The 57671-nt window shown below is 47.5% G+C and carries 53 protein-coding genes, 1 tRNA gene and 1 other RNA gene (1 of these 55 running past the window's edge); 48 read left to right on the plus strand and 7 right to left on the minus strand.

Translation table 11 applies throughout. The annotated features are described in order from the left end of the window. From TJ79_RS17880 to TJ79_RS17965, 18 genes are all read left to right on the plus strand, one after another. Nucleotides 1-444, plus strand: a 444-nt coding sequence (locus TJ79_RS17880; protein ID WP_040951711.1) for an ATP phosphoribosyltransferase regulatory subunit, incomplete at its 5' end; no start/stop codon positions are given. Beyond that, a complete protein-coding gene (gene hisG / locus TJ79_RS17885) occupies nucleotides 437-1072 on the plus strand; it encodes an ATP phosphoribosyltransferase (RefSeq protein ID WP_040951712.1) in 636 nt (211 codons plus the stop codon). The genes TJ79_RS17880 and hisG, both read left to right, overlap by 8 nt. Before the next feature lie 76 nt (nucleotides 1073-1148). After that, entirely contained in the window at nucleotides 1149-2438 is a 1290-nt protein-coding gene (hisD, locus tag TJ79_RS17890) for a histidinol dehydrogenase (protein WP_040951713.1), read from the plus strand. Next, entirely contained in the window at nucleotides 2435-3049 is a 615-nt protein-coding gene (hisB, locus tag TJ79_RS17895; protein ID WP_040951714.1) for an imidazoleglycerol-phosphate dehydratase HisB, read from the plus strand. The genes hisD and hisB overlap by 4 nt, the downstream gene beginning before the upstream one ends. Before the next feature lies 1 nt (nucleotide 3050). Further along, nucleotides 3051-3668 (plus strand): imidazole glycerol phosphate synthase subunit HisH, encoded by a 618-nt coding sequence (gene hisH, locus TJ79_RS17900; protein ID WP_040951715.1) that lies wholly within the window; start codon nucleotides 3051-3053, stop codon nucleotides 3666-3668. Nucleotides 3669-3724: 56 nt separating this feature from the next. Beyond that, nucleotides 3725-4456 (plus strand): 1-(5-phosphoribosyl)-5-[(5-phosphoribosylamino)methylideneamino]imidazole-4-carboxamide isomerase, encoded by a 732-nt coding sequence (hisA, locus tag TJ79_RS17905; RefSeq protein WP_040951716.1) that lies wholly within the window; start codon nucleotides 3725-3727, stop codon nucleotides 4454-4456. 119 nt (nucleotides 4457-4575) lie between these two features. Then, nucleotides 4576-5334, plus strand: coding sequence for an imidazole glycerol phosphate synthase subunit HisF (gene hisF / locus TJ79_RS17910; protein ID WP_040951717.1), 759 nt, complete (start codon nucleotides 4576-4578; stop codon nucleotides 5332-5334). A gap of 41 nt (nucleotides 5335-5375) precedes the next feature. Continuing rightward, nucleotides 5376-6107 (plus strand): bifunctional phosphoribosyl-AMP cyclohydrolase/phosphoribosyl-ATP diphosphatase HisIE, encoded by a 732-nt coding sequence (hisIE, locus tag TJ79_RS17915; RefSeq protein ID WP_052339726.1) that lies wholly within the window; start codon nucleotides 5376-5378, stop codon nucleotides 6105-6107. A 249-nt stretch (nucleotides 6108-6356) separates the two neighbouring features. Further along, entirely contained in the window at nucleotides 6357-7307 is a 951-nt protein-coding gene (locus TJ79_RS17920) for a ribose-phosphate diphosphokinase (RefSeq protein WP_040951718.1), read from the plus strand. 204 nt (nucleotides 7308-7511) lie between these two features. Continuing rightward, nucleotides 7512-9263 carry a tetratricopeptide repeat protein gene (locus TJ79_RS17925; protein WP_052339719.1) on the plus strand — a complete coding sequence of 584 codons (1752 nt, stop codon included), beginning with the start codon at nucleotides 7512-7514 and terminating at the stop codon, nucleotides 9261-9263. A gap of 45 nt (nucleotides 9264-9308) precedes the next feature. Beyond that, the gene (trxB, locus tag TJ79_RS17930; protein ID WP_040951719.1) at nucleotides 9309-10256 is read left to right on the plus strand and encodes a thioredoxin-disulfide reductase; all 948 of its coding nucleotides are present in this window, start codon (nucleotides 9309-9311) and stop codon (nucleotides 10254-10256) included. A gap of 187 nt (nucleotides 10257-10443) precedes the next feature. Continuing rightward, nucleotides 10444-11394, plus strand: a complete 951-nt coding sequence (locus tag TJ79_RS17935; RefSeq protein ID WP_040951720.1) for an ROK family glucokinase — start codon at nucleotides 10444-10446, stop codon at nucleotides 11392-11394. A gap of 41 nt (nucleotides 11395-11435) precedes the next feature. After that, nucleotides 11436-12323: an RNase adapter RapZ gene (gene rapZ / locus TJ79_RS17940; protein WP_040951721.1), complete on the plus strand. Its 888-nt coding sequence runs from the start codon at nucleotides 11436-11438 to the stop codon at nucleotides 12321-12323. Between the two features lie 147 nt (nucleotides 12324-12470). Then, nucleotides 12471-13451: a gluconeogenesis factor YvcK family protein gene (locus TJ79_RS17945; protein ID WP_040951722.1), complete on the plus strand. Its 981-nt coding sequence runs from the start codon at nucleotides 12471-12473 to the stop codon at nucleotides 13449-13451. Nucleotides 13452-13456: 5 nt separating this feature from the next. Then, complete coding sequence (gene whiA / locus TJ79_RS17950) at nucleotides 13457-14389, plus strand: DNA-binding protein WhiA (RefSeq protein ID WP_040951759.1); 933 nt, start codon at nucleotides 13457-13459, stop codon at nucleotides 14387-14389. A gap of 140 nt (nucleotides 14390-14529) precedes the next feature. Beyond that, nucleotides 14530-14799: an HPr family phosphocarrier protein gene (locus TJ79_RS17955; protein ID WP_040951723.1), complete on the plus strand. Its 270-nt coding sequence runs from the start codon at nucleotides 14530-14532 to the stop codon at nucleotides 14797-14799. A 281-nt stretch (nucleotides 14800-15080) separates the two neighbouring features. Further along, on the plus strand, nucleotides 15081-16004 hold the full coding sequence (locus TJ79_RS17960; RefSeq protein ID WP_040951724.1) for an ABC transporter ATP-binding protein: 924 nt from the start codon (nucleotides 15081-15083) through the stop codon (nucleotides 16002-16004). Then, complete coding sequence (locus TJ79_RS17965) at nucleotides 15997-16935, plus strand: ABC transporter permease (protein ID WP_052339727.1); 939 nt, start codon at nucleotides 15997-15999, stop codon at nucleotides 16933-16935. The genes TJ79_RS17960 and TJ79_RS17965 overlap by 8 nt, the downstream gene beginning before the upstream one ends. Before the next feature lie 126 nt (nucleotides 16936-17061). On the opposite strand, the gene clpP is transcribed toward TJ79_RS17965, so the two are convergent. Further along, on the minus strand, nucleotides 17062-17643 hold the full coding sequence (clpP, locus tag TJ79_RS17970) for an ATP-dependent Clp endopeptidase proteolytic subunit ClpP (protein WP_040951725.1): 582 nt from the start codon (nucleotides 17641-17643) through the stop codon (nucleotides 17062-17064). Between the two features lie 170 nt (nucleotides 17644-17813). After that, nucleotides 17814-17888: transfer RNA gene (locus tag TJ79_RS17975), tRNA-Arg, on the minus strand. A gap of 338 nt (nucleotides 17889-18226) precedes the next feature. Here TJ79_RS17975 and TJ79_RS17980 point away from each other — a divergent pair. The 15 genes from TJ79_RS17980 to TJ79_RS18050 all read left to right on the plus strand — a co-directional run bounded on the left by TJ79_RS17980 (nucleotide 18227) and on the right by TJ79_RS18050 (nucleotide 36773). Continuing rightward, nucleotides 18227-19246, plus strand: a complete 1020-nt coding sequence (locus TJ79_RS17980; RefSeq protein WP_040951726.1) for a sugar-binding transcriptional regulator — start codon at nucleotides 18227-18229, stop codon at nucleotides 19244-19246. Nucleotides 19247-19398: 152 nt separating this feature from the next. Further along, nucleotides 19399-20406 carry a type I glyceraldehyde-3-phosphate dehydrogenase gene (gap, locus tag TJ79_RS17985; RefSeq protein ID WP_040951727.1) on the plus strand — a complete coding sequence of 336 codons (1008 nt, stop codon included), beginning with the start codon at nucleotides 19399-19401 and terminating at the stop codon, nucleotides 20404-20406. A 123-nt stretch (nucleotides 20407-20529) separates the two neighbouring features. Further along, complete coding sequence (locus TJ79_RS17990) at nucleotides 20530-21714, plus strand: phosphoglycerate kinase (RefSeq protein WP_040951728.1); 1185 nt, start codon at nucleotides 20530-20532, stop codon at nucleotides 21712-21714. 190 nt (nucleotides 21715-21904) lie between these two features. Beyond that, nucleotides 21905-22657 (plus strand): triose-phosphate isomerase, encoded by a 753-nt coding sequence (gene tpiA, locus TJ79_RS17995; RefSeq protein ID WP_040951729.1) that lies wholly within the window; start codon nucleotides 21905-21907, stop codon nucleotides 22655-22657. Nucleotide 22658: 1 nt separating this feature from the next. Further along, nucleotides 22659-24203, plus strand: coding sequence for a 2,3-bisphosphoglycerate-independent phosphoglycerate mutase (gene gpmI, locus TJ79_RS18000; protein ID WP_040951730.1), 1545 nt, complete (start codon nucleotides 22659-22661; stop codon nucleotides 24201-24203). A gap of 67 nt (nucleotides 24204-24270) precedes the next feature. Next, nucleotides 24271-25560, plus strand: coding sequence for a phosphopyruvate hydratase (eno, locus tag TJ79_RS18005; protein ID WP_040951731.1), 1290 nt, complete (start codon nucleotides 24271-24273; stop codon nucleotides 25558-25560). Nucleotides 25561-26026: 466 nt separating this feature from the next. Continuing rightward, nucleotides 26027-26743, plus strand: coding sequence for a M50 family metallopeptidase (locus TJ79_RS18015; RefSeq protein ID WP_052339720.1), 717 nt, complete (start codon nucleotides 26027-26029; stop codon nucleotides 26741-26743). A 122-nt stretch (nucleotides 26744-26865) separates the two neighbouring features. Continuing rightward, nucleotides 26866-27102 (plus strand): preprotein translocase subunit SecG, encoded by a 237-nt coding sequence (gene secG / locus TJ79_RS18020; protein WP_040951733.1) that lies wholly within the window; start codon nucleotides 26866-26868, stop codon nucleotides 27100-27102. Nucleotides 27103-27262: 160 nt separating this feature from the next. Beyond that, nucleotides 27263-30355: a ribonuclease R gene (rnr, locus tag TJ79_RS18025; protein ID WP_081756984.1), complete on the plus strand. Its 3093-nt coding sequence runs from the start codon at nucleotides 27263-27265 to the stop codon at nucleotides 30353-30355. Nucleotides 30356-30536: 181 nt separating this feature from the next. Beyond that, nucleotides 30537-31019 (plus strand): SsrA-binding protein SmpB, encoded by a 483-nt coding sequence (gene smpB / locus TJ79_RS18030; RefSeq protein WP_040951734.1) that lies wholly within the window; start codon nucleotides 30537-30539, stop codon nucleotides 31017-31019. A gap of 152 nt (nucleotides 31020-31171) precedes the next feature. Continuing rightward, nucleotides 31172-31533, plus strand: a transfer-messenger RNA (tmRNA) gene (ssrA, locus tag TJ79_RS26820). 596 nt (nucleotides 31534-32129) lie between these two features. After that, nucleotides 32130-33230, plus strand: coding sequence for an AAA family ATPase (locus TJ79_RS18035; protein ID WP_040951735.1), 1101 nt, complete (start codon nucleotides 32130-32132; stop codon nucleotides 33228-33230). Then, the gene (locus tag TJ79_RS27590; RefSeq protein WP_040951736.1) at nucleotides 33220-35514 is read left to right on the plus strand and encodes a S8 family peptidase; all 2295 of its coding nucleotides are present in this window, start codon (nucleotides 33220-33222) and stop codon (nucleotides 35512-35514) included. The genes TJ79_RS18035 and TJ79_RS27590 overlap by 11 nt, the downstream gene beginning before the upstream one ends. A gap of 116 nt (nucleotides 35515-35630) precedes the next feature. After that, complete coding sequence (locus TJ79_RS18045; RefSeq protein WP_040951737.1) at nucleotides 35631-36545, plus strand: hypothetical protein; 915 nt, start codon at nucleotides 35631-35633, stop codon at nucleotides 36543-36545. A gap of 54 nt (nucleotides 36546-36599) precedes the next feature. Further along, entirely contained in the window at nucleotides 36600-36773 is a 174-nt protein-coding gene (locus TJ79_RS18050; RefSeq protein ID WP_155987944.1) for a hypothetical protein, read from the plus strand. A gap of 600 nt (nucleotides 36774-37373) precedes the next feature. On the opposite strand, the gene TJ79_RS18055 is transcribed toward TJ79_RS18050, so the two are convergent. After that, nucleotides 37374-38504 (minus strand): protein kinase family protein, encoded by a 1131-nt coding sequence (locus tag TJ79_RS18055; protein WP_052339721.1) that lies wholly within the window; start codon nucleotides 38502-38504, stop codon nucleotides 37374-37376. 630 nt (nucleotides 38505-39134) lie between these two features. Between TJ79_RS18055 and TJ79_RS18060 the strand changes: the two genes are divergently transcribed. The 4 genes from TJ79_RS18060 to TJ79_RS18075 all read left to right on the plus strand — a co-directional run bounded on the left by TJ79_RS18060 (nucleotide 39135) and on the right by TJ79_RS18075 (nucleotide 46767). Continuing rightward, a complete protein-coding gene (locus tag TJ79_RS18060; RefSeq protein WP_040951739.1) occupies nucleotides 39135-40535 on the plus strand; it encodes an AAA family ATPase in 1401 nt (466 codons plus the stop codon). A gap of 1 nt (nucleotide 40536) precedes the next feature. Next, nucleotides 40537-41472 (plus strand): DUF4435 domain-containing protein, encoded by a 936-nt coding sequence (locus TJ79_RS18065; RefSeq protein WP_040951740.1) that lies wholly within the window; start codon nucleotides 40537-40539, stop codon nucleotides 41470-41472. Nucleotides 41473-42180: 708 nt separating this feature from the next. Next, nucleotides 42181-44181: an MrcB family domain-containing protein gene (locus TJ79_RS18070; RefSeq protein WP_238323059.1), complete on the plus strand. Its 2001-nt coding sequence runs from the start codon at nucleotides 42181-42183 to the stop codon at nucleotides 44179-44181. Nucleotides 44182-44358: 177 nt separating this feature from the next. Further along, on the plus strand, nucleotides 44359-46767 hold the full coding sequence (locus TJ79_RS18075; RefSeq protein ID WP_040951741.1) for a restriction endonuclease-like protein: 2409 nt from the start codon (nucleotides 44359-44361) through the stop codon (nucleotides 46765-46767). Between the two features lie 78 nt (nucleotides 46768-46845). Here the strand turns inward: TJ79_RS18075 and TJ79_RS18080 are convergent, their stop codons facing one another. Further along, on the minus strand, nucleotides 46846-47085 hold the full coding sequence (locus tag TJ79_RS18080) for a helix-turn-helix domain-containing protein (RefSeq protein ID WP_040951742.1): 240 nt from the start codon (nucleotides 47083-47085) through the stop codon (nucleotides 46846-46848). 111 nt (nucleotides 47086-47196) lie between these two features. On the opposite strand from TJ79_RS18080, the gene TJ79_RS18085 reads away from it, so the two are divergent. From TJ79_RS18085 to TJ79_RS18100, 4 genes are all read left to right on the plus strand, one after another. After that, nucleotides 47197-47445: a hypothetical protein gene (locus tag TJ79_RS18085; RefSeq protein WP_052339722.1), complete on the plus strand. Its 249-nt coding sequence runs from the start codon at nucleotides 47197-47199 to the stop codon at nucleotides 47443-47445. 215 nt (nucleotides 47446-47660) lie between these two features. Then, a complete protein-coding gene (locus TJ79_RS18090) occupies nucleotides 47661-47972 on the plus strand; it encodes a hypothetical protein (RefSeq protein WP_238323060.1) in 312 nt (103 codons plus the stop codon). Continuing rightward, nucleotides 47966-48223, plus strand: coding sequence for an aspartyl protease family protein (locus TJ79_RS18095; RefSeq protein ID WP_238323061.1), 258 nt, complete (start codon nucleotides 47966-47968; stop codon nucleotides 48221-48223). The genes TJ79_RS18090 and TJ79_RS18095 overlap by 7 nt, the downstream gene beginning before the upstream one ends. Before the next feature lie 304 nt (nucleotides 48224-48527). Then, nucleotides 48528-49055 carry a hypothetical protein gene (locus TJ79_RS18100; RefSeq protein WP_040951743.1) on the plus strand — a complete coding sequence of 176 codons (528 nt, stop codon included), beginning with the start codon at nucleotides 48528-48530 and terminating at the stop codon, nucleotides 49053-49055. Nucleotides 49056-49161: 106 nt separating this feature from the next. Here TJ79_RS18100 and TJ79_RS18105 read toward each other — a convergent pair whose 3' ends face one another. Then, entirely contained in the window at nucleotides 49162-49554 is a 393-nt protein-coding gene (locus tag TJ79_RS18105) for a type II toxin-antitoxin system death-on-curing family toxin (RefSeq protein ID WP_040951744.1), read from the minus strand. Nucleotide 49555: 1 nt separating this feature from the next. After that, the gene (locus TJ79_RS18110) at nucleotides 49556-49819 is read right to left on the minus strand and encodes an AbrB/MazE/SpoVT family DNA-binding domain-containing protein (RefSeq protein WP_040951745.1); all 264 of its coding nucleotides are present in this window, start codon (nucleotides 49817-49819) and stop codon (nucleotides 49556-49558) included. Nucleotides 49820-50214: 395 nt separating this feature from the next. Between TJ79_RS18110 and TJ79_RS18115 the strand changes: the two genes are divergently transcribed. Both TJ79_RS18115 and TJ79_RS18120 read left to right on the plus strand, forming a co-directional pair. Further along, nucleotides 50215-50574: an AbrB/MazE/SpoVT family DNA-binding domain-containing protein gene (locus TJ79_RS18115; RefSeq protein ID WP_238323062.1), complete on the plus strand. Its 360-nt coding sequence runs from the start codon at nucleotides 50215-50217 to the stop codon at nucleotides 50572-50574. A 44-nt stretch (nucleotides 50575-50618) separates the two neighbouring features. Further along, on the plus strand, nucleotides 50619-52277 hold the full coding sequence (locus tag TJ79_RS18120) for an ABC1 kinase family protein (protein ID WP_238323063.1): 1659 nt from the start codon (nucleotides 50619-50621) through the stop codon (nucleotides 52275-52277). Nucleotides 52278-52443: 166 nt separating this feature from the next. Here TJ79_RS18120 and TJ79_RS18125 read toward each other — a convergent pair whose 3' ends face one another. Continuing rightward, nucleotides 52444-52896 carry an SHOCT domain-containing protein gene (locus tag TJ79_RS18125; RefSeq protein ID WP_040951747.1) on the minus strand — a complete coding sequence of 151 codons (453 nt, stop codon included), beginning with the start codon at nucleotides 52894-52896 and terminating at the stop codon, nucleotides 52444-52446. Between the two features lie 396 nt (nucleotides 52897-53292). On the opposite strand from TJ79_RS18125, the gene TJ79_RS18130 reads away from it, so the two are divergent. The 5 genes from TJ79_RS18130 to TJ79_RS18150 form a co-directional block, all read left to right on the plus strand. Beyond that, complete coding sequence (locus TJ79_RS18130; protein ID WP_202903341.1) at nucleotides 53293-53991, plus strand: PspA/IM30 family protein; 699 nt, start codon at nucleotides 53293-53295, stop codon at nucleotides 53989-53991. Nucleotides 53992-54029: 38 nt separating this feature from the next. Then, on the plus strand, nucleotides 54030-55061 hold the full coding sequence (locus TJ79_RS18135) for a TFIIB-type zinc ribbon-containing protein (RefSeq protein WP_040951749.1): 1032 nt from the start codon (nucleotides 54030-54032) through the stop codon (nucleotides 55059-55061). Next, nucleotides 55058-55849: a TPM domain-containing protein gene (locus TJ79_RS18140; RefSeq protein ID WP_040951750.1), complete on the plus strand. Its 792-nt coding sequence runs from the start codon at nucleotides 55058-55060 to the stop codon at nucleotides 55847-55849. The genes TJ79_RS18135 and TJ79_RS18140 overlap by 4 nt, the downstream gene beginning before the upstream one ends. Nucleotides 55850-56085: 236 nt before the next feature. Beyond that, the gene (locus TJ79_RS18145) at nucleotides 56086-57138 is read left to right on the plus strand and encodes an SPFH domain-containing protein (RefSeq protein WP_040951751.1); all 1053 of its coding nucleotides are present in this window, start codon (nucleotides 56086-56088) and stop codon (nucleotides 57136-57138) included. A gap of 140 nt (nucleotides 57139-57278) precedes the next feature. Beyond that, a protein-coding gene (locus TJ79_RS18150) for a helix-turn-helix domain-containing protein (protein ID WP_040951752.1) crosses the window boundary here: on the plus strand, nucleotides 57279-57671 show its 5' portion. 435 nt of this gene lie beyond the right edge of the window; the window shows 393 of its 828 coding nt (coding positions 1-393); it begins with the start codon at nucleotides 57279-57281; its stop codon lies off the right edge, out of view.

A 57671-nucleotide genomic window follows, 5' to 3' on the forward strand; every position in this document is an offset into this window, starting at 1 on the left:
GATCTGACGATGATCGGCGATTTTACTTATTATACGGGGATGACCTTCGAAGGCTATGCCAATGGCCTCGGATTCCCCGTCGTCAGCGGCGGGCGTTATGACAACCTGCTGAAGCAATTCGGGAGACCTGCTCCGGCTACCGGCTTCGCTCTGAAGACAAACCGCATCCTCGATATCGTGGCAGCGGGAGAAAATAAAGGCAGTGCACCGGTTCTCATGCTTTATGACGCGGCTGGCCGTGCGGAAGCCCTGAGAGAGGCAAGCCGGTTGCGCGGTGAAGGACGGATCGTGGAAACCCGCTTAGTTGCAGAGAATGGCCCGAAAGACGGGATGGTCCCTACGGACTCGGTTGCTTCTACTTTGGCCAATGAGGTAGGGGAGCCGCAATGCCGTGAAATTCGGCGGTTTATCGGAAAAGATCGGAGGGAGAGCGTACGTGGCTGATCTATTGAAGGTAGCGATGCCCAAAGGGCGGATTCATAAGTCCGCCGCCAAGCTTTTTCAGCAAGCCGGCTACCCGGTTCCCAGTGATCTGGAGGAATCCCGCAAGCTGATTATTCCCGTTCCGGAAGCGGGCTTGGAATTCATTATGGCAAAACCGGTGGATGTGCCGACTTACGTGGAATACGGGGCGGCGGATATCGGCATTGTCGGCAAGGACATTTTGCTGGAAGAAAACCGCGACGTCTACGAACTGCTGGATTTGGGTATCGCCCGCTGCCGCATGTCGGTGATCGGGTTGCCGGACTACAAACCGGAGCTCAATCCCCGAGTGGCAACGAAGTATCCCCGGGTGGCATCCCAGTATTTTCGGGAGCGGGGGCAGCAGGTGGAAGTGATCAAGCTGAACGGCTCCATCGAGCTGGCGCCTTTGATCGGACTGGCGGAGCGGATTGTGGATATGGTGGAGACGGGTCGGACCCTTGTGGAAAACGGTCTGGTGGAACTGGAAGCCATCGTTCCCATCACCAGCCGGCTTATCGCCAACCGGGTCAGCTTCCGGATGCGGGGAGAAGAGATTCAGCAATTGTGCGACCGGCTGCAAAGCGTGGTTTTGGAAACGTCCAAGTAGGCGACTGCCTAGGGGTAGCGGTTGTTTGATAGATAGTAAGGAGTAAACGAAACGTGTTGAAAAGGGGGAACCGGAGATGCGCATCGTACAGCCTGAGGAGTTTACCCTCGAGCGGCAAGTCGACAGCGGGACGGCGGAACAGGAACGGACAGTAAAAGAAGTGATCGACGCCGTGCGCCGGGAAGGCGACGCGGCGGTTATCGCCTATACGGAAAAGTTTGACCGGGTAAAACTTACAGAACTGAAGATCGGGCAGGAAGAGATTGAAGCGGCCCGGGGGCAGGTGGAGGATAGTTTTTTGGCTGCTCTGCGGGATGCTGCCGCCAATATCCGATCATTTCATGAAAAACAAAAGCGGAACTCCTGGATTGACCTGCAGCCGGACGGCACCATGCTCGGGCAATCTATCCGCCCGCTGAAAAGGGTGGGGCTTTACGTTCCGGGCGGCAAAGCCGCTTACCCCTCTTCGGTTCTGATGAACGCCATTCCCGCACAAGTAGCGGGGGTGCAAGAGATTGTTATGGTCACACCGCCTTCCACCAGCGGAGGCGAAGGGGTTAATCCTTACGTTCTTGCCGCTGCCGCGGAATGTGGCATCACGGAGATTTACCGGGTCGGCGGAGCCCAGGCGGTGGCGGCGCTGGCCTACGGTACGGAATCCATTCCCCGAGTAGACAAAATCGTCGGACCTGGCAATATCTATGTAGCTTTGGCCAAGCGGAACGTCTATGGTCTGGTAGATATCGACAGCATCGCCGGTCCCAGCGAGATCGTCGTGCTGGCCGATGATACCGCCGATGCCTCATATATCGCTGCCGACCTGCTGTCCCAAGCGGAGCACGACGAGATGGCTTCCGCTATTCTCGTGACGCCGAGCCGTGAGCTGGCGGAGAAGGTGGAAGCGGAAGTGGAGCGCCAGCTAGCTGTGTTGCCTCGCCGGGACATCGCCGCTGCATCGATCCGCGACTACGGGGCGATCGTGTTGGTTGCCGATCTGATGGAGGGTATCCAAGTGGTTAACCGGTTGGCGCCGGAACATTTGGAAGTCGTCACAGCTGAACCCTTCGGACTGCTAGGGCTTATCGAAAACGCAGGAGCGATTTTCCTTGGGGCCTACAGCTCGGAGCCGGTAGGGGACTATTTTGCCGGACCGAACCATGTCCTTCCCACCAACGGCACGGCACGGTTCTCGTCTCCGTTGTCGGTGGACGACTTTATCAAGAAATCGAGCATCATTCACTATAGCAAAGAGGCACTTCTGGCAAACGGCGAAAAGATCGTGACATTTGCGAAGCGTGAAGGGTTGGATGCCCATGCACGGGCGATCAGCATTCGTTTGGAGAAGGAAGGAGGAGCGAAAGGATGAGTAGCGAAACAGGACGGGATTTAACCGGACGGCGGGCGGCAGTAGCCCGGAAAACCAACGAGACGGATATCGAGCTGGATTTTGGCCTGGATGGATCGGGAGTCGTGGAACTGGAAACGGATGTACCGTTTATGAACCACATGCTGGATTTGTTCGCGAAGCACGGTCAGTTCGATCTGAAGCTGAAGGCGGAGGGGGACGTCCACATCGACGATCACCACACCGTTGAAGATATCGGCATCTGCTTGGGGCAGACGATTTTGCAGGCATTGGGCGATAAAAAAGGCATCAAGCGCTACGCCAGCGTATTCGTCCCGATGGACGAGGCTCTGGCGCAGGTGGTGATCGACCTGAGCAATCGGCCACATTTTGAATACCGAGCCCAGTATCCATCCGCTCAAGTAGGCAGCTTCTCGACGGAGCTGGTTCACGAGTTTTTGTGGAAGCTGGCGCTGGAAGCACGTATAACGCTGCATGTCATCGTCCATTACGGACAGAACACCCATCACATGATCGAAGCGGTGTTTAAAGCCCTCGGTCGCGCTCTTGACGAAGCGACCTCCATCGATCCCCGGGTGCAGGGGGTTCCTTCCACCAAGGGGGTGCTGTAGCATGATCGTGATCATCGATTACGGCATGGGCAATTTGCACAGCGTCTCCAAAGCCGTTGAGCGGCTTGGTTATGAGGCGGTGGTGACCGCCGATGAAGCGACCTTGATGGCGGCGGACGGCGCGATCCTTCCGGGAGTCGGCGCATTCGGCGACGCCATGGTGCAGCTGCGGGAAACGGGCATGAAGGACGCGGTGCTGCGTTACGCAGCCGCAGGCAAGCCGCTGCTCGGCATTTGCCTCGGCATGCAGCTGTTGTTTACGGAGAGCGAGGAGCATGGTCAGCACGAAGGTTTGAATCTGCTACCCGGCAAAGTTGTCCGCTTCCAAGGGGATTACAAGGTTCCCCATATGGGCTGGAATCGGTTGAGCTTTACCCAGCAAAGCCCCTTATTTCGGGATTTGGAGGAAGGGCACGTCTACTTCGTGCACTCGTACCATGCACTGCCGGACAACTCCGGCGATTTGCTGGCGACGACGGATTATTACCAGCCGGTGACGGCCATTGTCGGCCGGGGCAACTTGTACGGCATGCAGTTCCACCCGGAAAAAAGCGGCGAAGTGGGCATGAAGCTGTTGGATAACTATCTTCAGTTGTGCAGTGCCGGGGTTCGTGGATGAAATCGGCGGCCAGTAAGGGCGAAAAACGGTTAAGATGTTTAGGAGGCAAATAAGCTATGGCGTTTACGATATATCCCGCGATTGATATACGCGGAGGAAAATGTGTCCGCCTGATTCAGGGGGATTACAATCAGGAGACGGTTTACCACGAAAGCCCGCTGGCGGCTGCGCGGGCTTGGGCGGAGCAGGGCGCCGAATGGATTCACCTGGTTGATCTGGACGGCGCCAAAGCCGGCCAACCCGTCAACCATGAGCTGATCGGCGCCATCGCTTCCAGCGTGAGCGTGCCGGTACAGGCAGGCGGGGGCTTGCGCACCCGCGCCGACGTGGAACTGCTGCTCACGCTCGGGGTTCAGCGCGTCATCCTGGGCACCGCGGCCATCGAGGATCGCCCCTTCGTTCAGCAGGTGCTGAGCGATTACGGCGATCGGGTGGCCATCGGCATCGACGCGCGAGACGGCCGCGTGGCAACCCGCGGCTGGCTCGAGACCTCCGAGGTGATGGCCGAGGAGCTGGCCGCCGAGCTGGCGGGCTACGGCGCATCGACGTTTATCTTCACCGACATCTCCCGGGACGGGATGATGTCGGGGCCGAACGTCGAAGCCATCGCCCGCCTGGCCAAGGCCAGCGGCCGCTCGGTCATCGCCTCGGGCGGCGTGAGCCGCTACGAGGACCTCGCGGCTCTGGCGCAGCACGAAGGCGCCGGCGTATCCGGCGCCATCGTCGGCAAGGCGCTATACACCGGCGGCATCGAGCTGGCCGAAGCGCACCGTCGTTTGCGGGGCTGACTCTATCGTCAGCGCAGCCTTTGGGCAGATTTGCCCGCAATCGCTCCATTATGCTGCAGAAAATGCAGTGCGATAAGCTAATAAGCCGTGAATCAACGCATCAAAGAGGAGGTGTCGCCATGCTGGCGAAACGAATCATTCCCTGCCTGGACGTACACAATGGCCGGGTAGTCAAAGGAGTCAACTTCGTGAATTTGCGGGATGCCGGGGATCCGGTAGAGTTGGCCGCCGTTTACGACCGGGAAGGTGCCGACGAGCTGGTGTTTCTCGATATATCCGCATCCTACGAAGGCCGTGCTACCATGGAAGAGGTCGTCCGCAGAACCGCCGGTGAGATTACCATCCCTTTCACAGTCGGCGGGGGCATTTCCAGCGTGGACGACATGAAACGCTTGCTCCGGGCGGGAGCCGACAAGACCGGCATCAACACCGCGGCTGTCAAAAATCCCGAGTTGATATCCGAAGGAGCGCTCAAATTCGGCTCCCAATGCATTGTGGTGGCCATTGACGCCAAATACAATGAAGCATGGGGCGAGTGGGAAGTATACATCCACGGCGGACGCACTCCTACGGGACGGAAGGCGCTGGAATGGGCGGCTGAAGCGGAGCGCTTGGGCGCCGGTGAGCTGCTGCTGACCAGTATGGATGCCGACGGCACGAAAGACGGCTTCGACATCAAGCTGACCCAGGCCATTTCCGATCGCGTGGGCATTCCCGTCATCGCATCCGGCGGAGCGGGCAAGGCCGCGCATTTTTATGACGTATTCAAGGACGGCCGCGCAGACGCAGGCTTGGCGGCATCTATCTTTCATTATAAGGAACTAACCATTCGCGAGGTAAAAGAGGACTTGCGGATGAAAGGAGTAGAAATCCGATGACCCAGCACACCAGCAGTTTTACCATCCGCAACCGGGAAACCATATCGGAGGAGCAGACTGCCTTCATTCCACTGGAACAAGCGGCGGAACGCATCCGCTGGGACGAGAAGGGCCTGGCGCCGGCCATCGTGCAGGACGCCGTCAGCAAGGACGTGCTCATGCTCGCCTATATGAACCTGGAGTCGCTTCGGCTGACTGTAGAATCGGGTGAAACCTGGTTTTGGAGCCGTTCCCGGGGCGAACTGTGGCACAAGGGGGCAACCTCCGGCAATATTCAAAAGGTACGCGCACTCTCCTACGATTGCGATGCCGATACCTTGCTCGTAACGGTCATTCCCTACGGTCCGGCTTGCCACAACGGAACGTATACCTGTTTTACCGAGTCTGTCGCCCTTTCAGAAGCGGAATCTTCCACACCGGCCGATCAGCTGGAGCCAACCACATCCGCGACAGCCGCAGCGGATTTCCCTTCCACGAGCGGGAGCAGCCGCTTCCACATTCTGTCGGAGCTGGAGAGCATCATCGCGAGACGGGACGCCGAACGGCCGGAAGGGTCATACACTACCTATCTTTTTGAAAAAGGGTTGGACAAGATCCTCAAAAAGATCGGCGAAGAAACCTCCGAGGTGATCATCGCCGCCAAAAACGGCGACAACGAGGAATTGCGAGGCGAAGCCTCCGATCTCCTCTTCCACCTGATGGTGCTGCTGCGCAGTTCCAAGCTGCCTTTGGACGACATTTTGCAGGAACTGCACCTTCGCCATAACAAATAAAGTGGACTAGCGCTCACATTTTGCGGGCGCTGTTTTCTTTTTTTGACGATATCTCGCAAAAACCTATTCATTCCTTTTGAAAAAAAGGACGAAACAGGTATAATGATACTCGGAAACTTGTGAAAACTTAACGACATTCCGGCAACACTAGTCCACAATCGATGTTTTTTGTTTAAACTTAGAACGTGTTTATCGGGAGTTTGCACCGGATACGTGAATTGAGCAAGCTAAACTTTTAGGAGGTTTATCATGAGTGGCAACAGGTTGAAGATTTTTTCCGGATCTTCGAATCCGAAACTGGCGGAGCAGATTTCCCGGGTACTGGGCGTTCCCCTTGGAAAGACCAAGCTGTCCCGTTTCAAAAGCGGCGAGTTGTATTGCCTGTATGAAGAGTCGGTAAGAAATTGCGACGTATTTCTCGTGCAGACCTTCTCGCATCCGATTAACGAGCATTTTGTCGAATTGCTTGTTATGATTGATGCCGCTAAACGGGCGTCAGCGCGCACGGTGAATCTGGTTGTGCCTTATTACGGGTATGCCCGTCAAGAAAGAAAGGCAGCGCCACGGGAACCGATTTCCGCGAAAATGGTTGCGGACGTTCTCACCACCGTCGGAGCCGACCGGGTCATTACCATCGATCTGCACGCCAACGCGATTCAAGGTTTCTTCAACATTCCGGTGGATCATTTGACCGCCCTTGATCTGGTCAGCGATTACATCCGCAAGAAAAACATCGTGAACCCTATCGTCGTCTCTCCAGACGCCGGACGGGCTACCACAGCGGAACGTTTGGCCAATATCTTGAATGCGCCTTTTGCCATGATGATCAAAAAGCGTCCTGCCCATAACGAATCGGTTATTACCCATGTCATCGGCGAGGTGGAAGGACATACGCCGATCATCATCGAGGATCTGATCGACACCGGTACGACTATTGTCAACGTTGTCGAAGGGCTGAAGGAACGGGGCGCTCACGACGTATACGTCTGCGCCACTCACCCTGTTTTCTCCGGCCCGGCTTTGGAGCGGCTTGACCACCCCAGCATCAAGGAGGTTGTCATTACCGATACCATCGCCATTCCGGAAGATCATGCGTCGCGCTTCAAGGTCATCTCTGTTGCGCCGCTGTTAGCCAATGCCATCAACATCGTCGTGGACGGCGGTTCCATCAGTTCCCTGTTCAAATACGGCGGAGTCTAAAATTTATTGAACGATCGCTTTCTTGCTATATCAGACATACATGCCGCTAGCGCAGCATCAGCGAATGTATGAAAAATCGGCGAATTCGCCTGAAGCATTAGTAAGTCTGATTCCATAACGGTAAACGGCGCGTGTCTATAGGGGGCAGCGTCAGCCGTTTATTTTCACAAGGGGCGTTAACGTTTTTAAGGGGTGCTTTTTTGTATGGAGAAGAAAAAGACGTTGGCCGGACGCAAGCAACCTAATGTCATACCTTTACCGATCGATGCCACGTTCTTTTTCGAGCGCGCGGTTCGTTCCTTGGACAGGTGCCAATATGACAAAGCGCTGAAATATTTTCGCAAGGCTGCAGAATACGAACCAAACAACCCGGTCAATTTTTGCAATTTAGCGGGGGTCTTGTCGGAAATGGGCAACTATGGCGCTTCTAACGAAGTGCTGCGGCAAATCCTGGAGGACATCGACCCGACGATGACCGAATGTTATTTTTACCTGTCCAATAATTACGCCAACATGGACGATTTCGAATCAGCGGAGCGGGCGGTTTTGCTTTATCTGGAGACCGACACCGAAGGGCATTATCTGGCGGAAGCGGAAGAGATGATCGAGCTGCTCAGCTACGAGCTGGGCCGCGACATTCCTATCACCTTCGTCAAATCGAGAGCCGGTTTCTTCGAGCATGACAAAGCCCGGCAGCAGTTGGAGGAAGGGCGTTTTTCCGAAGCGTGCCGCAATTTGGAGCGCATCGTAGCGAGCCACCCGGATTTTCTGGCTGCCCGCAACAATCTAGCGTTGGCTTATTACTACATGGGTCTTTTTGAAAAAGCGATGGACACCGTCCAGGAAGTGCTGAACCGCGAGCCGGGTAATATTCATGCCCTTTGCAATCGGGCTATTTTCTATCAACAGGCCGGAGACGCCGAGCGTCTGGAAGAGATGCTTGAACTTTTGCAGAAAACCTATCCCTATCATTCGGACAATCTGTTCAAACTCGCGACCACCATGGGCATTCTCGGGGATCATGAAGCGGCGTACCGGCAGTTCAAGCGCCTCCTTTTGTCGGGAGAAGATCATTACGATACGGGACTCTATCACTATGCTGCAGTAGCTTCGTTCAACACGGGCCGTTTCCCGGAGGCGCGGAAGCTGTGGAAGCAGGCGGAGAAGCTGGACGCCAAGCCGGAGATCGCCCGCTTTTTCCTGAACCTTTTGGACAGCGAGCAGACTGCGGGGGTTTTCTTAAGCTATCATTATCATTTACCTTTTGAAGAGCAATTTCGATTCTATGAAAAAAATCGCGATCTGTTCAGCCTGAGCATGAAAAACGATCCGTTGGTGCGGTCCTCCTTTTTCTGGGCGCTGCGCCATGGCGATCTTCATACGAAGCTGCAGGTCATCCAGGCTTTGTCAGCTATTGCCGACCAAGAGGCGGAAGAAGCACTGCGGGAGCTTCTCTTGAATAAGGAAGAGAGCGACTATTTAAAGCGTATCGCACTTTTCGTTCTGCGGGGCATGGGCGCCGGCGAGCCGCTGGAGATTGTACTGAACGGCGTCGCCCAGATGGTTCCGGCCGTTCCGTATACTCCGGGGCTTCCCGTTTGGGAAACGGAGTGGCAGACGGTGCTGGAGCTGGCGATGCAGCACATGCGGCGGAGTTATGATCTCCTTCAGCAGTTTGATTTGGAAACCCTATGGGTGGATTATCTTACCCAACTGCATCCGAGCAAGCCGAGAATCGGCAAAGTGGAAAGCTGGGCCGCATCGCTGGAATATTTGACGGCGAAAATGCATAGAAAAAGTGTCAGCTGCGAGGAGATCGCCCTCCGTTACGGGATTTCGGCAGCAACCGTGAGCCGCAACGCCAAGCGCATCGACGAAACTTGCGGACTGCAGAGAAGAGCGGAAGAGGAAGACCAAGACCGTTCTTTGGGCAGCGGCATTCTAGGTTTGCTTTGAAGATATCCAGTGCGGGGCATACTTGAATCCAAGGAGGATTAAGTTATGTACAAAACGATTGTCGTAGGAACAGGGCCGTCCGGTCTGACGGCTGCCATTTACTTAGCGCGTGCCAATCTGAATCCCCTTGTTATTGAAGGTCCGGAACCAGGTGGGCAACTCACCACCACCACCGAAATCGAAAACTTTCCGGGTTTTCCTGAGGGAATTATGGGCCCGGAGCTAATGGCAAATATGCGCCAGCAAGCGGAACGTTTCGGCGCAGCGTTCAAGACCAGCTGGGTGACGAAAGTGGACACGTCAAAACGTCCGTTTAAGCTGACCCTTGAAAACGGGACGGAGTTGGAAGCGGAGACGCTGATCATCTCTACAGGCGCTTCGGCCAAGCTGCTGGGCATTCCCGGCGAGAGGGAAAGCATCGGCCGGGGGGTAAGCACTTGCGCCACTTGCGACGGATTCTTTTTCCGCGGGAAAAAGATCATCGTCATCGGCGGCGGTGACTCGGCCATGGAGGAAGGCCACTTCCTTACCCGTTTTGCTTCCGAAGTGCGGATCGTTAACCGCCGCAGCGAGCTGCGTGCATCGAAGATCATGCAGGATCGGGCGCGTCAAAACCCGAAGGTGGCATGGAGTCTGAACCGCACGCCGCTTGAGGTGGTTTCCGGGGAGAAGGGCGTCACAGCCCTCAAAGTGCGGAACAATGAGACCGGTGAAGAGGAACTGCTGGAAACTGACGGTGTTTTCGTAGCCATCGGCCATAAGCCCAATACAGGTTTTCTGGAAGGTCAACTGAAGGTGGACGAACAAGGCTACTTGCAAGTCTCTCCGGGTACGACCCGCACCAATATTCCGGGCATATTCGCTTGCGGAGACGTACAGGATCACCGGTATCGGCAAGCCATTACCGCTGCGGGCAGCGGCTGCATGGCGGCTCTCGACTGCGAGAAGTTCCTTGAGGGCGAGATGGTTAACGACTGGAGCCACATTCTCTAAAGTTCCTTATAATGGATGAAACGTAAGAAGGAACCCGGCTGATCCCGCGGTTCTTTTCTTTTTTTTCTTTCCAAACCCCTTAAAACCCGGGAAGGCTTGCCACGGAAGGTTTTCTTGACCTGACTAAGCGGTTGCCTTATAGTTGGGAAAGGACTTGAAGTAAAAATATCAATGAGGTGACATTTTCATGTCAGATAAGATTTATGTCGGTGTCGATCTGGGTGGAACGGCCATTAAAGTCGGAATTTGCGGCGAATCCGGCAAGCTTCTGCAAACCTATGAAGGTCCTACCGGAGCAGAAGGCGGAGCCGATGCGGTAATTGAGCGAATTGCCCAATACGCTCGCAAAGTCGTCGAGGAATCCCCCTTCGAATGGGAGCAGGTAGCCGGCGTTGGAGCAGGTCTCGCTGGATTTTTAGACATTCCCGAAGGCATCGTCAAGCTTTCTCCTAATCTGGGCTGGCGCAATGTGCCGGTCAAGAAAGTATTGGAGGAGAAGCTGGGCAAAGTCGTAACGATAGATAATGATGCCAATGTGGCTGCTTTGGGCGAAGCTTGGAGCGGAGCTGGCGCAGGCATTCCTAACGTGATCTGCTATACCCTCGGAACTGGCGTTGGCGGTGGAATCATTATCGGCGGCAAAATCTATCAAGGTTCCTTTGGCATGGCTGGCGAGCTCGGCCATATGTCTATCGTTCCCGATTTGGAAGCGATCCAGTGCGGTTGCGGCCAATTCGGCTGTCTGGAAACCGTCTCCTCGGCGACCGGCATTGTCCGTGCGGCAAGAGATGCGGTGGAACGCGGCGATAAAACCTCCCTTAGCACGATCCATACCCTTGCTGCGAAGGATGTATTTGATGCAGCCAAAGCCGGGGACGAAGTCGCTCTGCGCATCGTGAACCGCGCGGCTTATTATTTGGGCCGATCCATGGCGACTCTGGCTGTCATTCTCAACCCGCAGCGGTTTATTATCGGCGGGGGCGTTTCGAAAGCGGGAGATATCCTGTTTAATCCGATTCGTGAAATTTTCAAAAAATATACGCAAGAACAAGTCCAAGAAGGAGTCGATATTGTACCGGCTACCTTGGGCAATGACGCAGGAGTTGTAGGCGCCGCCGGTCTTAACCTTAGCCGTTAAGTTTATGCCGCTATATGTCTAGTGTTTGGGGAGGAATCGGTATGGAAGAACGCAAAGCGCCGGCCAAGCTGGTCATTATAACGGGCATGTCGGGAGCCGGGAAGACCATAGCGGTTCAGAGCCTTGAGGATTTGGGGTTTTTTTGCGTCGATAATCTGCCTCCTGTTTTGATTCCAAAATTCGCGGAATTAATTGAGCAGTCCAGCGGAAAAATCGGCAAAGTCGCTCTTGTGATCGATTTGCGCGGCCGGGAATTTTTTGTGTCGTTATCGGAATCTCTTCATAGCATGAAGGATAACTATACCCTGACCTACGAAATTCTGTTCCTCGACGCTACGGACTCGGTGCTGGTGCAGCGGTATAAAGAAAGCCGCAGACGCCATCCCCTTGCTCCCAGTGGCGTGCCTCTCGAGGGCATTCACCAGGAGCGCAAGCTTCTGGAGGAGCTGAAGGGTATGGCTAATCAGGTCATTGATACGAGCAACCTGAAGCCGGTCCAGTTGAAAGAAACCATCGTCAACCGGTTTACCGGACACGGTGACGAAGGTCTTGTCCTCAACGTCGTTTCCTTTGGGTTCAAATACGGCATTCCGATTGATGCGGATTTGATCTTTGACGTTCGCTTCCTGCCGAATCCCCATTACGTGGAGAATCTGCGCCCGCTAACCGGGCAAGACGCGGAAGTGTACGATTATGTGATGAAATGGACGGAGACTCAGGAGTTTTTGGTGAAGCTTCTTGATTTGCTGCAATTTCTGATCCCTCAGTACAAAAAAGAAGGCAAGAGCCAGGTTGTGGTCGGTATTGGTTGTACGGGAGGCAAGCACCGGTCTGTCGCCGTCGCCGAATACTTGGGCAAAATTATCGGCGCCAGCGAAACGGAACGGGTGCGCGTCAGCCACCGCGATGCTGACCGCGACAAGAAGTAAAGAGACGGCAAAGCCGTCGTTCACTTGCTACATCAGAATTTATAGGTTTGTCACTATAAGTAGCCTGATTCCGTTACAGTAAACGTCGCCCGTCTTTTAGGGACGGCGTCGCCGTTTATCTTTATGATGTATCAAGGAGGGATTGGCATGAAGCCAGTCGGCAGAGACCTGCCGCGGATTGTTGTAATCGGCGGAGGCACAGGGCTCTCGGTTATGCTGCGGGGACTTAAAGAAAAGGCGCTGGATATTACCGCAATCGTAACGGTTGCCGATGACGGTGGAAGCTCCGGCGTGCTTCGGGATGAAATGCAGATTCCCCCTCCAGGTGATATCCGCAACGTGTTGACCGCATTGGCGGATACGGAGCCGGTGCTCTCCCAACTGCTGCAATACCGGTTTAAAAATGGAAACGGATTAGCCGGGCATCCCTTGGGCAACCTGATTCTGGCAGCACTTAGCGAGATTAGCGGGGACTTTGTTTCTGGGGTGCGGGAATTAAGCCGGGTTTTGGCTGTACGGGGCCAAGTGCTTCCGGCAGCGGGCATTCCCATCGTGCTGAAGGCGGAGATGCAGGACGGCTCTATCGTCATCGGGGAGTCGAAGATCCCGAAAGCGGGCGGTCGCATTAACCGGGTTTTCATCGAACCGGAGGATGTGGCTCCTTTGCCGGAGGCTATCGAGGCGCTACGGCAGGCGGATGCCATCTTGATCGGTCCGGGCAGCTTGTACACGAGTATCCTGCCAAATTTGCAAGTAAAGGACATTGCCAAAGCCGTCATCGAATCCGATGCGCTGAAGATTTTTGTTTGCAACGTCATGACTCAGCCTGGAGAGACCGACGAGTACACCGTCAGCGATCATTTGAAGGCGGTTTACGATCACATTGGCTGTCATCTTTTTGATTATGTAATTGTCAATAACGGCGATATTCCCGAACCGGTACGGCAAAAGTATGCAGAAGAGGGAGCTCATGCGGTGGAACTGGATGAAGACGAGGTTACTCGTTACGGCTATCAGGTCATCGCCGATGAACTGGTGCTGTTCCGCACGTTTCTGCGGCATGATGCCGAAAAGCTGAGCCAGCACATCTATCAGCTGGTGGAAAGCTGGATGAACCGAAAGGGATGAGCGTAGTGTCTTTTGCAGCCCAAACGAAAAAAGAGCTGACCCTGCTGGAAAACGACGATTGCTGCGCCAGGGCGGAGCTTTCATCCCTCATTCGGATGAACGGATCAGTTCAGATTTCCGGCGGACGCGTCATCCTTGACATATCGACGGAAAATGCCGCTATTGCGCGGCGCATCTACCTGCTCTTGAAACGGCTTTTTCAAGTTCACACCGAGTTGTTGGTTCGCAAAAAAATGCGGCTGAAAAAGAACAACATTTATATGGTCCGTGTTCCATTGCAAGTGCAGGAAATTTTGTCGGAGCTTTGCATTGTTTCGGAAGGGTTTCAGTTTACTCCGGGCATTGATAAGAAGATTATTCGCAACAGTTGCTGTAAGCGGGCTTATTTGCGGGGTGCTTTTCTCGCAGGAGGCTCGGTCAACAACCCGGAGGGATCATCGTATCATCTGGAAATTGCCTCGATGTATGAAGAACACTGCCGAGCCTTGGTTGATCTAGCGAATAAATTTGATTTGAACGCCCGTTTTATTGAGCGGAAAAAGGGTTATGTGTTTTACTTGAAGGAAGGCGAGAAAATCATCGATTTTCTCAGTCTCATTGGGGCGCATCAGGCGCTTTTGCGCTTTGAGGATGTGCGGATCATGAAGGACATGCGCAATTCCGTCAACCGGATCGTCAATTGCGAGACGGCGAATTTAAATAAAACCATCGGCGCCGCTGTACGGCAGATCGAGAATATTCGATTATTGGAGCGTGAAGTTGGGCTCGCCAGCCTTCCGGACAAGCTTCGGGAGGTAGCGGAAATCCGTTTAAAGCACCCGGATATTAATTTGAAGGAAGTTGGCGAGATGCTGAAGGGCAACGTCAGCAAGTCCGGAGTCAACCACCGGCTGCGTAAAATCGATGAGATGGCGGAGAAGCTGCGGGGTGCTCGTTAGCGGTAATCCTTGCGTAGAACGGAAATTCAGTTTGATATAGTGCTGTTATGGAAAAAATGTTATAATGAACAGTAGTCTTTTGTAAACGTTGTTAAGAGAAGACCTTTACATATAAATTCGGGCATTGGGGGTAAGGTTATATGTCGAAACGTCCCGTTGTGGTTCGGTTGAAAACCGGCCTGCATGCAAGACCGGCTGCTCTTTTCGTTCAGGAAGCGAATAAGTTCTCTTCGGAGATCTTCGTGGAAAAGGATGAAAAGAAGGTAAATGCCAAAAGTATTATGGGCATTATGAGTTTGGCGATCAGCTCCGGAACGGAAGTTTTTATTAGTGCGGACGGTGCGGATGCGGATCAAGCTGTAACCGCTTTAGTCGCTTTAGTTAGCAAGGAAGAGCTGGAGAACCAATAGCATGATTGTCAGCCTGCCAACGGGGGCATGGATCTTTCCTTTTTTACCTGCAAAATAAACCTTTACTATCCGCTTGACGGAATAGCTGAAGGTTTATTTTTTTGGATCATGCAACTTTCGTCTTTCGGTTGCTGTCAGTATGGAAGTGTGGCGGTTGCCCCGACTTTGGTCGGGGTTCCGGTACGACTTAGGCCGATGGGCGGGATTTGTATTTTTCGGTACAATCAAGGGCAGAACTTGGAGATGAGAGACTTAAGGAACGAATCAGGGGGGGAAGCGGCTTGGAGAAGCCAACGGTACAGTTGATTAAGGTCACCAAAAAAATCGGTAAAAAAACGATCATCCATGATTTGAGCTTCGAGGTTCCGAAAGGAGAAGTGTTCGGATTTCTCGGCCCTAACGGGGCGGGGAAAACCACGACGATCCGGATGATGGTGGGGCTGATGCGGATCACATCGGGGGATGTGCTCATTGAGGGCCACAGTATTACGAAGGATTTTGAGAAGGCGATCAAGCACGTAGGGGCCATCGTGGAAAATCCGGAGATGTACAAGTATCTGACGGGGTATCAGAATTTGATTCATTTCGCGCGTATGTCCAAAGGAGTGACGCCGGAACGGATCCAGGAAGTGATTCATCTCGTCGGGCTGGAAAACCGGATTCATGAGAAGGTGAAAAAATACTCCCTCGGTATGCGCCAACGTCTTGGCGTGGCCCAGGCGCTGCTGCACCGTCCATCTCTGCTTATTCTGGATGAGCCGACCAACGGTCTCGATCCGGCGGGCATTCGCGAGCTGAGAGACTATTTACGGGAGCTGGCTCAGAAAGAGAATATCTCAGTGGTCGTTTCCAGCCACCTGCTTTCCGAGATGGAACTGATGTGTGACCGCATCGGGATTATTCAGAACGGGAAGCTGGTGGACGTCAGGCTGATCAAGGATTTTGTTTCCACTGGAGAAGGGGAAGCCGGGCGGGTCAGCTTCGAAGTGGATTCGGTTGAGCGGGCGCTGGCTGCGCTGTCAGGAAGCGACCTGCAGGCTGCAGCTGTAAACGGGGGAATTGAACTCGTTGCCGTTCGGGAGCAGATAGCGGAAGCGAATGTGCTCTTGGTTCAGGCAGGCGTAAAGATATATGGCATTCGCCCCCTGACAAAAACCTTAGAAGACAAATTCCTGGAAATGACGGGGAGTGATCAAATTGCTTAATCTGATGAAAAACGAAGTTCAAAAGCAATACCGCCGTCCCCGTACCTGGGTGATGTATGGCTTGCTGCTTGTTATCATCGTCGGTTTGTTGGCCTTGATCAAATTCGATAAGCCGAGGGAGAATACAACCTGGCAGCAAACGGTACAGCAGCAGACGACCAGCTATCAGGAGTGGGTCAAAGACGAGAACTCAACCCAAAGACAGAAGGATTACTACAATAAGCATATCTTGATCAACAATTACCGGTTGGAGCATAATATCGCACCACCGGATAAGGATTTGTGGGGAAGCGTCTTGGATATGGCCCAAATGGTCATTTTCATCGCCATTTTGACGAGTATTGTGGCAGCGGATATTGTCGCCGGTGAATTTTCGACAGGTACCATCAAGCTGCTCTTGATCCGTCCCTCTGTCCGCTCGAAAATATTGCTTTCCAAATACCTTTCGGTGCTGCTATTCAGCTTGACGATGCTGATTGTATTATTTGCAGGCAGCTTTATCGTCGCGGGGATATTCTTTGGCTTCGGAGCTTCGGGGGCGCCCTTTTTAGCGGTGTCCGGCGGGCAAGTAGTGGAACGGAGCATGCTGGTCCATGCGCTGGCCGAATATGGGTTGAACTGCGTCAGTTTGATCATGCTGGTCACGGTGGCGTTTATGATTTCCACGGTGTTCCGCAGCAGCTCTTTTGCCATCGGCTTGTCGGTTGGTTTACTCTTTATCAACCAAATCCTTGTCGCATTGCTGGGCAGATATGAGTGGTTCCGTTATTACTTGTTTGCCAATACGGATCTTAGCGTATATCTGGACGGCGGAACTCCACTGCAGGCAGGCATGACGATGGGCTTTTCCATTGCGGTATTGGTTGTGTACTTCGTCCTGATGAATCTCCTGTCTTGGACGATATTCAACAAACGTGACGTGGCGGCATAAGGTTAATCGTTAACGGCTGCATAAAACAAAAGACCTGCATGCTTCATTCGAAGCTTGCAGGTCTTTTTGGTGGGTTCATTCCATTTCAGGCAACTGGCCAGATGAAGCCAAGTGTTGAATCTGCAATTAGAGGTTGGTGATTACGCGGTCGATGAGGCCGTAAGCTGCCGCTTCATCCGCAGTCATGAAATAGTCGCGGTCGGTATCCTTTTCGATGCGTTCCAACGGCTGGCCGCTGCGCTCGGCGAGGATGCCGTTCAGCTTCTCCCGCGTCTTGATGATATGTTTGGCGCGAATCTCGATATCGCTTGCCTGACCTTCAGCCCCGCCTAGCGGCTGGTGGATCATCACTTCGCTGTTCGGCAGCGCCAGGCGTTTGCCCTTGGCTCCGGCAGTTAGCAGGACGGCGCCCATCGAAGCAGCCATGCCGACGCAGATTGTCGAGACGTCCGGCTTGATGAACTGCATTGTATCGAAAATCGCCATACCGGCCGAAACAGAGCCCCCGGGGCTGTTGATGTAAAGGTTGATGTCTTTCTCTGGATCTTGAGCGCTCAGGAACAGCATTTGCGCGATGATGGCATTGGCCACCGCATCGTTGATCGGAGTGCCCAGGAAGATGATCCGGTCCTTCAAGAGCCGGGAGTAAATATCATAGGCGCGCTCTCCCCGTGCATCCGGTTCGACAACCATGGGAATAAAACTCATAATGGCTTCCTCCTTGGAATGTGGATATCTTTCTTTCATTCTACCCCCATCATAGCGAAAACAAACGGAAAAGTCAAAGAAGGTCAAACAATTAGTAAAAGTCACTTTCAAGCCCTTGAAGTGCAATAAAAAAAACGCCCTACATGGCGTTCATTCTGCTAGTAATATTATGGCGCGCCCGCGAGGGATCGAACCTCGATCTCAGGCTCCGGAGGCCTACGTCATATCCATTGGACCACGGGCGCACATATGATTTTGCTCACTTTCATGGGGTCTTAAAAGAAGCAAGCAAATAGTATTATAGGACACGGGAGAGGAAAAAGCAAGAGCTGATTTGTCTGTAAAAATTTTACTTGCCACTGTTGCAAGGGCTGGTTGAATCAAACGGTACCCTCTTGCCTTTCACAAAAACTTAACGCGAAAACGGGGCTGGTAAAACTTGAAATGCAATTCCGCATCCGTTACAATAAGGTCAGGAGATAAAATTTTTTACCCATAGTGGGACGCAATTTGTTACACCGGGACGTTTTGAGTCCATCGTAGAAACAGAATGGGTTCCGCTTTTCAGGGCAGGAGTGGTAAGATGAAGGCGGTTCTGGATCTTCAAAAGCAGCTTTTGCCTGATGTTCTAGACATCATCAAGAAACGTTATCAAATCCTGCATCATGTCATGGCATATCGCGTCGTCGGCAGAAGAACCCTGGCAGCCTCTTTGCATATGACAGAACGGGTTCTCCGGGCGGAAGTGGATTTCCTCAAAGAACAAGGCCTGCTGGAAGTGGAAAGCTTCGGCATTAAGATGACGCCAGCGGGGAAGAAGCTTCTCGACGAGATGGAGCCGATGATGAAAGAGATGACGGGATTAGCCCGCTACGAAGAGCAACTGCGCCAGCGCTTCGGCATTGGCCAGGTCATCGTGGTTCACGGGGACTCTGACGAGTCGTCTTACGTCAAGCAGGAGCTAGGACGGATGGCAGCCCTTGCGCTGCGCAAATCCGTGCAGAAGGAAACGGTCGTTGCCGTATCCGGAGGGTCTACCATCTACGAAGTGGCGCAGCAGCTTGCCTCCTCGACCGCATTGAAAGGCAGCATTTTTGTTCCGGCTCGCGGCGGACTTGGGGAAAGCGTCGAATATCAGGCTAATACGGTCGCTTCCGTCATGGCGAAGAAAACCGGAGGCCAGCACCGGATGCTGCATGTGCCGGATCATCTGGGAGAAGAAGCCTATCAAACCCTCTTGCAAGAACCGAACATTCAAGAGGTTGTTCAGGTCATCCGCAGCGCGCGAATCGTCGTTCACGGTATTGGGGAAGCTAAAGTTATGGCCAAAAGGCGCAAAGCGTCTCCCGAACTGGTGCAAGCTCTACTGGAAGAAGGAGCTTTAGGCGAGGCGTTTGGTTACTATTTTGACAGAAACGGTGTAGTCGTGAATCGAATGCCTACTGTCGGCTTGAAACTGGAGGATCTCCAGAATGCGGAAAAAGTCATCGCTGTAGCCGGCGGGAGCAGCAAAGGAGAAAGCATTGCATCAGTATTACGGTACGGATGCGAAAGTATCCTGGTGACCGACGAAGGCGCTGCTAAGAAAATTTTGCAAGATTAGTTGTTTCCCGAGGGTTTTCGGGTAATAATGATTTTGGACAGTCTATGTAGACACAAAACGTCCTTATTTGCGGCATATGCGCGTTTTCTTGACGGGTTTCCCGTCTTGAGATAAATAGGCCACACCATAATACCTATTAGGAGGAATTAAACATGTCAGTAAAAGTAGGCATTAACGGATTTGGACGGATCGGAAGACTTGCTTTCCGTCGTATTCAAAACGTAGAGGGCATCGAAGTTGTAGCAATCAACGATTTGACGGACGCAAAAATGCTGGCTCATCTGTTGAAATATGATACCACTCAAGGCACCTTCCAAGGTGATGTAGAAGTTCACGACGGTTACTTCAAAGTAAACGGCAAGGAAGTTAAAGTTCTGGCTAACGCAAAACCTGCTGAACTGCCTTGGGGCGAGCTCGGCGTTGACATCGTTCTGGAGTGCACTGGTTTCTTCGTAAGCCAAGAAGCTGCTGAACAACACTTGCAAGGCGGCGCCAAGAAAGTCGTAATCTCCGCTCCGGCTACTGGCGAAGTTAAAACCGTTGTTTACAACACCAACCATGAAATCCTCGAAGGTACCGAAACCGTTATTTCCGGCGCTTCCTGCACCACCAACTGCCTGGCTCCGATGGCAAAAGTCCTGAACGACAAGTTCGGTATCGCTTCCGGCTTGATGACCACCATCCATGCTTACACCGGCGACCAAAACACCTTGGACGCTCCGCACCGCAAAGGCGACTTCCGTCGTGCTCGCGCTGCTGCTGAAAACATCATCCCGAACACCACCGGTGCTGCTAAAGCCATCGGCCTTGTTATCCCTGCACTGAAGGGCAAACTCGACGGCGCCGCTCAACGCGTACCGGTTGCTACCGGTTCCTTGACCGAGCTGGTAACGGTTCTCGATAAGAAAGTAACGGCTGAAGAAGTCAACGCAGCTATGAAAGCAGCTGCTAACGAATCTTACGGCTACACCGAAGACGAAATCGTTTCGTCCGATATCAAGGGCAGCACTTTCGGTTCCTTGTTCGACGCAACTCAAACCAAAGTACTGACCGTTGGCGACAAACAATTGGTTAAGACCGTTGCTTGGTACGATAACGAAATGTCCTACACCGCTCAATTGGTTCGCACCTTGGAATACTTCGCAAAACTGGCTAAGTAATTCGTTCATATCGCGCATAGTACGGGAGCGGAAACAGACTCGGTTGTTTCCGCTCTTCTAAATGCGTCGGGGTGTAACGCGCTGTACAGGGCTTCACTATTCGAGTCGTGGAGGTACCAGGGAATGAATAAGAAAAGTATTCGCGATGTAGCCGACTTGGCCGGCAAACGCGTTTTTGTGCGCGTAGACTTCAACGTGCCGCTGGAAAACGGCAAAATTACCGATGACACCCGGATTACTGAAACGCTGCCGACGATCAAATATTTGATCGAGCAAGGTGCGAAGGTTATCCTGGCCAGCCATCTGGGCCGTCCGAAAGGCGAAGTAAACGAAAGCATGCGTCTCGCTCCCGCAGCTGACCGCCTGTCCGAGCTTCTCGGCAAGCCTGTTGCTAAAGCAAGCGAGTCCGTAGGCGACGCCGTAAAGGCACAAATCGCTGAAATGAAAAACGGCGATGTTCTCGTGCTCGAAAACGTCCGCTTCCACAAAGGCGAAGAAAAGAACGATCCTGAGTTGGCTAAGCAATTCGCCGAACTGGCTGATCTGTTCGTCAACGATGCTTTTGGCGCAGCACACCGTGCCCACTCTTCAACCGAAGGCATTGCCCACTACCTGCCGGCTGTTTCCGGTCTTTTGATGGAAAAAGAACTGCGCGTTCTCGGCAACGCCCTGAGCAATCCGGAACGTCCTTTCACCGCTATCATCGGCGGCGCCAAGGTGAAAGACAAAATCGACGTCATCGAAAACCTGATCAAGCTGGCCGACAACATCATTATCGGCGGCGGTCTGGCCTACACCTTCCTGAAGGCTCAAGGCTACGAGATCGGTAATTCCATCGTCGACAACGAGAAGATCGATCTGGCGAAGGAATTCATCGAAAAAGCGAAAGCTAAAGGCGTGAACTTCCTGCTTCCAGTGGATATTATCGCGGCTGACAGCTTCAGCAACGAAGCCAATACGAAGACGGTCTCCGTCAAAGAAATTCCGGCAGGTTGGCAAGGTCTCGATATCGGACCGGAAACCCAAAAGATTTTTGCCGAAGCGATCAAGAACTCCAAGCTTGTTGTTTGGAACGGCCCGATGGGCGTGTTCGAAATGGATAAGTTCATGGGCGGCACCAAAGCGGTAGCGGATGCTTGCGCAGCAACGGCTGGCTACACCGTTATCGGCGGCGGCGACTCTGCGGCAGCTGTTGAGAAGTTCGACATGAAAGAGCAAATGGACCACATCTCCACTGGCGGCGGCGCTTCCCTGGAATTCATGGAAGGCAAAGCTCTCCCCGGCGTTGTAGCCCTGAACGACAAGTAAAACAAGCAAGCTTTTAAATAGAGAGAACGGTATAATGGGATAGGTTGGAGAGATTTTAGATACTTCATAAGAGTTTGTAAGTTTGGCACAATAAGCCTTATTCCGCTACGGTAAGCGCACTCGTCCTGGTAGGGCGGTGGTAGCCGTTTATCCTTGGCTGGGTTTGGCTTGTGAAAGGAGCAGGATCACGTTGAGAAAACCGATTATTGCCGGCAACTGGAAGATGTTTAAAACCGTGAATGAAGCTGCTGCCTTTGCTGCAGAAGTAAAAGGAAAAGCGGAAGTGGATGGCGTGGAAAGCGTCGTTTGCGCACCTTTTACCGCATTGTCCACGTTAGTGGAAGCTTTTAAAGGAACCACGATCAAAGTAGGCGCGCAAAATCTGCACTGGGCGGACAACGGCGCGTATACAGGTGAAATCAGCGGTGAAATGCTGAAGGAAATCGGCGTGGATTACGTCATTATCGGCCACTCGGAAAGAAGAGAGTATTTTGCCGAAACGGACGAAACCGTCAACAAGAAGATCAAAGCCGCCTTCAAGTACAATCTCGTTCCGATCGTATGTGTCGGCGAGAAGCTGGAAGAGCGTGAAGCAGGACGTACCAAGGACGTTTGCAAAGTGCAAACGGAAGCCGCTTTTGCCGGCTTGACCAAGGAACAGGCTGCGGAAACGGTAATCGCCTATGAACCGATTTGGGCCATTGGCACCGGAAAATCCTCTACCTCGGAGGATGCCAATGAAGTGATCAGCTACATACGCAGCCTGATCGCCGATCTGTTCGGCGCGGAAACCGCGGCAGCCATTCGTATCCAATACGGCGGCAGCGTAAAACCGGCCAATGTCAAGGAATACATGGGCATGTCCGACATTGACGGCGCATTGGTAGGCGGAGCCAGCCTCGAACCGGCTTCCTACATCCAATTGGTCGAGGGGGCAAAGTAATATGTCCAGACCTAAACCAGTCGCATTGATCATTTTGGACGGATTCGGCCTGCGGGATCAAACCCAAGGCAACGCCGTTGCCGCAGCCAAGAAGCCGAATATCGACAAGTTTTTGGCTGAATACCCGAACAGCACGCTTTCTGCAAGCGGTGAAGCCGTAGGTTTGCCGGATGGACAAATGGGCAACTCGGAAGTGGGTCACCTGAACATCGGTTCCGGCCGGATCGTGTATCAGGACCTGACGATGATCACCAAGTCCATTCGCGATCGCGACTTTTTCCAAAACGAGTACCTGACGGGAGCCTTCCGCAAAGCGAAAGCTGCCGGCAAAAAAGTGCATCTCCTCGGCCTGTTGTCCGACGGCGGCGTGCACAGCCACATCAACCACCTGTTTGCTCTTCTGGAGATGGCGAAGTTGGAAGGCGTAACGGAAACCTATGTACATCCTTTTTTGGATGGACGAGACGTTGCTCCTGACAGCGCGAAAACTTATGTAGCCCAACTGGAAGAGAAAATCAAGGAAATTGGCGTCGGCAAAATCGCAACGGTAAGCGGCCGCTACTATGCTATGGATCGCGACAAACGTTGGGATCGGGTGGAAAAAGCTTACCGCGCCATGGTTTACGGCGAAGGCGTGCAAAACAATGATGCCATGACGGCTGTTGTGAATTCCTACGCCAACTCGGTATTCGACGAATTCGTCATTCCGACGGTCATTACCGATGCGCAGGGCAATCCGACGGCAACGGTGGATCCGGGAGATTCGATCATTTTCTTCAACTTCCGTCCGGACCGTGCCATTCAACTGTCCCAAGCCTTCACCAACGACGAGTTCAGCGGCTTTGACCGCGGAGCCAAATATCCGCTTAACCTCAACTTCGTCTGCTTGACCACATACAGCGAAACGGTTAAAGGTTTGGTTGCTTATCCGCCGAAGGATATCGACAATACCTTGGGTGAAGTGCTGGCTGCCCACAACCTGAAGCAGCTGCGTACGGCGGAAACGGAAAAGTATCCGCACGTTACCTTCTTCTTCAATGGCGGCAGGGAAGAGCCGAATCCAGGCGAAGAACGGATTTTGATCCCTTCGCCGAAGGTTGCCACCTATGATTTGAAGCCGGAAATGAGCGCTTATGAGCTGACGGATTCGACGCTTAAGCAAATCGCCGACGACAAATATGATGCGATTATTTTGAACTTTGCCAATCCGGACATGGTCGGCCACTCGGGCCTGATGGAACCCACCATCAAAGCGGTGGAAACTGTCGACGAATGCCTCGGCAAGCTGGTGGACGCCATCACGGCAAAAGGCGGCGTAGCCGTTATCATCGCCGACCACGGCAACGCGGATATCGTCCGCGACGAAGAAGACCGTCCGTTCACCGCTCACACGACCCAACCGGTTCCGTTTATCGTAACTTCCCACAACGTAACCGTTCGGGAACACGGTATTTTGGCGGATGTTGCTCCGACCTTGCTGGACCTGTTGGAAATCGAGAAACCGGCTTCCATGACTGGCAAGTCGATGATCGCTTCCCGCAAATAGTGTTAACTGCAAGACCCATACATGAACCGGCTCATATGAGCCCAAAACCATTAAGGAGTGTTAATCCATGACGATCATTTCTGACGTTTACGCACGCGAAGTGCTGGACTCCCGCGGTAATCCTACCGTGGAAGTTGAAGTTTACCTGGAATCCGGAGCCCGCGGCCGCGCTATCGTTCCATCTGGCGCATCCACCGGCGCTCACGAAGCTGTTGAGCTTCGCGACGAAGACAAATCCCGTTACCTGGGCAAAGGCGTACTGAAAGCCGTTGCCAACGTAAACGAAATCATTGCCCCGGAAATCATCGGCCTCGATGCGCTGGACCAAGTTGCCATCGATACCCGCATGATCGAGCTGGACGGCACGCCGAACAAAGCCAAGCTGGGCGCTAACGCGATCCTCGCCGTTTCCATGGCTGTAGCTCGCGCAGCTGCTGAAGCTCTCGATGTACCGCTGTACACCTACCTGGGCGGCTTCAACGCCAAAACCTTGCCGGTTCCGATGATGAACATCGTAAACGGCGGCGCACACGCTGACAACAACGTCGACGTACAAGAATTCATGGTTCTGCCGGTAGGCGCTCCTTCCTTCAAAGAAGCTCTGCGCATGGGCGCTGAAATCTTCCACAGCCTGAAATCCGTACTGAAAGCTAAAGGCTTGAACACGGCAGTAGGCGACGAAGGCGGCTTTGCTCCGAACCTGGGCTCCAACGAAGAAGCTCTTTCCACCATCATCACCGCTATCGAAAAAGCAGGCTACAAACCGGGCGAAGAAGTATTCTTGGGCATGGACGTAGCGTCCACCGAGTTCTTCAAAGACGGCAAGTACCACCTGGAAGGCGAAGGCAAATCCTACACTTCCGCTGAATTCGTTGACTTGTTGGCTGGTTGGGTAGACAAATACCCGATCATCACCATCGAAGATGCTTGCTCCGAAGACGACTGGGAAGGTTGGAAACTGCTGACCGAGAAACTGGGCAACAAAGTTCAACTGGTAGGCGACGACCTGTTCGTTACCAACACCACCCGTTTGTCCAAGGGCATCGACGAAAACATCGCCAACTCCATTCTAGTTAAAGTTAACCAAATCGGTACCTTGACCGAAACCTTCGACGCCATCGAAATGGCGAAACGCGCCGGCTACACCGCCGTTGTTTCCCACCGTTCCGGCGAAAGCGAAGACAGCACCATCGCCGACATCGTTGTAGCAACCAACGCCGGCCAAATCAAAACCGGTGCTCCGTCCCGTACGGACCGCGTTGCCAAGTACAACCAATTGCTCCGCATCGAAGACCAACTTCCGGTTTCCCAATATGCCGGCAAGCAAGCCTTCTACAACCTGAAGAAATTCAAATAAGTTGCGTTAGTCGGGCACCGATCGGGCCTGCTATCGTGCTAAAGCCGCCAAGAGAGAACGTTGATCCGCATTTGCCGGATTGCCGCCTCCTTGGCGGCTTTTTTCTCTTTTGACAGGAGTGATATAGTGAAAGGGATGGAACCCGCGTAGGGCGGAAACGTAAAGGGTATAGAGGGTTTTAGGGGAAGAAAGAAAAGGATTAAGAAGCGGAGAAACCGATTGTTCTGGAATAGCCACACATGCCGCTTGAAAGCCATGAGCGAATGTGTGAAAAACGGCGAAGCCGCCTGAACCCAATCTTAGATTATCTAAGATTTGTTCAGGACAGCGTCAGCGGTCGCCTTTGCGGTCGGATTCCTACCTCTATGGGGTTATCTAATCATGGAATCTGAGCGCAACAGCGACTCTCCAGAATAATCAGGTTTTGCAGCGACGAAATCCATATAGCACGAAAGGATGATGCGGTTTGAGCAACTGGTTGAAGGCCATCGCATTTTTGATCGGATCGGCGATATTGACGCGGCTGATTCCGTTTTCTTCATTCTTCCGCAACGTCGACACGATGGTTCACGAATTCGGCCACGCCATCGTCACGTTGATGCTGTCGGGTAGGGTGATGAATATCAGTCTCTATCCGGATCACAGCGGCGTCACCCGCTCTTTGGTTGCGAACGGTTTTCGGATGGTGCCGGTTGCACTTGCGGGGTACGTTATTGCTTCGTTATTTGCCTGGCTCTTGTTCAGTCTATATGCCCGGGGAAAATATACCGCCGGTTTAGGGATCATCACGGCCATCGCGGCAGTCAGTCTCCTGCTTTTTGTGCGCAATTCCTTTGGGGTAACCTGGTTGATCGGCTTCCTCGTCCTGACCATCGTGGTTTTTCTGCTTCCGGCTGCCGTACAAAAATATTACTTCCTGCTGATCGCGTTTCTTTCGTTGGAGGAGTCCGCTATGGGTCCCGTCACGTTGATTCTTTACTCTTTGCAAGCTCCGAGCCGTGCTGGGGATGCCGCTATTCTCGCCGACGTTACCCCGCTGCCGGCTATCGCCTGGTCCGTCATTATGCTGATTATCGCTCTCTGGTGCGCCAAAAACGCCATCCTCGCTTTTGTCAGCAGGGATCGTTATCGTCAGCCGAAGCCCGCTCTGTCGAGCGAGGGACGACCTGGAAGAGGAGCATAAGGGAAGGGCGGTTGCGTCCATTTTGCAGGGGTGATATTATTGCTTGATAGACGTCGATATGCTAAAATAGTGATACTGTGTCTAATCGGACAAAATGGTCCGGCTTCAAGGAGGTGGAAAATATGATTCTTTTCATGAAAATTCTTCTGCTCATCGTCTGTGTAGGCTTGATTGCCGTTGTTCTTCTGCAGAAAGGGAAGAGCGCAGGTCTATCGGGCGCCATCTCCGGCGGCGCGGAACATCTTTTTGGTAGAACGAAGGCACGCGGCCTTGAACTTTTCATGGCGCGGTTAACCATTGTATTGGCTGTCCTGTTCCTCGTGCTTTCCATTGTGGTGGCGTATATCGTAAAAGGCTGATTAAAATGAGTCTCGCGGCGGGATCGATGGATCCCGCCGTTTCTTTTTGCTTGCTCATGTTGGAAAGTTTTTCATTTGGGTAAAAGATGAGATAAAGCGCCGAATTCGGCGGACTATAAAGCGCGCGGGACGCGCATACTAGAGATAAGTAGGTGATGCTATGGTCACAGAGCAGGAGCTGCTCGCTTTTTTGGCAAACGAACAATATAAACCGATGACCTATCAAGAGCTGGAAAAGCAGTTTGCAATCGAAGACGCTCAGGACACTAAAGATTTTTTAAAATTATTGGACGGGCTGATGGATAAAGGGCTCGTTTATCGCTCCCGCACCGAAAGGTACGGGCTGCCCGAACGGATGAACTTGGTTCGCGGACGGCTGCAGGCTCATGCCAAAGGCTTCGGGTTTCTGATTCCCGACGACCGGGAACACCCGGACATTTACATTCACGCCAACGATCTGGCGGGAGCCATGAACGGTGATATTTTGCTGGTACGGGTAACGGCAAGCAGCCCGGCTGGAGGAAAACTGGAAGGCGAAGTGGTGAAGATCGTCCAACGGGCGATCAGCCAAGTCGTGGGCGTTTTTCAAAACCTGGAGAGCTACGGCTTTCTGATTGCCGATGATAAGCGGATCGTGCGGGATATTTTCATCCCGAAGGAAGCGTTTATGGGGGCGGTAACGGGGCAAAAGGTTGTAGCCCGCATCGTTGCCTATCCCGAAGGCCGCTCGGCCGCCCAAGGGGAAATCATCGAAATCCTCGGGCATAAGGATGACCCGGGGGTCGATATTCTCTCGATCATTCGCCAATTCCAACTGCCGGAGCAATTCCCGGACGAAGTGATGGCGGAAGCGGAACGGGTGCCGGATGAGATCAGCGATGAGGATCTTAAGGGACGCCGGGACCTTCGCGGCAAAAAAATCGTCACTATCGACGGCGAGGACGCCAAAGATTTGGACGATGCGGTCATGGTGGAAAAGCTGCCGAACGGCAACTTTTTGCTGGGCGTTCATATCGCCGACGTCAGCTATTATGTGCGGGAAAACAGCGAGCTCGATAAGGAAGCCTACAATCGGGGCACCAGCGTATATTTGGTGGACCGGGTCATTCCGATGCTGCCGCACCGCCTGTCCAACGGGATCTGCAGCTTGCACCCCAAGGTGGACCGGCTGACCCTCAGCTGTGAGATGGAGATCGACGAGAAGGGCAAGGTTGTTCGCCACGACGTCTATACCAGCGTGATCAAGACCGTGGAACGGATGAGTTATACCAACGTGCGGAAAATCCTCGAAGGCGAGGATGAGGAGCTGCTGAAGCGGTACGACTATTTGGTGGACGACTTCAAACAGATGGAAGCGTTGGCGACGGTTCTGCGTAAGAACCGGATGCGCCGGGGCGCCGTTGATTTTGATTTCCAAGAAGCCAAGGTCATTGTGGATGAAGAAGGCAAGCCTGTCGATATCATCAAAAGAGAGCGGTCCATCGCCGAATCCATCATCGAGGAGTTCATGCTTAAGGCGAACGAGACGGTATCGGAGCATTTTACATGGCTCAAGGTGCCGTTCCTCTATCGGATTCATGAGGAGCCGGATACGGAAAAGCTGTTCCGTTTTGCCGAATTTATTACCAATTTCGGGTATACGATGAAGGGCGGCAAGGGGGATAAAATTCATCCCCGGTCGCTGCAGGCGATTTTGGAGGACATTAAAGGAACGAAGGAAGAGACCGTCATCAGCACCGTGCTGCTGCGGTCCATGAAGCAGGCGAAGTACGATGCTCAGAATGTGGGGCACTTCGGCTTGGCGGCGGAGTTTTACTCCCACTTCACGTCTCCCATCCGCCGGTATCCGGACTTGATCATCCACCGGGTGATCCGCGAGGTGCTGGAGGCTGGCGGCACGCTGCCGGAGAAGCGTCTGGAGTATTTGAACGGGCGGATGGACGACTATGCTCGTCAGTCCTCGGAGCGTGAGCGGCTGGCCGTGGAAGCAGAGCGGGAAACCGATGCTCTGAAAAAAGCCGAATTCATGCTGGACAAGGTCGGCGAAGAATTCGAAGGCATCATCAGCAGCGTGACCGGCTTCGGCATGTTCATCGAGCTGCCCAACACCGTGGAGGGCTTGATCCGGTTGAGCTATTTGACGGATGATTTTTACCATCATCATGAAGCTCAGCATATGCTGGTGGGCGAACGGTCGGGCAAAATCTTCCGCTTAGGCGACGAAGTGAAGGTGCGGGTCACCAAGGTGAACTTGGACGAGCGTACCATCGACTTTGAACTGGTGGATATGAAGCCGCGCCGGGAGTTCGGCGGCGGACGCGGCGGTAATGGCCGCGGTGGAAAAGGCGGCAAAGGCCAAGGCGGTCGCGATGGCGGGTTTGCCTTTGGTGGAGGTCGCGGGAGCAAAGGCGGTAAAGGCCAGAAGGGTAAGACCGGACGCGTTGGTGAAGCCGGAAACGGCAAGAACGGCAATGTCGCGGGTAATGGCAAGGTCGCCGATGGAAAAGGCAATAGCAATGACAAAGGCAAAAAGGGCAGAGGGAAGAACCGCAATGGCAATGGCGGAAACGGTGGGAATGGCGGGCCGGTTCTCGCTCCCGGCGTACGGATCGGTGGCGGGGAAGGTGCCCCTGCAACCGTAGGCGCTGGTTCTGAAGCTGGTAATGGCGGCCGCAATGGCAAAGATAAAGGCAGGCGCCGCGGGAAGAAGGGAAATGCGGACCGGAGCGGACTTGTCGAGAACATGGGTGTCATCGACTTTGAACAAGGCCCCCGTTTGATCGAAGCAAGCAAAGGCGGGAAGCGGAGAGGCAAGGGAAGCCTCGCCATTGGCGGCGGAACTCAACCCGCGGCTGAACCGAAACCTGCAACGCAAGAAGACTGGAGCTCCGACGGCGCCGAATGGACGAACCGCGAAGGGGCTCGAAGGAAGCAGAAAGGCAGAGGCGGCAATCGCTTCGAAGGCATGGAAGCCCGCGGCGGAAACGCCGGCGTTGAAGTGGTGGGCACCCTTCTGCCGGAAGGGGTTGGCGCCGACAGCAAAAAGCGGCGCAGCCGCAGCGGCCGCGGAGACGCAGCCGGCACCACCGCCAGCGGCGGCGATGCCGGGGCAGCGCGCGGCGCCGATGCGCCAGCCGGAGCGAAGCGCGTCGTTTGGCCGGATCCATCGGCCAAACCGCACAGCAGCTCCGGCAGCAGCGATAGCGGGCCCGGCCCAGAGGGCCCGCGCAAGCGTCCGCGCCGCAAGCCGTAGGCAGCGGCGCCGGCAAGGCAGGCCGCCGCATGCGCGCGGCCTGCGCCAGCGAACAGCGCCCGGGGGAGATAGATGCCCCGGGTGCTGTTGCTGTTTCGCTATAACCGTTTGCGCCCCTTGATTTCCTTTTTCCCAGTTGATACAATGAGTTCCTGTAAGAAGTCTTAAGGAGATGTTAGGCATGGCGAAGAAAAGCGATAAAGAACATAAGCCGCTGGCGCAAAACAAAAAAGCTTCCCATGACTACTTCATCGAAGAGACCTATGAAGCGGGACTTGTGCTGACGGGAACGGAGATCAAGTCGCTGCGCGGCGGGAGAGCTAACATCAGCGACAGCTTTGCTACCATCCGCAACGGCGAAGCCTTCATTCATAACATGCACATCAGCCCATTCGAGCAAGGCAACCGCAGTAACCCGGATGATCCAACCCGTGCCCGCAAGCTTTTGCTCCATCGAGCTCAGATCCATAAGCTGCTGGGTTTTGTCAAACGGGAAGGCTACACCCTCGTACCGCTCAAGGTTTATACCCGGAACGGCTACGCCAAGCTTCTCATCGGCCTCGGACGAGGGAAGAAGGAATTTGACAAACGCCATGACGCAGCCAAAAAAGACGCTCAACGCGATATTCAACGGGCGTTAAGGGAACGGCAAAAAGCCAACTAAAAAGGCGACTTCAGGACGAAAGCTCAGTTTCAACCAATTTTTCCGCGGACATCCTAAGCATTTAGGCAGCTAGATATGATATACTAGGTAAGCAATACAGATGTGGCTTCGTTTCTGCCCCACCACGCAGAGACAGCCGCAATTTCTAATTCGGGGGCGTTTTTGGATTCGACGGGGATAGTTCGGACTTAAGTAGCGGGTAGTGGGGCTGTGTCCACTATAAAACGCGGAAGCCTATTAAACGGCAAACAACAACCAACTCTGGCTCTGGCCGCCTAATAACGGTCACCAGGCTCCTACCTTCTATCGCCCATGTAGCGGGCTAGGGGCTAACCTATAGTGGGATACGCTGCTACATCTCCGCCTGGGGTGTGCTGAAGAAGACAATCAGGCTGACCCAACGCGTAGCCGGTTACGGGGCGACGCTCGGGTGACATCAAAACTGTGACTACACCCGTAGAAGCTTTTGTTGCGTTATCTTCGGACAGGGGTTCAACTCCCCTCGCCTCCATATGTAAGATCAGTGAGCATGCTCGAAAAGGGTATGTTCACTTTTTTTTAGACGAATATAACTATATACATGGTGGTTTTAAAGCCTTGTAGAACATAGGTTTACAAGTGTACTAACCATGCATACAGTCAGATTCCCTGATGTTATGCAATGACGGCGGGTTAGGACTGCCATGAATACAGTAACTCGTTATAATAAGCCGTAGTACTATTAATGCCTTAGAAAGCGTTACCTTGTTGAGATTGACGTTTGGTAATCAGTAATATTACACCAGCTTGCAGATAAATTCATGTCCAAATTATTCATACAGAGAGAAACATGTAGGATTTATCTAACGATACAATTGAATCGAGAGTAGGTAAAATATTGTATTAGAATACATAATTAAGGAGTTAGAATAGATTGCTGAATAATTTTATGAAAATCATATAATAACAAATGATAAGAAGAAGTCCCGAATGTATTTCTTCTTGTCGCAAATTGTATTGTACTAAATTTTATGTAAAATAAAATTATTAATACAGTTTATTGAAATACCCCTGGTTCAATGGTATAATTTAGTGTATTAAAAAAGAATTATAAGTTGAGGTGTAATACATATGGCTATAGAATCACTACTACCAAGAATAATACGTGCCTCACTAGACAATGACTTCAGGACGGTTCGTTCTCTTGCAATTAGAGCTGTTAGACAAATTAAAGACACTCATCCCAAGATAGCAGAAGAGATAGCTCAGGCACTGGAGTTACACGGAGTCGGTGTGAATACTAGAAGATCAGTTGGCGTTGATAATTCTCCTTTAGATTCAACTTCAAGGAAATCATTAGCAAGTGTTGAGGAACCATATGAGATCATTAGTCCTGTTCTTTCCTCGGACATCAAAAAACAAATTGATGATTTTATTAAAGAAAGGGAGAACTCGACAAAGTTATTGTCAGTAGGTTTAACACCACCATCGTCAATATTGCTTTATGGTCCTCCGGGGGTTGGTAAAACGTATTTAGCTAAGTATTTGTCGGGGGTATTTAAGCTAAAATTTGCTACACTTGACTTGGCAACCTCAATATCCAGTTATTTGGGTCAAACAGGACAAAATCTTAAGAATGTTTTAGATTATGCTCGGCAGGAACCGACCTTACTTTTTTTAGACGAGTTCGATGCAGTTGCAAAAAAAAGAGATGATATGTCAGATCTAGGAGAGCTGAAGAGAATTGTTAATGTTCTGCTGAAGGAAATCGAGGATTGGCCGTCTCACTCAATACTTATGGCAGCAACAAATCATCCGGAACTATTAGATAAAGCTATTTGGAGAAGGTTTGACCGTGTATTAGAAATCAACTTACCAGGTGAGTTGGAGAGGTTAAATATTTTACAAGAGCAGTTTCAAATTGAGTCGACATTAAAGCCATTCATCCCATTGTTGGCAAGCCTATCTCAGGGGGCTTCAGGTGCAGACTTGTGCAAACTTGCTGATAGAGTGAAAAGGAGATATGTTCTTGATGATATTGACCCTGCTGAGATCATTCTTAAAGAGTTTGTATTTCTTATGAGCAAAGATGAGGTTAGTTTTAATAAAGCGTTATGCAAGGCTGCCAGAAAAATGACTAAACTATCAATTCGAGAATTGGCAGAATTATTGGATAAGAGCCCATCGACAATACAATATTATTTAAAAGGAGATGGTGAGAATGGAAAATGATTTTCTGCCTATTTTAGCTCGAGGTGAAGAATATATTGAGTTTGAAAAAAACAGACCGGGACCACCAATCAACAAAGACAATTTGCCATCGTATGAGGAGGCGAGATTGAAACTTCTTGCGAACATTACTTTGGCAAAAGAAAAAATTAAAGAGATGCCAGACAATCTCCGTGTAAGCGATGTTATAGTTAATTTAAAAATGGCAATAGGATATACTGCTAAATCTTTTCATCCAGTAAATTTAATTAAGCAGTCTGGAGCTGAGGATGTCGGTTCAAAAAAGTGGACGCGAACGACTACAGATAAGACAGGTAAGCCCAAGATTGATGTTGGAAAAAACGTTTTCTTACGAATAAATCAAGAATCACTGCAACATTTTGATAAAATGTTAAATCAAAAACAATCTCAGTTGCTTAAAGGGTTTATCGAGGATGTTCAAAAAATTGAAGATTTTTATGTAAGCGAGAATAATAGTTTGATTGACATTTTTTCAGCTGATTGGGAACCAGGGAGGATTGAGTTAGTATTCCATCCGTTTGGTGAGCTTGAAGAAGAAGTGATTTCAAAGTTTATCAATTTGTTTCAAGCCGCGGGTGGTGATAAACAAAAAATTAATTATAAAAGCTATTATCCTGGGCCTATGTTTATGAGCCTGTATTGTGGAAGAGATACATTAAAACAAATTCTGAAATTTAATCCTATTAGAACCGCTCATCCATTGCTATTTAGAGGAGTTCCAATGTTTCGTGGAGGATTAAGTGGATTTCCTCTTCCCAATCCTCCGAAGGGTGACTATAGGTCATCAGTTTTGGTTGGCATGTTCGATGGTGGAATTAAAGAAGACCATCCGTTGCTTAAAAGATATGTAACTGCAAGGAATCCTATCATTACTTTAGAATCTGAAGATGATATCGAGCACGGTATAGCCGTAGCAGGAAGTATTTTATATGGAAATTTAAAGGGATATGGTGCTGGTTCGGTGTTACCAACCCCACCAGTCACTGTTGAGAGTTTTAGAGTCTTGCCTCTTAGCGATCCGTATGACATAAACTTATACGAAGTAATAGACGTGATAGAGGAAGTAGTGCCAAAGAGAACAGATATAAAAGTGTTTAACTTATCAATTGGACCTTATGGTCCGATTGAAGAAGATTACATTTCAAGATTCACCTATGTTCTTGACAGTTTGTCTAGTAAAGGAGAACGTCTCTTCACAGTAGCAGTTGGTAATGATGGGGATATGCCAAATGAAGAAGATAGAAGGATTCAAGCTCCAGCAGATATCATTAACGGGCTGGGGGTAGGCTCGTACACATACGATACAAACAACACCATTATAAGAGCTCCGTATAGTTGTATTGGTGAAGGCAGAGAAGGCTGTAAGGTAAAACCGGATATAGTAGCTTTTGGAGGCTGTGAGGATCATCCATACCATCTATTAGGTAAAAACGGCAGTAATAAGTTGCTTGCAGCTGGTACTAGTTTTTCATCCCCTGTTGTAGCTAGTAAGGCAGCCGAATTAATTGGCAGATGTGGTGTTGCGGACCCACTAGTAGCACGAGCTTTGATTGTACAAAGTGCTGTCCATCCAAATGAAGAACACGATAAACATCTAGGTTTTGGAGCTATACCCGATTCCGTCGAGGAAATACTTGGTTGTACAGAAAATAAAGTGACGGTATTATATAAAAACCGAATCTTACCGACTAAGTTTGCAAAAGTCAATATACCGTTTGTTGAGGGACTCGATTATAGAGGGCCAGTTGACATCACTTGGACAATTGCTATCGCTACACCTCCAAATCCAAATCACTCAGAAGATTATACGACTAATTGTATTGAAGATTTCTTTTATCCCAACTCTAGTATTTATCAAATTAGTTCTCCTGATAAGAAAAATAATTTTAAAAGGCACTTAATTAATGATAAGAATGAAATTGAGCAACTAAAAGTAAAGGGTTGGAAATTAAGTACAAATCCAATAACTGCATCAGGTAATATTTATAAAAATGAACAGCAAAGAAGAGCTAATTTTAAGTGGGATACGATTGTAAAAAAGAGTATGCCAATAAATAAGTATCAGAGTATACAAGCACCCTACTTAGTACTACATGGTATGGACCGGAACATTGCGAATACATCCGACTTCATTAATTATGCAATAGCAATCACTGTACATTATAAAAAATATTTGGGAAATGCCTACAATAAAACAATAGAGAATTACAATAAATTGGAAGTGGTAAGGGTTAGATCGATTAATGAAATCATGATAAGAGGTTAGATTATTCCCAATTACATACGAATACTTAATGAAGGCAGTCAGAGCCAAAAGATTTTTATTGTGCATTGACTGCCTTCCTTCTTAAACAAGCATATATAATGAAGTAGGTGAAATTCTTGTCTATAAAGATTACTGAAGCAGTATATAGAAAGAAAAATGCAGATGGGACCGAGCTTGTACTATACTTAGGCCCGAGCGATTTAGATAAGGAGAGCTACGAATCAATATATAGGGATCATTTATTTTGTCCGCATCCTAAATGTATGGCAAAGCTTATATTTGTGTCTGGCAATGTTCAAGTTAATCATTTTCGAACATGGAGAAAAAGCGAAACAGAACCATTAAAAGGACTACATATCGAAGGTTGTCCAAACGGCATTGAGCAAGAAGAATCTGAGCGGTCTCGTCGTAGAAGGGATCCATCTTATAAGTATAATATATCCGATGAGCATATGAGCTCAGTTTTGTCTCGAGCGTACCGAGCTTTTCTTCAGAAACAACAAAGTTATGGGCCTTTAAAAGGTGGAGGGGTTGTAAAGCCGGATGGAGTCGGAGGTGGAAAGATAGATACTACACTCTCTCCGACAGGTACAAGTGCATTGTTTGGTGAAGGGGAGGATGTTACAGAAGGTCGAGAGCCACCCATACCAGTTAGAAAAATTGAGAATATTGATGATAAGGATATTGGAAAAGTAAGATGTATTGTAGGTGAGGTGTTGAAATTCTATTGGGATGAAGAAAAAAAGTACGCGTACATTAATTTGAAAACTAAAAATAGCAAAAAGGTCAAAGTTCATTTTAACGAACGCTTTGAAGCCAATAACCGCCCTCAATTTAGACTTTTTGGTTTTTTGAATGACTATATTAAACATCTTGAAAAAAATAATACGCCAATTATATGCTGTTGTATCGGCGAGTTAAATATGAATAAATCAGGTATAGATGCTAGGCCGGATCGTTACTCAGCCTTTAGTATAAATAATAAAAAATTATATGCTATTGTGCATGAAGTTAGAGGTTCTGTTAATTAAATTGATCTTAGTCTTAACAATTGAGGATGTTTATATAATATGGAGGAGAAAAACATGGAAGATAAGCTTGAGTTATGTCTGTTGGAAAGCGGATTAGACTTCGTCGAATCTTCTTTGGATCACTTGCTTAGAGAGGAGAGGGAAAGTGGCTTAAAATATGCTGTGCTACATCTTTCATCGGGTACTGAACTATTATTTGAAAACTTGTTCAAGAACATTGGACTTTAATATACAAAGATGTAATACGGGGTGACGCTCGGTTGGCATCAAAACTGTGACCACACCCTTAGATGCTTTCGTTGCGTTATCTTCGGACAGGGATTCAACTCCCCTCGCCTCCATATGTAATATCAAAAAAGCGACCTGTTCAGCATCCTTCCCAGCAAGTCTACCTTCGTCGTGTACGATGATCACTGCTGACTCCTGCAGATTCTTCAGCAGAGCCACTCGACTTTGGTTACGCAGTCACTTCGCGTATTCGATGGCCTCCCCAAATAAGGACGTCATCTTTCTGCCGGAATCACCGGTTCTCAAGGATAGACCTTAGTGACTTTGGATTTCGTCATGTGTTGGTGACTCATCCGTCTGTCCCCGTCTCAAACCCAGCTCATATGCCTTGCCTCAAGGGGAAAACCTGCGAACAGCCTACAAGAAAGTGGTTCAAAAAGGAGGAGCACCCGGAGTCACTGTGTAACAGTAGCACAAGGTTACCTGAACACCCACCGAGATACGGCCCAAGCCGAACTTCATACGGGAGTCTGCCAACCGTAGGGGTCAGCCTTTTTTAAAGGTTGACTTTTGTTTTATAGGTCGTTTTGTCAGAAATACTTAGAACGGAAGATCGTCATCACTGTTGACGTCAACTTTAATTTTTGCAAGTCGAGTGTATATATTATCTAAAACAATTTTTTGTTTAAGTGATGGCAGGCTCCGCAGTAATTCGTAGAAATCAACTACAGTTGAAACTTTTATATCTGTATTGGTGCTATATGTGTAATAACCATTAATGAAACAGTCTATTAGTTGACTATTATTTTGAATGGAATTTTCCAGAGAACTTTTTCGGATCACAACGGCTAATTTATTCAGTGTCACGTTAATATCATTTATTGGCTCATATCGTTCTATATACTTATATATGTGGGTATAGAGATTTGTAGCGAATTCTCTATATATTACTTTTTGTCTATCGGTAAAATCCAATTCACTAAGAATGCCGCGAGAAATATCAATAGAAACTTCGCAGAACGAAGTATATCTATTTTTTGGATCTAACTGTGACATTTTATCAATAATATACTTGAACTTAAAATCCTCAGTGTTTTCGTTAAAAATATGTCCAAATAATTTTCCGATAAAATATATCTCAGTGGAGTGGTTATACGTTCCTTTAGTAGTAATTTCAATTGGGAGTTGAGTAACGGGCCAGTTAAGCAGAACGCTTTTTCCGTCCTGATCTTTGTTGTCCAATTTTTTTCCGAATCCAAAATCAATTACCTTAACATTTTCATTTTTATCAATCATAATATTTGCGGGACGAATATCACGGTGAAGAATACCTTTTGCTTCTAAATATTCAAATGCAGAAATGGTTTCTGTGAAAATAGTTACCCAAGTTTTGCCCCAAGAATTAGGCTGGAAATCCGCTATTGAAATGCCATCAATAAACTCCATTTGTAAATAACCAGTCTTATACTCAGGATAAAGATAGTAATTATATACTCTTACAATATTGGGGTGAGATAGATTAAATAGTATTTTTATCTCGTCAACGAAGCGATGATAATGCTCTTCTATGTAGTTAGAATCCTTTGGAGCGTATTTTTTAAAGGCAAATAACATGTTGGTGGTGTCGTCCTCAAAGAGATGAGTGTCTCCTGTACCTCCCTCTCCAAGGGATTTGATATGTTTAAATTGTTTCTTAACATCGAATTGAATTATGCTTCCTGGTGCAATCACATTCTCACAACCATTCAGTCTAGTTTACCCATATAGTAGCATATGTAGGAAAACAAAAGTATAGTTGCCAGATAGCATGATCCCAAATAAGATACTCGAAGACAGTTCCAGATTTCATTTCTAATTTGTATAGTCCTATAGAAGATCACTACGAAGTGGAATGCGTGAGAATACTGCTCGGGGGGGCGCTGCGCCGACAGAGTGTCGTTCGGTTATCGTCGTGCTAGGAAGGAAGTAAAGTCACGTACACAACTTGGTTCACTGGAGGAAGTAAACGTAGTTTGTCAAATTGTCCGCTTGGTGGGCTTATAGTGGTTTAATCCTTATAAGATGAAGTGTTCTAATATTTCAAAAGAGTAGTAGAGAATAGTGACAGTTTTTTTGAAGGAGGAATATGTCATATAATGAGGAATTTATAGGGATATAATGCAACGAGGAAAACTTTTGCCCCTTACTATCACATGTAATGTGAGTTGAGTTTTATACAACCGTCAAGTTTCCTCATACTTCGGCAGGTGAGAAATGCAAGTTTCCAAGATTAGTTAGATGATTATAGGCTCTACTTTATTCTTGGGTAGTTACATGACCAAATACTATAGATTTTTATATCCCTTTTATGAGAGGTGCAAAATGAAGCTTAGCCGTATTTACGTTAAGAAGTTGTTTGGAATCTTTGATCATGATATTCGAATAAACAATGAAGAGGGAATAACAATTGTTATTGGTGAGAATGGACTTGGTAAAACAGTATTACTTGAAACGATTGAGGCTTTTTTTAATAGGAGATTTGAATATTTTAATACAATAAATTTTAATGAACTTTGTTTTGAGTTTAATGATAACGTCACTTGGAAGATTAAAAAAGTTATCAGTGATGGAGAAGATTTTCTCTCGTACAATCTTCAAGTTAGCATGGGGAATGAAATGTGTAATATAAAACTAAGCATCTCACCGCAGGATAACATACATAGAACAGCACAATATGTAGCTCGAAAGGTAGGCTTGAAACGAGTTGGATATTCTATGTGGGAGGACAGAACGGGGACAATCCTTACATCATTAGATGTAATGTTAAAATACGCACCAGATAAGTATTACAGATACAATTCTATTTCTCACAATTCTGAAATGCATTCTTCGTTTGATCGGGTAGTCTTTGCTGATGACGAACGCTTTGTTCCGCGTAGCATTCAACTCTCAGATATTGAACCATCTTGGTTTAGAGACAGATTAAATGAAGTAAATGTTTCAATAATTGAAACTCAAAGAGTGTTTATTGTTGAAGGGCCGGATCGAGCTCCAGTTGAGACTGTAAAGAAATATGCAAACGAACTCAGGGATGAAATAAAAGCAAAACTAACAGAATCTACAGAATTATCTTCAAAATTAGATAGAACATATCCCAATAGATTAATTAAGGAAATAAACCGTAGAAGAAACAGAATTACTGATGCGGAAATTGGTGAAAAGTTAACTGAGTTGGAAGAAAAGAGGAATTTATTGGGGAAGGTTGGACTAATTGAAAACGAGAATGATACTATTTTATTTGAAGTTAATAAACAACAAGATATAATAAAAGATGTTTTAAAACTTTACATTTCAGATAGTTTTGATAAGTTAAGTATCTTCAATGATTTAGCTGATAAGATTGAACTCTTTTTGAAAATTATAAATAGCAGGTTCAAGCATAAAAGGTTATATGTAAATAAAGAAGTTGGTTTTTTATTTAGGTCGACTGTTATAAAGGATGATAAAAAGAACTTTAAGGTTATTCCAATCGACAAATTATCATCAGGTGAGAAAAATGAGTTAATCTTATTTTACAAACTAATATTTAAAACTACTTCAAATTCATTAATACTAATTGATGAACCTGAAATTTCTTTGCATATTTCTTGGCAAAATAAATTTATAACCGATTTAAATGAGATACATAAACTAAATAAGCAAGACATTTTAATCGCAACTCATTCACCTGACATTATTTCTAACGATTGGGATCTTGCCATCGAACTCAAAGGAGTAGAATAAAATGCTAGAGAATATGACTCCAGAGAGAATTGCGAACTCTATAATGCAAGACACTACCTTTCCAGGATACTACGTAATAGTTGAAGGGAAAAAGGATTATAAATTTTATCGAAAATTCATTAACGAGAATCACAGAATAAAAGAAGCATGGGGATGTGAAAAAGCAAAACAGGTACTTAAAATATTGACAGAAAGAAATTTCGAGAGAAAAATAGGGATACTTGATTCTGACTTTTCTAAAATACTTAATGATACTTATTCACAAGTTAATTTATTCTATACAGATTTTCATGACATTGAAGTAATGATGCTAAAATCAAATGCTTTTAAAAATGTCATAAATATTTATTGTACAGAAGAAAAAGTATTTGGTTTTAAAAAGGAAAATAATAATGATCTTCTGGGAATTATCTTTAATTTAGGCACAGAAATAGGGCTTCTACGATTAGCTAATACAATATATGATCTTGGTTTGATTTTTAAACCAGAAAAGCCAGAAGGAAACAAATTGAAATATCGTGATTTTATTAATGAAGCTGATCTGTCCTTTTTAGGACACGATAAAATGATTGAAACAGTAATAAACTATTCAAGAAATCGATCCTCAAAAATGAAATCAAAAGAGGAGATCCTTAATAAGTTAATAGAAGTTGCTCAAAAATACTATGATATTGAGCAACTTGTAAATGGCCATGACCTTACTAATATATTGTTTATACTTATGAAAAAAGTACTAAAAAGTACTAATGGCATGCTGTGTGACTCCGATTCTGTTGAATATTCACTGATAATGTCATATGAGTCAAAATACTTTTTATCTACACAATTATTTATGGAATTACAGATATGGTCATCAATAAATGGAGTAAACCTATTTCAAGAAGAATTAATAGATCTAGTTACTCCTGTTGATAGTGGCCTAAAGCAGGCAAATTAATACCTTATAATGTCTTATTTCAAAGAAAACATACATCCCACACTACAAAATGCGAAAAGCCTATTAAAGGCAAACAACAATTCTCTGAGTCCGGTTGCGGGCTTTCGTTCAAACTTGGACTACACCCGTAGAAGCTTTTGTTACGTTATCTTCGGACAGGGGCTCGACTCCCCTCGTCTCCATTGAAAGGCTCATAAACGAACATTTATTTACTATGCTAGAGGATTTGCTACAACAATTTGGTTTTAAGAAAACAATAAGAGCGAGTGGATTTTATTCTTCTTCGCTTTTTTTGTATTCAATAATTAAGTAATAGTGAGTTCACACTACAATTAATAGTTTTAGTTGTATAATGTACTAAACAATATATCAAGACGATGGATTGAGAAGAGGAGTAATAGGTGAGTGCAACAAAACAAATAAAATGGGAACTAAAGGACAATGTAAACGACCACGTTAAGAAAATCGGAAAACCTTAGTCTAAAAATACCAAGAGGTAAAAGCATATAGAAATACAATATTTTATGATTTAGGTTTGAAGCATCTTCAAAGAAAGTAGAAGAGGCTACGAAAAAAGTAGCTGTAAATAAACTAAAAACGTTATTGGGTATTACTGGTTATGAGGAAATATAATCAAGACAAGGACTTTTGTGTTTGTATGAAATTCCAGATAACAAAATCTAGTATATTCACTATGGAGGACAAAGCATGTCACTTCCAGCTGAGCTAGCCAACATTTTCAAAGTCAAACAGAAGTCTTATAAGATGGTCCTCATCCTTTCTATGATTGAAACATGGAAGAAAGCCCAAAGCAGAAGCTTGCCCATAGACAAGATTGCTTTGCGATTTGCTGCTTACTATAAGAATAGAGAAGACAATAATCTGCAAACGGATCCCCCACCAAAACACTTGGCTCTAAGCTGGGAAAGTATAAGCATTCCACAAACAAAGGCTCTTCTTGAAACCCCAATAGACGCTCTTCGCTCCATTATCAAGAAAACAGATAATGGGGCTTCTCTTACTTTCCAAGATCATATCTGGGTTATGGGGCCAGAGGTGCTGGATGAGCTTCAAAAATATGCGAACGAAGAGCTTGATCTATACAATGATCAGCTTAGTTCAGGGTTTTCTTTAAAAGAAAGTATCGACCACATACTTCAAACATACAGCACAGCAAAAACCCAATCTTTTTCAAACCATCTATTAGGTACAATGGTAAGAAGAATCATACCCGAAGGGTTACGGCAGTTATCCTTTTTATCAGATCAAATAAAGGTGCAAGGTTCTGTCGGTCAGGGGAATTGGGCGACCGTTCCATGGATTGCCCTACTGGATAAAAGGATTACCGATACTACTCAACATGGAGAGTATGTGGTCTATCTTTTTGCTGAAGACATGAGTGCGATGTATTTAACCTTGAATCAGGGTGTAACTGTGCCTATAAACCAATATGGTAGAAAACAAGGTTATTCCTATTTACAAGAAAAAGTGAAGGTGCTAAGAGAACAATTACCTTTACATGGCTTCATAAAAGATGAAAATATCCAGCTGACGTCAAGCGGATTAGGGCGAGACTATCAAGTTTCAACGGTTGCCTACATTCGATACGACAAAGGGGCTATTCCAGAGGATGATGTTCTGTTTGCTGATCTGGAGAACGTAATGAATAATTATGATCGCTACGTCAAGTCGCAACAGGGTATTTCAATAGATGAAGAAATAGATGTTGAAAAAGAGGAGGAAAAACTCGTGGATACCTGGACGGTCTTGGAGCGGATCGCTCACATAAAAGCTTACATCCAACATAAAGGGTTCATGTATCCGGATGGGTTGATCGAGAATTTTTACCTCTCCTTAAAAACGAAGCCCTTCCTCATCCTGGCAGGAGTTTCTGGTACAGGGAAAACCAAGCTTGTGAAGCTTTTTGCTGAGGCATTGGGGGCTACCTCCGCCAATGGTCAATTCGTCTTGATTCCCGTTAGGCCGGATTGGAATGATTCATCTGATCTTGTGGGATACAAAGATCTATCTGGTGCTTTTCGCCCTGGGCGATTAGCAGAAGTACTATGCGAAGCATCTAAGTCCGATAATCGAAACAAGCCCTATTTTATTTGTCTAGATGAAATGAATTTGGCTCGCGTTGAACACTATTTTAGTGATCTGCTCAGCATACTGGAAACGCAAGAATGGCAAAATGGAAGAATCGTAACAGCACCTCTCATTCAGCGGACATCATTATCTACTGAAGAGGATCAAGCTCGTTTTGGCGATTTGGTAATTCCGGACAATGTCTATTTCATTGGTACTGTAAATATGGACGAGACGACTCATCCTTTTAGCAAAAAGGTACTTGATCGGGCTAATACGATTGAGTTTAATTACATTAATCTCTCCCAATTTCCTGTGGGGCCATTAAATACTCCCTCACCGATCGCTATCCCAAACTCTTTTTTAAGAAGTGAATATCTGCAACTGGTGGATGCCTATGAAGGTTCAAAGGAACTGATTATAAACGTAACCAATCAACTGGTAAAAATAAACGAAATACTCGAAGAGATTCATGCTCATGTCGGTTTTCGGATCCGGGATGCCGTTTGTTTTTATATGATTTATAGTCAACGGAGCAATTGCAATCGGAAGACGAAGCCTTCGATCTTCAGCTTCTTCAAAAAATCCTCCCCCGCATCCAAGGTAGCAATAACTCGGTAAAAAGAGTTCTTTTATTGCTCTTGAAGGAATGTATAGGGGAGCCTATATCTATTCAAGATTACATGGACGATGCATCTCCGCTATATATGGATGGTGGAGCTGACGGGTTATTGACCAAGGCCAAGTACCCCAAAAGTGCACATAAACTCGCTTTTATGCTGCGGAGGTTAGAAGAGGATGGCTTCACCTCATACTGGTTATCGTAATGAAACGGTGGAACTACTTCGGATTGAAACGAATCTGTTCAATTTGTACATACAGGGACGTCCTTTTCATCCAACGGTAGAGACGTTACAGCTGCATCGAGATGACTCCAATACATGGGTGGACGCTCATTTTCACGTGGGTGTCTCTTCCTCAAACCATATTCTTAACTCCGTTCAGTTTTTCTCTCCTCGGACGCGCAAGCTTGAAGACTGGACTCAAGATCAAGCTTGCGAACCTATTTTTTTCGAAACGCAATCCTATGAGGTTGTCATTGAAAAAAAGCAGGAGCTTCCGATCGCCTTTCATCATGAGAACATTCATTTAAGGCAGGCGATAAAGCCGCTTGGCAAAATGCTTTTATCGGGAGTACTCAATTTTCAAAATGAAGTGGGTTTGACTGAGCTTGAGTTACGGCTTTACGGCCAGACCATTTTTCGTCTGCAGTTAGAGGTCTTCCCGTCCAAAATGGATTATAAACGGGATTATGAGGTCATTTTGCGTGATGTGAACGAGCAGATCTACAACCTGTCTTTTGATTTTTTGCGTAAAACCTATCATTTGACGGAGCTCAAGGAAACAAAGCAGCAGAGTGTGACGGAGTTTTTTACGATTTTACAGCATATTTTTAAGCAGCTTGTTCAGGCAGTGGATCGCATAAAAATAGCCCCGCATTATAAAATGCAGGTCACAAACCGAAAAGTGGAGGCCAGTAAAGCGAGAAAAGCAGGTAAAGAGAACATCGCATTTTTAAGTAAGCGACATGAACTGCTTGTTCCTAATGTGCAGCATGGATATATAAACGTACAGGGTAAAAGGATGCTCCCTAGTCATGTTTTAGAAACAAAGAGATACATGGACTATGATACGGGGGAGAACCGTTTTGTCCGTTGGGTGTTGTATCGAATTGCTGGGAAACTAAAATCTCTTCGCGTGCACCTTCAAGAAAGGGATCGGAGGATCGATCCAATGCTAATGAAAAAGCTGGATCTTATGAATAGCCAAATGCAGCGGTTGTTTCGGAATGATTTTTTGCAGGTTGGGGAAATGACTCATATGTCGGTATCTCTTGTCCTTCAAATGGCGCCAGGCTACCGAGAGGTGTACCGCTATTATCTGATGCTGATGAAGGGACTCTCGATTCAAAGCGATCTTTTCCGCTTGTCGATGAAGGATTTAGCCCAGCTTTATGAATATTGGTGTTTTCTGAGAATCCATCTGCTGATGAGCAATAAGTATGAACTACTGAAGCAGGATATCATCGAAGTGAATCGGAATGGGATATTCGTAACGTTGGATCGCAGTCAATCAGCAAAAATGATCTACCGCAACCCACTTAATGGAGAAACCTTTACGCTCTATTACAACGCACTGCCTAAAGGGGACAGCACTTCGACGCTAGCGCAACGCCCCGATAACATTCTCACCCTGAAAAAGAATGATGCGGCAACGGAGTATAAGTATATTTTTGATGCGAAATATCGCTTGAACCCCGCCTATGAGGGAACCCCTTACTGGGAAAAGTATAAGCAGCCGGGGCCGGAGGAAGACGACATAAACACGATGCACCGCTATCGGGATGCCATTGTGTATCGGGAAGAAAAACGCGGAGAGTTGGAACGAAGCATGTTTGGGGCATACGTTCTGTTTCCGTATCCAGATGAGGCTAAGTTCCAGGAGCATAAGTTTTATAAGAGTATTCAGCTTGTGAACATTGGGGCGATTCCTTTTTTGCCGAATGCTACGAGTTTGATGGAGTCGTTCTTGGATGAGATCATTCAAGATAGTCCGGAAAAGGCTTATGAGCGTTCGACAAGGCCGAGGGGAACAGCGGATTATTTCAAGAATAAGTTCACTGGGAAGAATGTTCTTGTCGGTTCGTTAAGAGGCCCAGCTCAATTGGCAATAGCTTTAAAGCATAAGTTTTACCATATGCCATTAAAAAATATAGTGGATCATAAACTGTTGACCCAAATCGAGTATATTGCGATGTGCCAATCCCGAAAAAAGTTTCAAGTGGAAGAGCAAACCGGCATCCAATGGTTTGGGGAAATTGTAGATTGGAAAGTAGTAAAGAGAAAGGAAATTATAGAGATCCCAGTTCGTGAAGGCACTGGTGAAGAGCTCTACGTTAGGTTTGCAATAAAGGAATGGAAGAAACGGCATATTCGTATTGCATTAGCTGGTAGCTACATACATAAATGCCTATACACAAGCAAGTACATGTTTGATCGGGCTCAAGAGATTGCTGAGCTTAGGCTGGACTCCGAGGAAGATCTAAAAATCTGGAGAGAAGCCCGTAGGTCTGGCAAGGTAAAAGTGAAGCTGGATAATGAGCATGTGGATTTGGCGAGGAATGTATTGGGGATTGATGTGGAGTGATGAAAAAGGGGCCGAAATGGTCCCTTTTTTGTAGAATTTTTGAATTTACAAATTTCGTGATTCGACTAATATCCATAATTATCCTGATTGTGTAAACTCCTCGTCTACCTCAACGATATCAATGATTTGCCGGATGTCCTTAATATCCAACGCCTCAGCGATACGTTCAATATGTTGAAAATTAATGTTCTCTCTTTTTCCGTTGGATAACTCGCTCAAGGCGGCATGGCGAACATCGGATAAGCGTGATAATTCACGCAGGGTAATGTTGTATTGCTTAATTAATTCTTGAATACGAATAACGACCTTTTTTGCCATCACGCATCACCATCGGTTCTAGGATTTGACTATACGCATAAGCGTACCGTATAATGAATTTAGTATTGGTACGCATATGCGTAATTATTCGAATGTTGGGTGGGATGAAGGATGTGTGTAGCGGTGGATGGCCGTCATCTTTTGGCTCAAGAAGAGGATGAATTAAAACAGAAGATTTCATTTTGCGAGGGTTGCCTCTTAGAGATTCTAAAATACATATCAAACTGCTCGATGAGTGGTATGGAAATCATGGCTGAGGAGATCCTAACCAAGATTCATGCGATAGAGCAAGACTTGCGAACGGATCTTTTGCATTTGCGATTGGAAATGGGAATCGTGACGGAAGAAAAGCGACCATAATCGGTCGCTTTTTCAGGAAACGAATCTATTCAATTTGCACATACAAGGACGTCCTTTTCATCCATCGGTAGAGACGTTACAGCTACATCGAGATGACTCCGAACACCAACGATAATAAAATTCTAGGGATAGTATAGATTCACTTAATCTACCCTGACCATTCTTGTTCGGGATGTTATGTAATGTAAGCAACCTATTTGCGGGAGGTGGCAAGAATGCGATGGGAAGAAGTTCGTGAACAGTTTCCAAATGAATGGGTCGTTTGTGAGGCGCTGAAGTCCCGCTCGGATGACGGTTTTTGGCTTGTCGATGAGGTGGCGGTTATTGATCACTTTAACGATTCAACAGTTGCCATGAAGCGGTATTACGAATTGCATCGCGCTCAGCCTTATCAGGAATATGGTTTCTTCCACACATCTCGTGAAAACTGGAACTTCGAGAAAAATGGGCGGGGGTACGTGGGACCAGATGAATATAGATATAAGATGCAGGATCGGCGGGATCAATATTCAGTGCCGATTTGGTAGCAGCTATTGGAGTAAAGATTGAGCCGGGGGATTTTTTGAACAAGATTAGAGGTGTGGGTGGAGTGGAAGTCGTATACTCCAAGCGGCTTGATTTTGTGAAAGCAGGAGAGGCTAATCTCTCATCGTTTGAAGTGGAAATCGGAGATATGAATTATGGCATGGAGGTAGACGGCATACTCGGGTTTGACTTCATTCAGTTAGCTGGCCTGGTGATAGACTCTAAGGAACTAATCGTATCGTTAAAAGAGTAGCTAGACGACCTATTGGAGGATTTTGTTTTCTGAGGGTTAGTTATTACAGTGAGTGTGCTCTTAAAGTGACATGCTCACTTTTTTATATTATTAGAATGCATATAATTGATAGCTATACTTCGCCTGATGCCACTACGGTAAACGTCGCTCGTCTATTAGGGACGTCGTCAAACCGGGATGGTGATGGAGTGTATTGGAAATAAATAGTAACAGTTCACTGGCTTCAACGCTGGTTGGTTTTCTCTATGCATTATTTGCCCTGTACATGCTATGATAATGTCATGTGATTTTAGGAGGCACGATTATGGACAAAAATGTATTTAAGCGAATGGGTATTGAATTGAATGAGATTGACTCGGCGGAGAAAGTTGAATTAGCTCCAGGCGAAACCGTAAAATTACAAATTCCACGTGAAGCGATTGAGCGTGGGCGTATAGAAAGCTATTTGCGTGAGTTTGCTAACTATGACAACAAGAAAGATATGCGGGGCTGTCTCCAGCTCAGTTTCGAAGGCTATGATTCAGATCCTCGCGAAGTCTTTGAAATCAAGGAGATTCGTGATTGGTTGTCACGTATCCTGTCTAGTGTTCCCCACCTGTTTTATTTCCTTTCTTCGGAAAATGACAATATGCAGATCGCTTTTTCCTGTATCGTTCCGATCACTCTCACTGCCGATGGTCGAGCAGGGTATACGTCAACTGCGGCTAAATCGACGATTGAAAAAATCAGCCGGAACGCTGTTGCCTACGCCAAAAAGAAAAAGGACTCAGCTGCTGTGCAGTACGCGCTGGCAGAAGCAATCCTTAGTGAAACCGGATATGAGCATCTATAACATCTTTGCTATACTGCTTACGAACATGGATTAGGAACTGAGTGGATAGAAGATTTGATCGTGTATATAAAGGGGCAGGAGGGATAACCTCGCTGCTCCTCTTTTTTCAATTGCTATGTTGTTGAATGATAGCTGTAAGGCCTTCAAAGGTATACCGATGATTAACCATATCTACTGTAAAATTTTCGGCTGCTTTCTGTTCCATCACAAAATGATAGCCATTCAACTTTAGAAAAATAACAAGTGCAGTGAAGGCTGTTCTCTTATTTGCATTATGGAACGGATGGTTCTGGCTTATTGATTCAAAGAGTGCTGCAGCCTTTTCAAATATTGTCTCATCGGCGCCTTCTTCAAGGGCAGAAGATTGTGGTCGAGAAACGGCGGACTCAAGCATCCCCCTGTCTTTAACGCCAATGGGTTCCCCAAAACTGTATTTCTGAATCGCAGCCACATGAACAGCGATGACTTCTTGAACGGATAAGTACCGGATACTCGATATGTTATCGATCCTTCAAGCCCTTAAGAGTAACGTCATACTGGTTCATAACCTGTGATAACGCCTCCACGAACTCCGCGCTAATTCCTGATGGTAATGATACTTTATTTGCTTTTCGTATAATGATTTCCCCATTATTTTCATTAACATCGATTTGTACGGTATCGCCAATGTCGGCCCCAATTTGCCTTAAAGCCTCTGTCATGGTAATACCAAGACTATTACCGAATTTGACTACCTTGCGCTCCATCTTGATCACCTTACCCATGGAAATTCCCTCCCTATCAGGTTATTCAATTGTTATAACACTTACACATTGGTTGTGCGAATAATTCAAAACCATAACCGCAAGAGATAGTGGTTTTTTGCTTTTTACTCTAAATCTTCTAATATGAAGCTATAACAGATGTGCTGCAAGGCCAGACGCTAACGGTATGCAGCAGGCGTATTTCCGTGACCACGCTTCAGATTCACTGGACCGGATTGGCTAGATCAAGCAGATAGAGTTGTTCTAGATGCTGATCCGGTAGTTAGGGCCTCATTCTAGTCGGGCCGTGACCAGCATTCCGTTCGCTTCCAATCCCTACTAAAGATAACGGTAAAATGTCTATACCTTCCCAAGTTGAATGTGTGAAAAGTATGAGATATCATACAAGTATGTGATTGATAACAAAGGGGGATGTTTTATTTATGCATCGCGGAAATGAACAAGGGCGCGACCATGGGTTTGGAGGACACGGAAAAATCCTCGGCACAACATCAGTTGGCGAAAGAGGGCAAGTGATTATCCCTGCTGAAGCTAGAGAGGAACTCGACATTAAACCTGGCGACAAATTCCTGGTGTTTGGGAACAAACGCAAGGGCGCTGTCATCATGGTGAAGGCAGAGATTTTCAATAAGTTCGCGGAGTTCTTCCTGAGCAAGTCAAAGAAGTTCGAAAAAATGGCGGAAGTCATTTTAGGGAAAACCAATGCGGCAGATCTGGATGAAGATGAGGAAATCATTGAAGAGGAGGAAAAATGAAATACTTCTTTAAACTCTTTTCCAACAAGAGATTCCGGATAACCATGTCCATGCTCATGCGTTTCGTCTTGCAATATTGGTTTTTGAGTAGAGGGAAACGCTTTATGTCAAAAGAACGTGCCGAAGCGAAGATGAAAGCCTTGTTCAGGAAACAGGCAGCACGTTACACAAAAACGGCTGTTGAATTGGGTGGGCTTTTAATCAAGCTTGGACAGCATGTCAGCGCGCGCATTGATATTCTGCCGAAGGAATATACAGACGAGCTTTCGAAGCTGCAGGACTCTGTCGCTCCTGTTGCAACGGCGGAAGTCATTTTAAGAATGGAAACTGAGCTGGGTCGGACAGTCGGTGAAAGTTTCGCCGAATTTGATCATACGCCGATCGCTGCTGCTTCTTTGGGACAAGTGTATAAGGCCACTCTTCGAACGGGTGAAAAAGTCGCTGTAAAGGTGCTCCGCCCCGGAATCGAACGCATCATTGCAACAGACTTGGATTCGCTGAGAATTGGTTTGAAGTTTCTTGGGAAGAAAACAAAGGTCGGAAATTTAGTGGATTTAGATGCGCTTTACGACGAATTCTACGTGGTTCTTAGCGACGAGCTGGACTATTATAAGGAAGGCGAGAGCGCCGAACGCATCCAACTGAATTTTATAGCGAACGATGAAATCCTGGTTCCAAAAATCTATTGGGATTTTACGACGCACAAGGTTTTAACGATGGAGTTCTTAGATGGTGTAAAAATTAATGAACTGGATCGGCTGGATGAGTGGGGAATTGATCGCCATAAGCTTGCTAAGAATCTCTATGAAATTTATATGCAGCAAATTATTGTGGACGGATTCTTCCATGCCGACCCGCACCCTGGAAATGTGCTTGTCCAGAAAGACGGAACGATTGCACTGGTTGATTACGGCATGATGGGCAGCATTTCCGAAAAAATGAAAAACCAGATCGTGGCGCTGATTATGGCTGTCTATTTGAAGGATTCAAAAGGCGCGATTGATGCCCTGTTTGATCTTGGTTTTCTTCGGAAAAATGCGGATGTCGATGTCCTATCGAAAAGCTTGACCGTGTTGTTTGAACAAATTATGGGCGGGAAAGTCCAGGTCGACTACCTCGGCGACGAAGCTATGTTAGAAGAATTCAGAGAGTTTCTCTATTCTCAACCGTTCCAGTTGCCATCCAACACGACTTTTTTAGGGAAAGCCGCCATCACAGTCTATGGACTTTGTTCCGCCTTGGACAAAGATTTTGATTTTATCGAGAACGGTAAGCCCTATATAGAAGATATAATGACGGATGACCTCAAATCGAGCACCTTTAAAAATATTTTGGGGCAAGGCAAGCAGTTTTTGAAGGGCATCATTCCGTCGACGAAGAAGTTCGTTTCAGCCATTGAAAAAATCGATTCCGGAAGTCTGAAAGTCAAATTACCTTCAGAATTCGAAGAAAGATTAATCGAAACGCAAATTCGCAACACTAGTCGCATCGTTTCAACGATTATCGGGGCAGTCCTCTTCATAACAGGTGCGCAGTGGATGGGTGGGCAGCATCAGGATGTTTCGCCTTATCTGATGGCGTTGGGCGGTTTAATGATGCTATTGCAAATGCGCAGCAAGTCCAGTAAGATGAGCCGCCGTGCAAAGCGCATGCAAGCTATGTCGACTAATGCGGGCATGAATAAACCAAAATTTCACCCTTAAGATAAAAAGGAAGCGGCCCAACATTCTCAGTAACACGCGGCGGTGGCTTGTGGATTTGCAAAGCCACGGTTCTCCCCCATAAGAAAAACCCGCTAGATAGCGGGTTTTTTGCTTTATTAGATAGATTTGTAGTTTCTTTGAAGACAAGAACCTTTCGAAGTAGAAATTACCCTAGAAGCTTTTTCTTTGTATTTTGGAATTCTTCATCGGAGATAATTCCTGTGTCCCGGAGTTCCGCGGCTTTTTTTATTTCGTCCATTGCTGAAGTATTGGGTGCTGTCGTTGGGGCGCTTCCTATTACGGCTTTGTAACTTTCGATTAATTTTTTTGCTTGAATCATTCCCTCATACTGTTGCGCGTTTAATAGAGTTATTACGCTGACACTTTGGAGAATATCCCTTTTGGTTCTGTTGCTGTCTATTGTTTCCCCGTTAGCTAGAATCTCGATGTAACCGGGTCCTTTAAACAGACCGGGCTGTTTAATATGAATTTCGGTTATGTTTTGAATCATCATTACTTTAGGACTCTTCTCAACAGCGTTAACATTGCTTGGCATCAACGTCACTTTGTCAGACTCAATAATTAACGAACCATTATGACCCTTGTATTCTTTAAACATATCATTTACACCACCAAATAGTTATTTGGTTAATTATAACAAAGGAAAAGTTTCTAAACTATGTATTATTTAACTTGTTATGCGATGAATTAAAAGATGCGAAAGGAAGTATGGAGGTCATAGTGAACCTTTTCCCGCAATTGTGAAATGACGTAGCTTTCGATGTATTCCCGTCGAAGCTCGGGGTTCTTGTAGTTTTTTGTCCGATCCCGATTGCCACATGGTAAGTGACGCACTTGAATTTATTGCGACCATTGACCACTGAATTTCGTATTTCCCATCATGGCATACGCCAGATTGAAAAATCATGTTACTGGGTGTGCTTCAGGATTTCGTTAATGCCCTCGTTCATTGTATTATTAAGTTAAATGATCACCTTTAAGGGAGCTGATTATCGTGGGAATCTTATCAAGATTCAGGGATATTATGAGGGTCAATGTGAACTCCATATTGGAGCGGGATGATGATCCGGAAAAGACGATCGATGAATATATGCGGACCTTGAACAGCGATCTAGGAAAGGTAAAGTCCGAAACGGCTTCCGTGCTCGCAGATGAACGAAGAGCGAAGACGCAGCTCGACGAATGCAGTGCCGAGATCACGAAGCTGCAGCGATATGCGGAGAAATCGGTAGAAGCGGGCAATGAGGATGAAGCCTTGAAGTTTCTGGAGAGAAAAGCGAAGTTAGGCGAGAAGTTAACCGAGCTGCAGGCGGCTTATGATCTTGTTGCCACAAATGCGATAAGCATGAAACAAATGCAGGATAAGCTTGTGTCGGATCTGGGACAACTGGAGGCTAGGCGGGTAGAGCTTAAAGGGAAACTAGCCGCTGCGAAGCTGCAGCATGGTGGAAATTCAGGCCGCTCCTCTTCCGGAGATGTTCAGGCTTCCTTCCGTACGATGGAGGAACGGGCCGATCAAGCGTTGAATGAAGCTGAAGCATTGGCTGAACTGAGGGCAGGAACGAAGGATGATGACCTGGACACGTTGTTTGCACAATTGGACAAAAAGTCAGCTACACCTGCCCATACAGAGAGCCCGCCCAAACCCGAGGATGAGCTGGCTGCAATCCGAGCAAAAATGAAAAAGGAATAAAGTACTTTGCTATTCCTGATGTCGTGGAGGTGAACAAGATGAACGTTATTGAATACAAATGTCCTAACTGTGGCAGCGGTATGGTGTTCGACTCAGAGACGGGGATGTTGTCTTGTCATAGTTGCGGAAGAAAGGATAATATCGAGCAGATCCCTGATCCACTTAGCCAGCAAGGTGTTTCCCCGGATGAGGTTCAGGAGTATCACTGTACCAGTTGCGGAGCTGTCATTATCACGGAAGCGGAAACAGCGGCAACGGTTTGCAGCTTTTGCGGCTCGGCTGTTATTCTCGGTGATCGCTTGAGCGGGAAGATGGCTCCTGGCTTGGTTATTCCATTCTCCATCAGCAAGGATAAGGCGGTACAGGCTTTCCGAAAATGGTGCAAAAACGGTCTTCTTACCCCGAGCGGGTTCATGACTGCCGATCGTATTAAAGGGATGACAGGTATGTATGTCCCCTTCTGGTTATATGAATTACATAACAAAGTAGAGGTAGCCGGTCATGCCACGAAAGTGAGAACGTACACAGAAGGCGATTACCTATGTACGGAAACGCAGCATTTTGAGATCTACCGTAAGCTTCAGTTGAATTATTTAAGGGTGCCTATCGATTCGTCGGAGAAGATGAACGATACCCTGATGGATAAGCTGGAGCCTTTTCCCTATGATCAACTGAAGAGCTTTAAATCTCCCTATCTGGCCGGTTATGTTGCGGAGAAATACAGTTATACGGATACGGAGATGCTGCCGCGGGCGAAGAATAAAATCAACGGGTATATGGAATCGGCTATATCGTCTGCGGTGTCGGGGTATTCTAGTGTTGCTTTTACGAATAAGGATATTGATACAAAAGTACAGAATGTGGATTATTGTTTGCTTCCGGTATGGGTGGTTCACTACGATTACAATAGACTGGAGTACACGTTTGCCATGAACGGTCAGACGGGCAAGGTCGTCGGCAAGCCTCCGATTAGCAAGGCGAAGGTGGCCGCGTGGTTTGCCGGTATTTCTAGCGTCTCCTTCCTCTTATTAAAATCAATCTCATGGATGATGGGGGGAGGATTCCTGTGAGGAAACAAGGGGCATTTCTGGCCGTTCTGTTCTTCTTCGTGGTGTATCTGGCCGTCCCGGCTCAAGTCATGGTAGCGGCAGCGGAAGAGAAAACATTGATTTACGATGATGCGAAGCTGCTTACTCCCGGACAATTGGATAAACTAAATACGATGGCGAATCACTATGGTGCTAAAAGAGAAACCGATATGATCGTCGTTACTTCTAATAACCCCAACAACATCGATGTCCAAAAGATGACGGAAGATTTTTATGATGAACATGGACCCGGGTACGATAAGTCCCATGGCAACGCAGTCATTTTGACACTGGATATGAGAAATCGTGATGTGTATTTGGCTGGGTTTTCTAAGGCTGAGCAGTATCTGGGTGATGGCAGGCTTGATAAAATACGGGGTAAGATAACATCTGATCTATCAAGTGGCAATTATGAGCAGGCATTCGCAACCTATATCAAGACCTCCTATAAGTATATGGGTTTCAAGCCCGGGGTAAATCCAGATAACGTTTTGTTTAATATCTGGTTTCAATTGGGGGGGGCCTTGGTTATTGGAGGTATTGTTGTTGGAATCATGGTTTACCGCTCTGGTGGACGCGTCACTGTAAATAGCCACACCTACGAGGATACAGGCCATTCAGGAATTATAGATCGGCAGGATCAGTACATTCGAACAACCGTAACACGACAAAAAATTCAAAAAAACACTGGCGGTGGAGGTGGCGGCGGTGGCGGCGGGGGTACCACTGGAGGCGGTTTTTCGCATAGCGGCAGCAGAGGGAAATTTTAATTATACAAATGGAACGAAAGAAAGGGATGAAGGAGCGGAGAAACCGATTGTTCTGGAAAAGCGTCAGCGGTCGCCTTTGTGATCGGATTCCTACCTTATATGGGCTTATCTAAATAGGGAATCTGAGCGCAACAGCGATTGGAAGAATAATCAGGTTTTGCAGGGACGGAATCCTTACAATCGTAAGTTCAACTTATAGAGGTATCGTATCTTAACCAATAGGAAGGGGCATATATATGGGACTTTTTACAAATCAATTTTCAAACGTTGTGGAATGGGAAGAGTTCAGGGATGATATGATCTTTTGGAAGTGGAGCAACCGGGAAATTAAGAAAGGCAGTAAACTGATTATCCGCCCGGGTCAAGATGCCATTTTCGTGAACAATGGTAAGATTGAGGGGATATTTCAGGATGACGGTGAGTATCAGATCGACTCGGATATCATTCCGTTCTTATCCACGTTAAAAGGATTTAAATTCGGCTTCAACAGCGGTATGAGAGTGGAAGTTTTGTTTGTGAACACGAAGGAGTTTACCGTTAAGTGGGGGACGCAGAATCCAATCATGATCCCTACACCGGAGCTTCCAGGCGGCATGCCGATACGCGCAAACGGAACGTTCAATTTTAAAGTGAATGATTATACGAGGATGATCGATAAAATCGCCGGGGTGAAAGCCAGCTATCTTGTTGATGATATAAAAATTCGCATCACTTCTGTGTTGGATCAGCTGCTCATGAAGTGGATCAGCAAAGAAGGGAAGGACATGTTCAATCTCCAGATGAATGCATCACAAATTGCCAGAGGCATTCGTGAGGATTTGGATATGGAATTGTTGGATAGCGGAATGACCATTACGGGCTTTCAAGTGATGAGCTTTAATTATCCTCAAGAAATCCAGGATATGATTACGAAGACGGCTTCTCATGGAATGATTGGAAACATGCAGAAGTACCAGCAGGTAAGCATGACCGATGCGATGGCTTCCGGTAAGTTGCATGGCGGTGGGACTGCTTCGGACATGGCCGGTATGATGATGGGAATGAACATAGCGAATGAAATGATGAAAAATATGAATCAGAACCAGAACCAGAATCAGAACCAGAATCAGAACCAGAATCAGAACCAGAACCAGAATCAGAACCAGAACCAGAATCAGAACCAGAATCAGAACCAGAATCAAACGCCCCCATCTTCTCAGGGGGGGAGCAAGCTTAACTTCTGCCCTAACTGTGGTGCAAAAAACGAAGGAGCTAACTTCTGTCCGAATTGTGGCCAAAAGCTGAGCTAATTATGGTGTCGCTTGATTTCGAAGAGGGGATCGACTATCCTTGACTCCATAGAAAACGCAAAGGAGCTCACATTCATAGTGGGCTCCTTTTATTGTAGAATGAATATAGGATAATTACCTGTGAAAAGAAGGTTGTAGTGATGAACCGTCCACCTTATGATCCTGTTCAAGCAAACTCAACAAACCTGAGTATACCGGGCAGGTATCGTGAATGGAAGCCTAGCCTACAACTTAGTAAATACATTTTTTGTTACTGGTATACGCAACAAACGAACTATTCAAAGCTGGAATGTCCAGACAGTGTCGAGATGATAGTTCCCGATGGATGTATTGATATAGTATTTCGAATAGATAGATCTCTGCCTGATATCCAAGGCCTTATTATAGGAACTATGGATCGGGCTATTATGGTTGATATGGAATATGATCGTGTTGAGAGCTTTGGTATTCGGTTTTATCCTGGGGGATTACAGCCATTTGTAAGGGAGCCTGCTCATTTATTTACTAATCGTATAAATGACCTTTCTGATGTT

The sequence above is a fragment of the Gorillibacterium massiliense genome (assembly GCF_000455485.1).
Taxonomy (GTDB): domain Bacteria; phylum Bacillota; class Bacilli; order Paenibacillales; family NBRC-103111; genus Gorillibacterium; species Gorillibacterium massiliense.

Bases quoted from the DNA above. Each gene is read 5' to 3' on its own strand.
- hisD (WP_040951713.1), top strand. From the start codon at position 1,149: ATGCGCATCGTACAGCCTGAGGAGTTTACCCTCGAGCGGCAAGTCGAC.
- hisB (WP_040951714.1), top strand. From the start codon at position 2,435: ATGAGTAGCGAAACAGGACGGGATTTAACCGGACGGCGGGCGGCAGTA.
- hisH (WP_040951715.1), top strand. From the start codon at position 3,051: ATGATCGTGATCATCGATTACGGCATGGGCAATTTGCACAGCGTCTCC.
- hisA (WP_040951716.1), top strand. From the start codon at position 3,725: ATGGCGTTTACGATATATCCCGCGATTGATATACGCGGAGGAAAATGT.
- hisF (WP_040951717.1), top strand. From the start codon at position 4,576: ATGCTGGCGAAACGAATCATTCCCTGCCTGGACGTACACAATGGCCGG.
- TJ79_RS17920 (WP_040951718.1), top strand. From the start codon at position 6,357: ATGAGTGGCAACAGGTTGAAGATTTTTTCCGGATCTTCGAATCCGAAA.
- TJ79_RS17925 (WP_052339719.1), top strand. From the start codon at position 7,512: ATGGAGAAGAAAAAGACGTTGGCCGGACGCAAGCAACCTAATGTCATA.
- trxB (WP_040951719.1), top strand. From the start codon at position 9,309: ATGTACAAAACGATTGTCGTAGGAACAGGGCCGTCCGGTCTGACGGCT.
- TJ79_RS17935 (WP_040951720.1), top strand. From the start codon at position 10,444: ATGTCAGATAAGATTTATGTCGGTGTCGATCTGGGTGGAACGGCCATT.
- rapZ (WP_040951721.1), top strand. From the start codon at position 11,436: ATGGAAGAACGCAAAGCGCCGGCCAAGCTGGTCATTATAACGGGCATG.
- TJ79_RS17945 (WP_040951722.1), top strand. From the start codon at position 12,471: ATGAAGCCAGTCGGCAGAGACCTGCCGCGGATTGTTGTAATCGGCGGA.
- TJ79_RS17955 (WP_040951723.1), top strand. From the start codon at position 14,530: ATGTCGAAACGTCCCGTTGTGGTTCGGTTGAAAACCGGCCTGCATGCA.
- clpP (WP_040951725.1), bottom strand. From the start codon at position 17,643: ATGAGTTTTATTCCCATGGTTGTCGAACCGGATGCACGGGGAGAGCGC.
- TJ79_RS17980 (WP_040951726.1), top strand. From the start codon at position 18,227: ATGAAGGCGGTTCTGGATCTTCAAAAGCAGCTTTTGCCTGATGTTCTA.
- gap (WP_040951727.1), top strand. From the start codon at position 19,399: ATGTCAGTAAAAGTAGGCATTAACGGATTTGGACGGATCGGAAGACTT.
- TJ79_RS17990 (WP_040951728.1), top strand. From the start codon at position 20,530: ATGAATAAGAAAAGTATTCGCGATGTAGCCGACTTGGCCGGCAAACGC.
- gpmI (WP_040951730.1), top strand. From the start codon at position 22,659: ATGTCCAGACCTAAACCAGTCGCATTGATCATTTTGGACGGATTCGGC.
- eno (WP_040951731.1), top strand. From the start codon at position 24,271: ATGACGATCATTTCTGACGTTTACGCACGCGAAGTGCTGGACTCCCGC.
- secG (WP_040951733.1), top strand. From the start codon at position 26,866: ATGATTCTTTTCATGAAAATTCTTCTGCTCATCGTCTGTGTAGGCTTG.
- rnr (WP_081756984.1), top strand. From the start codon at position 27,263: ATGGTCACAGAGCAGGAGCTGCTCGCTTTTTTGGCAAACGAACAATAT.
- smpB (WP_040951734.1), top strand. From the start codon at position 30,537: ATGGCGAAGAAAAGCGATAAAGAACATAAGCCGCTGGCGCAAAACAAA.
- TJ79_RS18035 (WP_040951735.1), top strand. From the start codon at position 32,130: ATGGCTATAGAATCACTACTACCAAGAATAATACGTGCCTCACTAGAC.
- TJ79_RS27590 (WP_040951736.1), top strand. From the start codon at position 33,220: ATGGAAAATGATTTTCTGCCTATTTTAGCTCGAGGTGAAGAATATATT.
- TJ79_RS18050 (WP_155987944.1), top strand. From the start codon at position 36,600: ATGGAAGATAAGCTTGAGTTATGTCTGTTGGAAAGCGGATTAGACTTC.
- TJ79_RS18060 (WP_040951739.1), top strand. From the start codon at position 39,135: ATGAAGCTTAGCCGTATTTACGTTAAGAAGTTGTTTGGAATCTTTGAT.
- TJ79_RS18065 (WP_040951740.1), top strand. From the start codon at position 40,537: ATGCTAGAGAATATGACTCCAGAGAGAATTGCGAACTCTATAATGCAA.
- TJ79_RS18070 (WP_238323059.1), top strand. From the start codon at position 42,181: ATGTCACTTCCAGCTGAGCTAGCCAACATTTTCAAAGTCAAACAGAAG.
- TJ79_RS18075 (WP_040951741.1), top strand. From the start codon at position 44,359: ATGGCTTCACCTCATACTGGTTATCGTAATGAAACGGTGGAACTACTT.
- TJ79_RS18080 (WP_040951742.1), bottom strand. From the start codon at position 47,085: ATGGCAAAAAAGGTCGTTATTCGTATTCAAGAATTAATTAAGCAATAC.
- TJ79_RS18085 (WP_052339722.1), top strand. From the start codon at position 47,197: ATGTGTGTAGCGGTGGATGGCCGTCATCTTTTGGCTCAAGAAGAGGAT.
- TJ79_RS18090 (WP_238323060.1), top strand. From the start codon at position 47,661: ATGCGATGGGAAGAAGTTCGTGAACAGTTTCCAAATGAATGGGTCGTT.
- TJ79_RS18100 (WP_040951743.1), top strand. From the start codon at position 48,528: ATGGACAAAAATGTATTTAAGCGAATGGGTATTGAATTGAATGAGATT.
- TJ79_RS18110 (WP_040951745.1), bottom strand. From the start codon at position 49,819: ATGGGTAAGGTGATCAAGATGGAGCGCAAGGTAGTCAAATTCGGTAAT.
- TJ79_RS18120 (WP_238323063.1), top strand. From the start codon at position 50,619: ATGTCCATGCTCATGCGTTTCGTCTTGCAATATTGGTTTTTGAGTAGA.
- TJ79_RS18125 (WP_040951747.1), bottom strand. From the start codon at position 52,896: ATGTTTAAAGAATACAAGGGTCATAATGGTTCGTTAATTATTGAGTCT.
- TJ79_RS18135 (WP_040951749.1), top strand. From the start codon at position 54,030: ATGAACGTTATTGAATACAAATGTCCTAACTGTGGCAGCGGTATGGTG.
- TJ79_RS18145 (WP_040951751.1), top strand. From the start codon at position 56,086: ATGGGACTTTTTACAAATCAATTTTCAAACGTTGTGGAATGGGAAGAG.